This is a genomic window from Streptomyces sp. NPDC048370, from assembly GCF_043200825.1.
Taxonomy (GTDB): Bacteria; Actinomycetota; Actinomycetes; order Streptomycetales; family Streptomycetaceae; genus Streptomyces.
On sequence record NZ_JBICYI010000011.1, the window covers coordinates 251,567 to 294,840 of the forward strand.

General features: G+C 72.4%; 40 protein-coding genes and 1 rRNA gene (1 of these 41 cut by a window edge). 8 read left to right on the forward strand and 33 right to left on the reverse strand.

Features of this window, described 5'->3' with window-relative positions; genetic code table 11:
• The 3 genes from ACGFYP_RS24105 to ACGFYP_RS24115 all read right to left on the reverse strand — a co-directional run.
• A protein-coding gene (locus tag ACGFYP_RS24105; RefSeq protein WP_361964818.1) for a prephenate dehydrogenase crosses the window boundary here: on the reverse strand, window positions 1-1,062 show its 5' portion. It extends 27 nt beyond the left edge of the window; 1,062 of the gene's 1,089 nt are visible here — the first part of the coding sequence; its start codon is at window positions 1,060-1,062; the stop codon falls past the left edge of the window.
• A complete protein-coding gene (aroH, locus tag ACGFYP_RS24110) occupies window positions 1,059-1,421 on the reverse strand; it encodes a chorismate mutase (RefSeq protein ID WP_361964820.1) in 363 nt (120 codons plus the stop codon). The genes ACGFYP_RS24105 and aroH overlap by 4 nt, the downstream gene beginning before the upstream one ends.
• 123 nt (window positions 1,422-1,544) lie before the next feature.
• Window positions 1,545-1,979 carry a YidB family protein gene (locus tag ACGFYP_RS24115; protein WP_393497092.1) on the reverse strand — a complete coding sequence of 145 codons (435 nt, stop codon included), beginning with the start codon at window positions 1,977-1,979 and terminating at the stop codon, window positions 1,545-1,547.
• A 167-nt stretch (window positions 1,980-2,146) separates the two neighbouring features.
• Between ACGFYP_RS24115 and ACGFYP_RS24120 the strand changes: the two genes are divergently transcribed.
• The 3 genes from ACGFYP_RS24120 to ACGFYP_RS24130 are packed head-to-tail and all read left to right on the forward strand — an operon-like array spanning window position 2,147 to window position 3,719.
• Window positions 2,147-2,482 (forward strand): DUF952 domain-containing protein, encoded by a 336-nt coding sequence (locus ACGFYP_RS24120; protein WP_393497095.1) that lies wholly within the window; start codon window positions 2,147-2,149, stop codon window positions 2,480-2,482.
• 45 nt (window positions 2,483-2,527) lie between these two features.
• On the forward strand, window positions 2,528-3,019 hold the full coding sequence (locus tag ACGFYP_RS24125; RefSeq protein WP_361964826.1) for a Rieske (2Fe-2S) protein: 492 nt from the start codon (window positions 2,528-2,530) through the stop codon (window positions 3,017-3,019).
• A 10-nt stretch (window positions 3,020-3,029) separates the two neighbouring features.
• Window positions 3,030-3,719 carry a DNA polymerase beta superfamily protein gene (locus ACGFYP_RS24130; protein ID WP_393497098.1) on the forward strand — a complete coding sequence of 230 codons (690 nt, stop codon included), beginning with the start codon at window positions 3,030-3,032 and terminating at the stop codon, window positions 3,717-3,719.
• Here the strand turns inward: ACGFYP_RS24130 and ACGFYP_RS24135 are convergent.
• The 14 genes from ACGFYP_RS24135 to ACGFYP_RS24200 form a co-directional block, all read right to left on the reverse strand.
• Window positions 3,716-4,480, reverse strand: a complete 765-nt coding sequence (locus ACGFYP_RS24135; RefSeq protein ID WP_393497101.1) for a DNA polymerase beta superfamily protein — start codon at window positions 4,478-4,480, stop codon at window positions 3,716-3,718. The genes ACGFYP_RS24130 and ACGFYP_RS24135 overlap by 4 nt on opposite strands.
• 23 nt (window positions 4,481-4,503) lie before the next feature.
• Window positions 4,504-5,529, reverse strand: a complete 1,026-nt coding sequence (locus tag ACGFYP_RS24140; RefSeq protein WP_393497103.1) for an ADP-ribosylglycohydrolase family protein — start codon at window positions 5,527-5,529, stop codon at window positions 4,504-4,506.
• The gene (locus ACGFYP_RS24145) at window positions 5,526-6,296 is read right to left on the reverse strand and encodes an NUDIX domain-containing protein (protein WP_393497106.1); all 771 of its coding nucleotides are present in this window, start codon (window positions 6,294-6,296) and stop codon (window positions 5,526-5,528) included. Before ACGFYP_RS24145 ends, ACGFYP_RS24140 begins: the two co-directional genes overlap by 4 nt.
• Window positions 6,293-7,372 carry an AAA family ATPase gene (locus ACGFYP_RS24150; RefSeq protein ID WP_393497109.1) on the reverse strand — a complete coding sequence of 360 codons (1,080 nt, stop codon included), beginning with the start codon at window positions 7,370-7,372 and terminating at the stop codon, window positions 6,293-6,295. The genes ACGFYP_RS24145 and ACGFYP_RS24150 overlap by 4 nt, the downstream gene beginning before the upstream one ends.
• A complete protein-coding gene (gene pnuC, locus ACGFYP_RS24155; protein ID WP_393497112.1) occupies window positions 7,369-8,025 on the reverse strand; it encodes a nicotinamide riboside transporter PnuC in 657 nt (218 codons plus the stop codon). Before pnuC ends, ACGFYP_RS24150 begins: the two co-directional genes overlap by 4 nt.
• A 118-nt stretch (window positions 8,026-8,143) precedes the next feature.
• Complete coding sequence (locus ACGFYP_RS24160) at window positions 8,144-9,334, reverse strand: pseudouridine synthase (RefSeq protein ID WP_393497115.1); 1,191 nt, start codon at window positions 9,332-9,334, stop codon at window positions 8,144-8,146.
• A complete protein-coding gene (gene scpB, locus ACGFYP_RS24165) occupies window positions 9,334-9,954 on the reverse strand; it encodes an SMC-Scp complex subunit ScpB (RefSeq protein WP_393497118.1) in 621 nt (206 codons plus the stop codon). The genes ACGFYP_RS24160 and scpB overlap by 1 nt, the downstream gene beginning before the upstream one ends.
• Window positions 9,951-11,240 (reverse strand): segregation/condensation protein A, encoded by a 1,290-nt coding sequence (locus ACGFYP_RS24170; RefSeq protein WP_393497121.1) that lies wholly within the window; start codon window positions 11,238-11,240, stop codon window positions 9,951-9,953. Before ACGFYP_RS24170 ends, scpB begins: the two co-directional genes overlap by 4 nt.
• A gap of 46 nt (window positions 11,241-11,286) precedes the next feature.
• The gene (locus ACGFYP_RS24175; protein ID WP_393497124.1) at window positions 11,287-11,829 is read right to left on the reverse strand and encodes a hypothetical protein; all 543 of its coding nucleotides are present in this window, start codon (window positions 11,827-11,829) and stop codon (window positions 11,287-11,289) included.
• Complete coding sequence (locus ACGFYP_RS24180; protein ID WP_329125763.1) at window positions 11,814-12,839, reverse strand: ParA family protein; 1,026 nt, start codon at window positions 12,837-12,839, stop codon at window positions 11,814-11,816. Before ACGFYP_RS24180 ends, ACGFYP_RS24175 begins: the two co-directional genes overlap by 16 nt.
• A gap of 476 nt (window positions 12,840-13,315) precedes the next feature.
• On the reverse strand, window positions 13,316-14,431 hold the full coding sequence (gene ald, locus ACGFYP_RS24185; RefSeq protein WP_393497127.1) for an alanine dehydrogenase: 1,116 nt from the start codon (window positions 14,429-14,431) through the stop codon (window positions 13,316-13,318).
• A gap of 146 nt (window positions 14,432-14,577) precedes the next feature.
• Window positions 14,578-16,563, reverse strand: coding sequence for an AAA family ATPase (locus ACGFYP_RS24190; protein WP_393497130.1), 1,986 nt, complete (start codon window positions 16,561-16,563; stop codon window positions 14,578-14,580).
• 185 nt (window positions 16,564-16,748) lie between these two features.
• Window positions 16,749-17,375, reverse strand: a complete 627-nt coding sequence (locus ACGFYP_RS24195; RefSeq protein WP_361964852.1) for an NUDIX hydrolase — start codon at window positions 17,373-17,375, stop codon at window positions 16,749-16,751.
• A gap of 77 nt (window positions 17,376-17,452) precedes the next feature.
• Window positions 17,453-19,102 carry a CTP synthase gene (locus ACGFYP_RS24200; protein WP_361964854.1) on the reverse strand — a complete coding sequence of 550 codons (1,650 nt, stop codon included), beginning with the start codon at window positions 19,100-19,102 and terminating at the stop codon, window positions 17,453-17,455.
• Window positions 19,103-19,554: 452 nt separating this feature from the next.
• Here ACGFYP_RS24200 and ACGFYP_RS24205 point away from each other — a divergent pair, with 452 nt between their 5' ends.
• Window positions 19,555-21,318 carry a glycoside hydrolase family 15 protein gene (locus ACGFYP_RS24205; protein ID WP_393497220.1) on the forward strand — a complete coding sequence of 588 codons (1,764 nt, stop codon included), beginning with the start codon at window positions 19,555-19,557 and terminating at the stop codon, window positions 21,316-21,318.
• A gap of 4 nt (window positions 21,319-21,322) precedes the next feature.
• On the opposite strand, the gene ACGFYP_RS24210 is transcribed toward ACGFYP_RS24205, so the two are convergent.
• A complete protein-coding gene (locus ACGFYP_RS24210; protein ID WP_393497135.1) occupies window positions 21,323-21,634 on the reverse strand; it encodes a hypothetical protein in 312 nt (103 codons plus the stop codon).
• Between the two features lie 197 nt (window positions 21,635-21,831).
• Here ACGFYP_RS24210 and ACGFYP_RS24215 point away from each other — a divergent pair, with 197 nt between their 5' ends.
• Window positions 21,832-23,223, forward strand: a complete 1,392-nt coding sequence (locus ACGFYP_RS24215; RefSeq protein ID WP_393497138.1) for an FAD-binding oxidoreductase — start codon at window positions 21,832-21,834, stop codon at window positions 23,221-23,223.
• A gap of 46 nt (window positions 23,224-23,269) precedes the next feature.
• On the opposite strand, the gene ACGFYP_RS24220 is transcribed toward ACGFYP_RS24215, so the two are convergent.
• Complete coding sequence (locus tag ACGFYP_RS24220) at window positions 23,270-24,895, reverse strand: flavin monoamine oxidase family protein (protein WP_393497141.1); 1,626 nt, start codon at window positions 24,893-24,895, stop codon at window positions 23,270-23,272.
• A gap of 27 nt (window positions 24,896-24,922) precedes the next feature.
• Window positions 24,923-26,440 carry an APC family permease gene (locus ACGFYP_RS24225; RefSeq protein WP_393497143.1) on the reverse strand — a complete coding sequence of 506 codons (1,518 nt, stop codon included), beginning with the start codon at window positions 26,438-26,440 and terminating at the stop codon, window positions 24,923-24,925.
• A 161-nt stretch (window positions 26,441-26,601) separates the two neighbouring features.
• On the opposite strand from ACGFYP_RS24225, the gene ACGFYP_RS24230 reads away from it, so the two are divergent.
• Window positions 26,602-28,224: a PucR family transcriptional regulator gene (locus ACGFYP_RS24230; RefSeq protein WP_361964864.1), complete on the forward strand. Its 1,623-nt coding sequence runs from the start codon at window positions 26,602-26,604 to the stop codon at window positions 28,222-28,224.
• Window positions 28,225-28,377: 153 nt separating this feature from the next.
• Here the strand turns inward: ACGFYP_RS24230 and ACGFYP_RS24235 are convergent, their stop codons facing one another.
• The 6 genes from ACGFYP_RS24235 to ACGFYP_RS24260 all read right to left on the reverse strand — a co-directional run bounded on the left by ACGFYP_RS24235 (window position 28,378) and on the right by ACGFYP_RS24260 (window position 34,457).
• Window positions 28,378-29,463 (reverse strand): glycosyltransferase family 4 protein, encoded by a 1,086-nt coding sequence (locus ACGFYP_RS24235; protein WP_393497148.1) that lies wholly within the window; start codon window positions 29,461-29,463, stop codon window positions 28,378-28,380.
• Window positions 29,464-29,549: 86 nt separating this feature from the next.
• Window positions 29,550-30,347 (reverse strand): hypothetical protein, encoded by a 798-nt coding sequence (locus ACGFYP_RS24240; protein WP_393497151.1) that lies wholly within the window; start codon window positions 30,345-30,347, stop codon window positions 29,550-29,552.
• 143 nt (window positions 30,348-30,490) lie between these two features.
• Window positions 30,491-32,215, reverse strand: a complete 1,725-nt coding sequence (gene recN, locus ACGFYP_RS24245) for a DNA repair protein RecN (RefSeq protein WP_393497223.1) — start codon at window positions 32,213-32,215, stop codon at window positions 30,491-30,493.
• A gap of 148 nt (window positions 32,216-32,363) precedes the next feature.
• Window positions 32,364-33,293, reverse strand: a complete 930-nt coding sequence (locus ACGFYP_RS24250) for an NAD kinase (RefSeq protein ID WP_361964870.1) — start codon at window positions 33,291-33,293, stop codon at window positions 32,364-32,366.
• The gene (locus tag ACGFYP_RS24255) at window positions 33,290-34,105 is read right to left on the reverse strand and encodes a TlyA family RNA methyltransferase (protein WP_393497156.1); all 816 of its coding nucleotides are present in this window, start codon (window positions 34,103-34,105) and stop codon (window positions 33,290-33,292) included. Before ACGFYP_RS24255 ends, ACGFYP_RS24250 begins: the two co-directional genes overlap by 4 nt.
• A gap of 7 nt (window positions 34,106-34,112) precedes the next feature.
• The gene (locus ACGFYP_RS24260; protein ID WP_393497159.1) at window positions 34,113-34,457 is read right to left on the reverse strand and encodes a hypothetical protein; all 345 of its coding nucleotides are present in this window, start codon (window positions 34,455-34,457) and stop codon (window positions 34,113-34,115) included.
• Between the two features lie 43 nt (window positions 34,458-34,500).
• Between ACGFYP_RS24260 and ACGFYP_RS24265 the strand changes: the two genes are divergently transcribed.
• Window positions 34,501-34,848 carry an SCP2 sterol-binding domain-containing protein gene (locus tag ACGFYP_RS24265; protein WP_393497162.1) on the forward strand — a complete coding sequence of 116 codons (348 nt, stop codon included), beginning with the start codon at window positions 34,501-34,503 and terminating at the stop codon, window positions 34,846-34,848.
• Here ACGFYP_RS24265 and ACGFYP_RS24270 read toward each other — a convergent pair.
• The 4 genes from ACGFYP_RS24270 to ACGFYP_RS24285 all read right to left on the reverse strand — a co-directional run bounded on the left by ACGFYP_RS24270 (window position 34,837) and on the right by ACGFYP_RS24285 (window position 39,467).
• A complete protein-coding gene (locus tag ACGFYP_RS24270; RefSeq protein WP_361964877.1) occupies window positions 34,837-35,679 on the reverse strand; it encodes an ABC transporter ATP-binding protein in 843 nt (280 codons plus the stop codon). The two genes, ACGFYP_RS24265 and ACGFYP_RS24270, sit on opposite strands and share 12 nt — an antisense overlap.
• A 53-nt stretch (window positions 35,680-35,732) precedes the next feature.
• Window positions 35,733-36,761 carry an iron chelate uptake ABC transporter family permease subunit gene (locus ACGFYP_RS24275; RefSeq protein ID WP_361964879.1) on the reverse strand — a complete coding sequence of 343 codons (1,029 nt, stop codon included), beginning with the start codon at window positions 36,759-36,761 and terminating at the stop codon, window positions 35,733-35,735.
• On the reverse strand, window positions 36,758-37,756 hold the full coding sequence (locus ACGFYP_RS24280) for a FecCD family ABC transporter permease (protein WP_393497168.1): 999 nt from the start codon (window positions 37,754-37,756) through the stop codon (window positions 36,758-36,760). Before ACGFYP_RS24280 ends, ACGFYP_RS24275 begins: the two co-directional genes overlap by 4 nt.
• Window positions 37,757-38,429: 673 nt before the next feature.
• Complete coding sequence (locus tag ACGFYP_RS24285) at window positions 38,430-39,467, reverse strand: HAD hydrolase-like protein (protein WP_393497171.1); 1,038 nt, start codon at window positions 39,465-39,467, stop codon at window positions 38,430-38,432.
• 182 nt (window positions 39,468-39,649) lie between these two features.
• Here ACGFYP_RS24285 and ACGFYP_RS24290 point away from each other — a divergent pair, with 182 nt between their 5' ends.
• Complete coding sequence (locus ACGFYP_RS24290; protein ID WP_393497174.1) at window positions 39,650-40,924, forward strand: DUF1015 domain-containing protein; 1,275 nt, start codon at window positions 39,650-39,652, stop codon at window positions 40,922-40,924.
• Between the two features lie 53 nt (window positions 40,925-40,977).
• Here ACGFYP_RS24290 and ACGFYP_RS24295 read toward each other — a convergent pair whose 3' ends face one another.
• The 3 genes from ACGFYP_RS24295 to rrf all read right to left on the reverse strand — a co-directional run.
• Complete coding sequence (locus ACGFYP_RS24295; RefSeq protein ID WP_393497177.1) at window positions 40,978-41,748, reverse strand: hypothetical protein; 771 nt, start codon at window positions 41,746-41,748, stop codon at window positions 40,978-40,980.
• The gene (locus tag ACGFYP_RS24300; RefSeq protein ID WP_393497179.1) at window positions 41,730-42,908 is read right to left on the reverse strand and encodes a hypothetical protein; all 1,179 of its coding nucleotides are present in this window, start codon (window positions 42,906-42,908) and stop codon (window positions 41,730-41,732) included. Before ACGFYP_RS24300 ends, ACGFYP_RS24295 begins: the two co-directional genes overlap by 19 nt.
• A gap of 275 nt (window positions 42,909-43,183) precedes the next feature.
• Window positions 43,184-43,274 (reverse strand): 5S ribosomal RNA (gene rrf / locus ACGFYP_RS24305); the annotation flags it as partial.

The window sequence follows — 43,274 nt, forward strand, 5'->3', positions numbered from 1 at the left end:
CTCCCGCAGCGCCGCGCCCAGCATCTGCGCCGCCGACGGCTCCACCATCAGCTGGACGAGACCCGCCTGCTGCCCCGTCGCGTGCTCGATGCGGACGTCCTCGATGTTGACGCCCGCGCGGCCGGCGTCCGCGAAGATGCGGGCCAGCTCGCCCGGCTGGTCGCTGATGAGGACGGCGACGGTCTCGTACTGCGTCGGCGCCGCGCCGTGCTTGCCCGGGACCCTGGCGCGTCCCGCGTTGCCACGGCGCAGGACGTCCTCGACGCCCTCGGTGCCCTCGCGGCGCTTGTCCTCGTCGGAGGACTGGAGCGAGCGGAGCGCCCGGACCGTCTCGTCCAGGTCGGCCGCGACGCCCGCGAGGACGTCGGCGACGGGACCGGGGTTCGCCGACAGGATCTCGACCCACATGCGCGGATCGGAGGCGGCGATCCGGGTGACGTCGCGGATGCCCTGGCCGCAGAGCCGTACCGCCGTCTCGTCCGCCTCCTGCAGGCGGGCGGCGACCATCGACGAGACCAGCTGCGGGGTGTGCGAGACGAGCGCGACCGCGCGGTCGTGGGCGTCGGCGTCCATGACGACCGGGACGGCGCGGCAGAGCGCGACCAGCTCCAGGGCCAGATTCAGGACCTCGGTGTCGGTGTCGCGGGTCGGCGTGAGGACCCAGGGGCGGCCCTCGAAGAGGTCGGCGGTCCCGGCGAGCGGCCCTGAGCGCTCCTTGCCGGACATCGGGTGCGTGCCGATGTACGCGGTGAGGTCGAGCCCCATCGCCTCAAGCTCCCGCTTCGGGCCGCCCTTGACGCTCGCGACGTCCAGGTAGCCGCGCGCGACGCCCTCCCGCATGGCCGTGGCCAGCGTGGTGGCCACGTGCGCGGGGGGTACGGCGACGATCGCGAGGTCGACGGGCCCCTCGGGCGCCTCGTCCGTCCCGGCGCCGAGCGCCGCAGCCGTGCGGGCGAGGGCGGGGTCGTGGTCGCGGAGGTGGACGGCGATGCCGCGTCCGGCGAGCGCGAGCGCCGCCGAGGTGCCGATCAGGCCGGTTCCGATGACGAGCGCGGTTCTCACTGGGCGATGTCCTTGCGCAGGGCGGCCGCGGCACCGAGATAGACGTGCGCGATCGCGGACTTGGGCAGCTCCGAATCGACGTGCGCGAGGAGTCGTACGACCCTCGGCATGGCGCCCTCGATGTCCAGCTCCTGCGCGCAGATCAGCGGCACGTCGACGATCCCGAGCCGGCGCGCGGCCGCGGCGGGGAAGTCGCTGTGCAGATCCGGCGTGGCGGTGAACCAGATGCTGATCAGGTCGTCGGGCACGAGCGCGTTGCGTTCCAGGACGGCGGTGAGCAGCTCCTCGACCTGCTCGCGCATGTGTCCGGCCTCGTCCCGCTCCAGCTGGACGGCGCCTCGGACCGCTCGTACCGCCACGTCGTGCTCCTTACCTGACCTGCGAACCTTGCGAGAGTGCTCGATCAGCCTAGTCAGCCCGTCGGACACACCGTCGCGGCGACCGCCCTCCGAGACGAGGGGGCCGCCGCCGGGTGGGTCGGGTCAGAGCTGCTGCTGCCGGATGAGGTCCTCGAGGGAGCCCGACGGCACCTGGCCCTCCGGGGTCAGCTTGTCGACGGCCTGCGGCAGGACCTGGGCGATCTCGTCGGCGGCCTGCTGGGGGCTGACTCCCGCGTCCTGGGCGACCTTCTGGAGCGTTTCGTCGGGGAGGGCCTGGGCGACCTGGTCACCGGTCACCGGCTGGTTCTCTCCGGGGCCGACCCAGGACTGGGCCTGGTCGGCGAGGCCCGACTTGGTCAGCATGTCCATCAGCCCGCCGAGCGGGTTGGAGCCGTCGGCGCCGCCGCCGCTCCTGGCACCGCCCATCAGCGCGCCGAGCAGGGAGCCGAGGATGTTCCCGCCGCCACTGCCGCTCTGCCCGCCGCCGGCGCCTCCGAGGAGACCCCCGAGGAGACTGCCGAGATCGTTTCCTGCCATGGTCCTGCCTTTCAGTCCGGTACGGAACACGGTCAATGTCACCCAGACCGGACCGTGCCGCCACTCGGAGTACGCGGCGGTCCCGGAACGCGTCGCGGACGGCCGTGGGGCGCACGGTCGTGGGGCGCGGGGGACGCGGTCGCGGGGTGCGCGGTACAACTGTCGGCATGCTGCTGCACGTCGTACCGCTGGACGAATGGTCCGCCGATCCCGAACTCCCCTACGCCCCGCCGTCGCTGGCCTCGGAGGGCTTCGTCCACTGTTCGCCGGACGAGCCGGCGGCGCTGACGGTCGCGGACGCGCACTACCGGGACGTGCCCGGTCCGCTGCTCGTCCTGGTCCTCGACGAGGCGGTGCTGAGCGCCGAGGTGCGCTGGGAGGGCTCGGAGGACAGGCTCTTCCCGCACGTCTACGGGCCGATCGAGCGGGCCGCCGTCACGGCCGTCCTGGAGGTCCGGCGGGACTCCGACGGCCGTGCGAGGGAGCTGACCCCCTGGATCTAGGCGTGTTGCCCGCTCCGGGCGGGGCGTACGGCCAAGCTGTACGGCATGACTCCAGAAGCCACGCCCCGTCGTACCGTGCTGATGGCCGGTGCGGGTTCCGTCGCCGTGCTGGCCACCGGCTGCGGCTCCGACGGCGACAACGGCGGTACGACCGACAGCCCGACGCCCGCGGCCCCTGCCACCACGGCCGAGCCGACCACGCCGCCGACGGCGTCCGCGCCCGTCCCGACGGAGCCGGGCGAGGACGCCGGCGAGGCCCTCACGAAGATCACCGACGTCCCGGTCGGCGGGGGCACGATCTTCAAGGAGGAGAAGATCGTCGTCACCCAGCCCACCGCCGGCGACTTCAAGGCGTTCTCGGCGGTCTGCACCCACCAGGGCTGCATCGTCGGCAAGGTCGAGAACGGCACGATCGACTGCCCGTGCCACGGTTCGAAGTTCCGGATCACGGACGGCTCGGTGGCCAACGGACCGGCCACGCGCCCGCTCCCGGCCGAGGAGATCACCGTGTCGGGAGAGAACATCACCCTCGCGTAGCCTGACCCGCATGACTTCGGCAGACCTGGTGCGCGACCACACGATCTACTCCTGCGTCATGGGGTCGCGTGCCTTCGGTCTGGACACGGAGCACAGCGACACCGACCGCCGGGGTGTCTTCCTCGCGCCGACGCCGCTGTTCTGGCGCTTCGACAAGCCGCCCGCGCAGGTGGAGGGGCCTGGCGAGGAGCAGTTCAGCTGGGAGCTGGAACGGTTCTGCGAGCTGGCGCTGCGCGCGAATCCGAACGTCCTGGAGTGCCTGCACTCCCCCGTCGTCGAGCACATCGACGACACCGGCCGGGAACTGGTGGCCCTCCGCGAGGCGTTTCTCTCCCGCCAGGCGCACCAGACCTTCGTCCGCTACGCGGGCGGGCAGCGCAGGAAGCTCGACGCGGACGTCCGCCAGTACGGGGAGCCGCGCTGGAAGCACGCGATGCATCTACTGCGTCTCCTGATGAGCTGCCGCGACCTGTTGCGCACCGGCGAACTGACGATCCACGTCGGCACCGACCGCGACCGTCTCCTGGCGGTGAAGCGCGGCGAGGTCCCGTGGCCGGAGGTCGAGTCCTGGATGGCCCGCCTCACCGATGAGGCCGACGCGGCGGCCACCCGCTCCCCCCTCCCGGCGGCCCCGGACCGGCCCCGCGTGGAAGACTTCCTCCTCCGCGCCCGCCGCGCCTCAGCCCTGCGCACCCTCTAGGGCCTTTCGTTCAGCCGCACCCGCACGACGAAGTCGTGCAGGGCGTCCTGCGCCCCCGGGGCCTCGCCGAGCGCGGTCGCGGCCTGCGCGGCGTCCAGGACCCCGTGCAGCGCCTCCACGTCCTCCCGGACGCGCGCCAGGTCCACATCGGCCGGCCCGTGCTCGGCGGCGGCCTTCGCCGCGATCAGCTCCCCGACGTAGGCGGGCGCCTCCGCGACCTCTTCGAGGAGCGTGGGCAGATGCGCCTGCACCTCGCCCGCACGCATCAGATGGATGCCGGTGAGCAGCGCCCGCAGGGTGTAGAGCAGGGGCTTGAGCTCCTCCGTCGACTCGAAGAGGCGCCACTGCGTCCCGGCGAACCCACGGTAGTGATGGGCATGGTGGCGGGTCAGCACGGTCGGCGCGAGGGAGATCAGCTCGGCATGGGCCTCCGAGGTGTGCGCCACCAGCGGGGAGAGCAGCTGCTCCAGTACGTATCCGTTGCGGCGGAGCATCAGCCGGACGAACTTCCGCAGGTCGTGCGTGACGAGGTCCATCTCCACGCCGTCCCTGTCCCACATCCGACTGCGCGTCTCCTCGGGCTCGCGCAGCCCGATCAGCCCCTCCACCGGCAGCAGGTGCGCACCGCGCAGGTCCACGTCCGAATCGCGGGACGGGAACCCGTACAGGTGCGCGCCCGAGACGGTGGCGAAGACCAGGGGGTCGGGCTGTTCGGCGACGACGGCGGAGAGGTCGACCTCGGGGACGAGAGATACGGTCATGGCCCAAGTTTCGCAGGCCGTGTTCAGCGGTCCCAGAGGGCGCCCAGGGCGAGGAGTTCGGAGCGGTGCTCGATGGGGGTCTCCCACTCCTTCGGCCACGCGCCCGCGCCGAGGTGCGCGCCCGCGAAGGCGCCCGCCAGGCAGGCGATCGAGTCCGAGTCGCCGCGGGTGCAGGCGGCGCGGCGGAGGGCCGTGAGCGGGGCTTCGGGGAAGAGCAGGAAGCAGAGGAGGCCGGTGGCGAGGGCCTCCTCGGCGATCCAGCCGTCGCCCGTGTACGTGCAGGGGTCGAGCTCCGGGTCCGCCGTCCGCTGCACGGCGTCGAGCCTCTCCAGGACCGCGAGGCACTCGTCCCAGCCGCGCTCGATGAAGTGCCGGGCCGACGGGTCCTGGGAGCGGGTCCACAGGTCGCCGAGCCAGGTGTCGCGGTAGACGGAGCGGTTCTCGTACGCGTACGAGCGCAGGTGACCGACCAGGCCCGTCGGGTCGACGCCCCGGGCGAGCAGGTGCACGGCGCGGGCCGTCAGGTCGGAGGCCGCGAGCGCGGTGGGGTGGCCGTGTGTGAGGGCCGCCTGGAGCTGGGCCGCGCCGGCCCGCTGCTCCTCGCTCAGACCGGGCACGAGACCGAGCGGCGCCACGCGCATATTGGCGCCGCACCCCTTGGAGTGGATCTGGCTGGCGTCCTGCCACACACGGTCGCTGTCGAGGAGGTCGCAGGCGCTCAGACAGGTGTTGCCCGGCGCCCTGTTGTTCTCCGGGGAGTGGTACCAGTCGACGAACTCCCGGCGCACCAGTGCGGCGAACCGCTCCGGGCCCACGACCCCCCGCTGCTGGCAGCCCCGGATGCCCCGCGCCAGGGCCAGCGTCATCTGCGTGTCGTCCGTGATGTACGCCGTGCCGCCCGTCACGGGCAGTTCCATGGACCGCCAGGGGCCGAACTTCCCCAGGATCGACGGCACGTCGTCGAACTCGGTCGGGAAGCCGAGCGCGTCGCCGAGCGCGAGCCCGATCAGCGAGCCCGTGGCTGCCTGCTTCGTCGCGTGGAGCGTCATGTGGAGCGTCCTTCCGGTCGCAGCAACGGCGGGTGGAGGGCCGTGGCCTCACCCGCCCGGTAGAGAGCGGCCGGTTTCCCCCGTCCGCCGGTGAGGCGCGGCGCTCCCTCCACGGCCTGGACGAAGCCGGGCGTGGCGAGGACCTTGCGCCTGAAGTTGGGGCGGTCGAGTTCGACGCCCCAGACCGTCTCGTACACCTGCCGCAGCTCGCCGATCGTGAACTCCGGCGGGCAGAAGGCGGTGGCGAGGCAGGTGTATTCGAGCTTGGCGCCGACCCGTTCGTGCGCGTCGGCGAGGATCCGGTCGTGGTCGAAGGCGAGCGGCGGCCGGAACCCCTGTGTCCCGTACGGCATCCATCGCGCCCGTGCCGCGTCGCCGCCACCGCGCGGCTCCGGCGCGTCCGGTACGAGCGCGGCGAAGGCGACGGAGACGACCCGCATCCTGGGGTCGCGGTCCGGTTCGCTGTACGTCCGCAGCTGTTCGAGGTGGAGTCCGGCGACGGTGTGCTCGGACAGGCCGGTCTCCTCGGCCAGCTCGCGGCGGGCCGCGAGTTCGGCGGATTCGCGGGGCAGGACGAAGCCTCCGGGGAGCGCCCAGGCTCCCTCGTACGGCTCCTGGCCGCGTTCGACGAGCAGCACGTGCAGCCGCTCGGCGCGGACGGTGAAGACGGCGAGATCGACGGTGACCGCGAACGGCGCGAAGGCGTGGGGGTCGTAGTCCTCGGTGGCCGAGGAGGAGGACGCGGGCGCGGGCGGGGACGGGTTCATCGGCGCTCCGGAAGGGGGTCGGCGAGGTCCCAGCCCTCGGCGAGCAGCCCGTCCACCGCCGCGACCGCCGCGGCGAGCCGTTCCTCGTGCGGTCCGGTCAGCACGGCCGTACGGCGGCCGGTGTGGGCGAGCTGGGTGTGGAAGCGGGCCGTCATCCAGGGCCGCAGGTGCTCCCCGTCCCGCAGGCCGTCGTCCTCGAACGCGACGCCCCGGTGGTCGGTCAGCAGCCACAGGTGCTGGCGGCCGCGCGCGGCGATCTCGCCCGTCGCGGGGCTCGTGCTGCCCATGTACCGCTCGTGCCAGATGGTGGTGGCGAAGGCGTCGGTGTCGCAGAAGAGCACGGGCGACCCGGTCCGCGCCGCCTCCTCCTCCAGCTCGGCCTGGCGCAGCGCGATGAGCGGGAAGTCCTCGGAGTGGAAGGCCACGTCCTCCCAGGTGGCCTCGGGGCGCCGGGCGCGCAGCTCGGCAAGCTTGAGTTCGCTGAACTCGCGCCCGAACTCGGGCACGCAGCGCGTACGGGCCCAGACCCCGCCCCTGGCCCGGTAGTGCTCGGCGAGGGCGCGGGCCATGGTGGTCGTGCCCGTGGACTCGGCGCCGAGGACGACCACGCGGCGGGTGAGCGCGGCCCGCACCGGGGCTTCGAGGAAGTCCCAGGAGCCGACGGGGTCCTTGCGGACGGCGGTCCCGGAGACGGGGAAGAGCGTACGGTCCGGGTCGACGCAGACGGCTTCGGCGCCGAAGCGGCGGCCGAGCTCCTCGCCGTACGACTCCGAGGTGAAGACGGCGTCGACGGGCTCGCGCACCGCTCCCCTGAAGACGGCCATGTGGGCGGCCCACACATCGGGGTCATGGAGGTCGACGGGGATGTCGTCGACGGCCCCCACGACCAGCGCGTCGGGGTGGATCTCCCGCATCCAGGCGACGCGCTCGTCCAGGGTCAGGGTCTCCACCGAGGAGGCGCAGACGAGCACGGTGAGGCGCTCGCACCGGTCGCGGGCGGTGCGGACGAGATGGTGGTGACCGGCGTGCGGCGGATAGAACTTGCCGAGGACCAGGCCGTGCCCGTAGGGCTTCATGCGACCGCCTCCTTCTCGACCGTACGCCGCCGGCCGTCGAGGTCACGGCTCCAGCCGCGCAGACCGAGGAAGCAGAGCGTCAGGAAGCCGACGTACAGCAGGGAGGTCAGGTACAGCTCCTTGTACGCGTACAGCGGGACGTACACGACGTCGGCGGCGATCCAGAGCCACCAGGACTCCAGGCGCTTCCGGCACTGGCCGTAGGTCGCCATGAGGGAGAGCGCGGTCGTCAGGGCGTCCCAGAAGGGGACGGTCGAGTCGGTGGCGCGGTCGAGCAGCAGCGTGAGGCCGAGGGTCCCCACCGCCCCCGCCGTGAGCAGCCAGCCCCATTCGGTGCGCGTGGTGCGGCGCACCGGAAGGGTGTCGGAGCCTGGTCCACCCCCGTGGGTCCAGGTCCACCAGCCGTACACGGCGAGGGTGATGAAGACGATCTGGAGGCCGGCGTCGGCGTAGAGCCCCGCCTGCGTGAACAGCAGGACGAAGAAGAGGTTGTTGGCGATGCCGACGGGCCAGTTGGCGAGGTGTTGGCCGGCGACGAGCCAGACGCAGAGCGCGCCGCTGCCGAATCCGAGGACTTCGGTCCAGCTGACGGGGGTGTCGAGCAGGGTGAAGAGCGGCTGCTGCAGGGGTTCGATGACGTCGGCGAGGCTCACGCCCACCTCCTTAAGAGTCATGTTGACTATAAAGGGTGGCGGGCTTCGCCCACAAGTACGAAGAAGCCCGTGACCGCGGTGGGGCGGTCACGGGCTTCTTCGCGTACGGCGACGGGGGTTACATGCCGACTTCCTTCATCAGCATGCCGACCTCGGTGTTGGTCAGGCGGCGCAGCCAGCCCGACTTCTGGTCGCCGAGACCGATCGGGCCGAAGGAGGTGCGGACCAGCTTCTCGACCGGGAAACCCGCCTCGGCGAGCATCCGGCGCACGATGTGCTTGCGGCCCTCGTGCAGCGTGACCTCGACCAGGTAGTTCTTGCCGGTCTGCTCCACGACGCGGAAGTGGTCGGCGCGGGCGTAGCCGTCCTCCAGCTGGATGCCGTCCTTGAGCCGCTTGCCGACCTCGCGGGGCAGCGGTCCCGTGATGGCGGCCAGGTAGGTCTTCTTCACGCCGTACTTCGGGTGCGTGAGGCGGTGGGCCAGCTCACCGTGGTTGGTGAGGAGGATGATGCCCTCGGTCTCGGTGTCGAGCCGGCCGACGTGGAAGAGCCGGGTCTCGCGGTTCGTCACGTAGTCGCCCAGGCACTGGCGGCCGTCGGGGTCCTCCATCGTGGAGACGACACCGGCCGGCTTGTTCAGCGCGAAGAAGAGGTACGACTGGGTGGCGACGGTCAGGCCGTCGACCTTGATCTCGTCCCGCTCCGGGTCGACGCGCTTGCCCTGCTCCAGGACGATCTCGCCGTTGACCTCGACGCGGGCCTGCTCGATCAGCTCCTCGCAGGCGCGGCGCGAGCCCATGCCGGCGCGGGCGAGCACCTTCTGCAGCCGCTCGCCCTCCTGCTCGGCGCCCGGGAAGGTCTTCGGGGTCTTGATCTCGGGCCGGTTCTCGTACCGCTCGCGGTTGCGCTGCTCGATCTTGGCGTCGAGCTCACGCGAGCGGGCGGGGGACTGCCGCTGCCCGTGCGGGCCACGACGAGGCGGGGTGCCGCCCTGGGGCGACTTCGGGCCGCCCTTGGCGCCACCGCGGGCCGCGGCCCCGCGGCCCTTCTTCGGGGCCTCGGACGCGCTGCCCACGTCGTAGCGGCGCTCCTCGGGGCGCGGGTTGCGCGGCCGGTCGCCGCCCTGCCTGTCGTCGCGGCCACCGCCACCACCGGCACCCCGGTAGCCGCCACCGCCGCCGCTGCCGCCCGCGCGGCCGCCACCGCCACCGCCGCCCGCGCGGCCGCCGCCGCTGCCGCCGCGGCCACCGCTGTTGCCACCACGGCTCCCGCCGTTGTTTCCGCTGTTCCTGCCGCTGCTGCTTCGCATCAAATGTCCGTCGTCTTGTCGTCTACGTCTTCGCGATCCGGGAGATCCGGATCGAACGACGGGACCCCTTCCAGCGTCTCCGCCTCGATCGCGTCCGCCTCGGGGAGGAAGGGCGCGAGCTCCGGGAGTTCGGCAAGGCCGCGCAGGCCCATTCGCTCCAGGAAGTAGTTCGTCGTCCTGTACAGGATCGCACCTGTTTCGGGTTCCGCGCCCGCCTCCTCCACGAGACCGCGCTGAAGGAGGGTGCGCATGACCCCGTCGCAGTTCACTCCGCGCACGGCGGAGACGCGCGATCGGCTGACCGGCTGGCGGTACGCGACGACCGCGAGGGTCTCCAGGGCCGCCTGGGTGAGGCGGGCCTGCTGGCCGTCGAGGACGAAGGCCTCGACGGCGGCGGCGTGCTCCGGGCGGGAGTAGAAGCGCCAGCCGCCCGCGACGAGCCGCAGCTCGAAGCCGCGGCGCTGGACGGTGTACTCGTCGGCGAGCTCGCGCAGGGCGTCGCCGACCTCGCGGGGGCCGCGGTCCAGGACCTTGGCGAGGTGGGCCTCGGTGGCCGGCTCGTCGACGACCATGAGGACGGCTTCGAGGGCGGGCTTGAGGTCGTGCCCGGGGTCGCTCATGCCTTCTCCTCCACGGGTTGGTCGAACTCGTCGGTGACGTGGGTGTCCTGGTTCCCGCCCGTCCAGGTGACGGTGAGCTCGCCGAGGGCGTCGTCCTGGTCGAGGGCGACGGCCTTCTCGCGGTAGAGCTCCAGGAGGGCGAGGAAGCGGGCGACGACGGTGAGGGTGTCGGCGGCGTCCTCCGCGAGCTCCCGGAAGCTGACGCTCCCGCGCTCGCGCAGGAGGGCCACGACGAGGCCGGCCTGCTCGCGGACGCTGACGAGGGGGGCGTGGATGTGGTCGACGTACACCTGCGGCTTGGCCCTGGGCTGCATGGCCTTCACGGCGAGCTTGGCGAAGCCCTCGGCGCCGATGGAGATGACGACCTCGGGGAGCAGCTCGGCGTGGTGGGCCTCCAGGCCGACGGTCCGGGGATGGCGCCGCCCCTCGGTCTCCCACCGCTCGCCGAAGATCTCGGCGATCTGCTTGTACGCGCGGTACTGCAGGAGACGCGCGAAGAGCAGGTCCCGCGCCTCCAGGAGCGCGAGGTCGGCCTCGTCCTCCACCTCGGCGGCGGGCAGCAGCCGGGCGGCCTTGAGATCGAGCAGCGTCGCGGCGACGACGAGGAACTCGGTGGTCTGGTCGAGGTCCCAGTCGGGCCCCATGGCGCGGATGTGCGCCATGAACTCGTCGGTGACCTTGGAGAGGGCGACCTCGGTGACGTCGAGCTTGTGCTTGGAGATGAGCTGGAGGAGCAGGTCGAAGGGCCCCTCGAAGTTCGCCAGCCGAACGGTGAACCGCCCGTCGTCGACAGCGGCCGCGCCCGCGTCGGCCGGCGGGGCGGCGTCGGCGGGCGGGGCGACGTCGGCCGGCGGGGCGACGTCGGGCACCGGAAGCGAACCACCCGCCGCCCCGGGAAGCCCGTCCACGGGGCCGGGGGCCGACGGCTCGGGCTCCGCTCCGGCCGCGGCGAAGCCGTCGGACGTCACGCCTTCCGGTTCCAGGGCTCCCCCGGGCAGGCCCGGGCCGACGCCTGCCACCGCAGGCGCCTCGCCTTCTGCGGACAGGGGCTCGGGAGCCGGTGGCATCGCCGAGGGCTCCGTGGGCTCCACGGCGTCCGAGGCCTCGGAAGACTCCACGGCGTCCGGGGCCTCGGAAGGCTCCACGGCCTCCACTGCCTCCGTCGGCTCCTCCGGAGGCGGGCCCGGGGCCTCCGGCCCCCCGGACGGGGGCGCGCCCGCGCCCGGGCCCTTGCCGAGGGCGCGGCGGCGCGGTGGGCGGGACGTTTCGGCAGGGGGAGGGGGCATCGGGGTCCAGAGAGGAGCAGGGGGCGTTGCAGCCCGCAGGCTACCCTCAGCGACCGCGCAGGCGGCGCACGAGGATGCTCGCGTCGCCCCGGGACTCCAGGTCCGCCAGGACCACCGCGACCGCCTCGCGGACGATCCGGCCGCGGTCCACGGCGAGGCCGTGCTCGCCGCGGAGCACCAGGCGGGCGTGCTCCAGGTCCATCAGCTCCTCGGCGGAGACGTAGACCGTGATCTTCTCGTCGTGCCGCTCGCGCCCGCTCGGCCGCCGGTTCGGCGACCGGCCGCGCCTGCGCGCCTGGGCGGGGGCCGGGGCGGGACCCGGTCCTGCCGAGGACTCCGCCGCGCGGGACCGAGGCTCCGACTGCTCCTCGCGCTGCGCCGCCGAGTGCTCGGCCGAGCCGGATCCGGAACCCGAACCGCCACCCGGGCCGGAGCCCGACGCGGAGCCCGATCCCTCCGACGCCGCCTCGGTGTCGCTCTCACCCGCCGGAGCCGGTACCCGGCCACGGGGCGAGGAGGACTGCAGCGCCATCCCCCCGGTCGTACGGAACAGTTCGTCGGCGCCGGGCAGACTCACTCGGCGTGACACCGGGCGAGCACCTCCCTGGCGAGCTGACGATAGGCGGCGGCACCCACCGAGTTCGACGCGTACGTCGTGATCGGCTCACCGGCGACCGTGGTCTCCGGGAAGCGCACGGTCCGGCCGATCACCGTGTGGTAGACGTGGTCGTCGAAGGCCTCGACGACCCGCGCGAGCACCTCACGGCTGTGCACGGTCCGGGAGTCGTACATCGTGGCGAGGATGCCGTCGAGCTCCAACTCGGGGTTGAGCCGCTCCTGGACCTTCTCGATCGTCTCGGTCAGCAGGGCCACACCGCGCAGCGCGAAGAACTCGCATTCCAGCGGCACGATGACCTTGTGAGCCGCCGTCAGGGCGTTCACGGTCAGCAGGCCGAGCGAGGGCTGACAGTCGATCACGATGTAGTCGTAGTCGTTCATCAGCGGCTTCAGGGCGCGCTGCAGCGTCGACTCGCGCGCGACCTCGCTGACCAACTGCACCTCGGCCGCCGAGAGGTCGATGTTGCTCGGCAGCAGGTCCATGTTGGGCACGGCGGTCTTGAGCAGTACCTCGTCCGCCGACATGCCCCGCTCCATGAGCAGGTTGTAGACGGTGAGGTCGAGCTCCATCGGGTTCACACCGAGACCGACCGACAGGGCTCCCTGCGGGTCGAAGTCGACGAGCAGCACCCGCCGTCCGTACTCCGCGAGCGCGGCACCCAGGTTGATGGTCGACGTGGTCTTGCCGACGCCGCCCTTCTGGTTGCACATCGCGATGATCTTCGCGGGGCCGTGGTCGGTCAGCGGCCCCGGGATCGGGAAGTACGGCAGGGGCCGTCCGGTGGGGCCGATCCGCTCGCGGCGCTGACGGGCAGCGTCGGGTGCGAGGGTGGCCGCGTACTCCGGGTCGGGCTCGTACTCGGCGTCAGGGTCGTAGAAGTGCCCCTCGGGCACCTCGTCGTAGGCGGCGAAGTGGGTGGACTCTCGGCCACTCTCGTTGCCGGCCGTGGCGTTCACGTGTAGGCCGTCCATCATCTTCATCGTGTGGGTCGTCGTCACGGGCTGATGTGTCGCGTGGGTCGCGTGGTTCGCGGCGCTCGCGAACGTCCGGACGGCGACGGAGCCGACAGGGATTCCTGGCTGTCCGCCCCCGGGAGTAAATGTCGACTCATTCACAAGTCGTCTTACCTCCTTGGATGTGACCAGGAACATTTATCGATAGGTCAGCGTGGCACCATGCCGACGGTTGGCGACTCTATGGCGTGTCACCGCTCCGCAGCAACACAATCCGCCGGACCCGGCCCGATGTGTCGGCAACCGAACACCTCTCTGTCAAGGGTGCGCAGCCATGCATCCGCACGTTTCGGGGGTGTGCGAAACGGTTAAAGGGTTACGTTCGAGGCGAGTTGCGCAGGGCCCCGGACGTGGGCGGATGCACATCCGGCCGGACCTTGGTGCACAAGGTCCGGCCGGATGCGTGAGGTTGACGGCGCGGGTTGACGCGACGTCTAAGGAGATCAGCCCAGGAGGCTGGTCAGCTCGACGTGCTCGAGGCCGTGCGCCTCGGCGACCTCCTTGTAAACCACCTTGCCGTCATGGGTGTTGAGGCCCAGGGCGAGCGCGGCGTCGCGGCGCAGCGCCTCGACCCAGCCGTTGTTCGCCAGCGACACGATGTAGGGCAGCGTGGCGTTGGTGAGGGCGTACGTGGAGGTGTTCGGCACCGCGCCCGGCATGTTGGCGACGCAGTAGAAGACCGAGTTGTGGACCTGGAAGGTCGGCTCGGCGTGGGTGGTCGGGTGCGAGTCCTCGAAGCAGCCGCCCTGGTCGATCGCGATGTCGACAAGGACACTTCCGGGCTTCATCTTGGCGACGAGCTCGTTGGTGACCAGCTTCGGGGCCTTGGCACCCGGGATGAGGACGGCGCCGATGACGAGGTCGGCCTCGACGACGGCCTTCTCCAGCTCGAAGGCGTTGGAGACGATCGTCTTCACCTTGGTGCCGAAGATCTTGTCGGCCTCGCGGAGCTTGTTGATGTCGCGGTCGAGCAGGGTCACGTGGAAGCCCATGCCGACGGCGATCTGGGTGGCGTTCCAGCCGGAGACGCCGCCGCCGATGACGACGCACTCGCCGGCGTGGGTGCCGGGGACGCCGCCGGGGAGCACGCCGCGGCCGCCGACCGAGCGCATCAGGTGGTAGGCGCCGACCTGCGGGGCCAGGCGGCCCGCGACCTCGGACATCGGGGCGAGCAGCGGGAGGGCGCGGCTCGCGGTCTCGACCGTCTCGTACGCGATGGCGGTGGTGCCGGACTCGAGCAGCGCGTCCGTGCACTCGCGGGAGGCGGCGAGGTGCAGGTACGTGAAGAGGGTCTGGTCCTTGCGGAGGCGGTGGTACTCCTCCGCGATGGGCTCCTTGACCTTGAGCAGCAGGTCGGCGGTCTCCCAGACCTCGTCGGCGGTGGCCAGGATCTGGGCACCGGCGGAGACGTACTCCTCGTCCGTGATCGAGGAGCCCACACCGGCGTTCTGCTCGATGAAGACCTGGTGGCCGTTGCGGACGAGCTCGTGGACACCGGCAGGGGTGATGGCCACGCGGAACTCGTTGTTCTTGACCTCGCGGGGGATGCCGACCTTCATCGTCGATCACGGTCCTTGAATCAGGGGAAACGGGGGTGCACTGCGATACATACCCGGATGCAAGGGAGCACACCGGGGCAGACCGCGGTCGATCGCGGCGCACCCAGTCTAATGAAGGAGTTCCCCGTGTCTAGCCTTGCAAAGCACTAATCTTCGACAGAAGCACTACGGATTTCGTAGGCGGAGGGCTCGCCTCCAAGGAGTCTTTCGGCCGCGGACCGGTGCAAACGGGCCGCTGCGGGGTCGCCGAGCCGGTCGAGGGTGTCGGCGAGCCGGAGCTGGAGCGCCGCCTGGAGCCGTACGTCCTGGGCGCGTCGGGCCCACTCCACCGCCTCCTCGCAGGTCCGCAGGGATTCCTCGGGCCGACCGGCGTACTCCTGGACCCGGGCCGCCTCGCTCAACGCCCGCGCGTGGCCGGGGAGATCGGCCAGTCGGCGGTAGCCCGCGGCGGCGGCGCGCCAGTTCCGCAGGGCCTCGCCGTAGCGGCCCGCGTAGGTCTGCACCGCACCGAGCCTGGCGTAGAGCCGGGCCTGGTCGGCCCGCTCGTCGCGGGCGAGTCGCTGGGCGAGCGCCCGGCCGTACCAGTCACCGGCCCGCTGCCAGTCCCCCAGCTCCTGGTAGGAACCGCCTACGGATTCCATCGCGCGGCCGATCGCGTACGGGTCGTTCGCGGCCCGTCCGGCGTCCAGAGCGGCCCGATAGCGGGCCAGGGCGTCCTGGGTGCGGCCGGTCCTGGCGTCGAGATCGGCGAGATTGAGCAGCGCGGCGGCCCGTTCCCGGTGCAGTCCGCGCCGCTCGGCCACGTCCAGGACCAGCCGGTGCAGTCCGTAGAGCACGGGCGCCGCGGCCTCGGCGCCCCGGTGCGCGGTCTCGGCCCTGACCAGGGCGGCGACGAGTCGGCGTGCCAGGGTGTCGAGCTCGCCGTCGGCGACGGCGAGGCGCGCGGAGGCGAGGAGCACGGGCCGGCGGCTCTCCAGCCAGTCGCCGGCGGCGGTCACGTTCGGGAAGCGCAGGGCGCGGGGCAGTCCGGCGAGCTTCTTGCGGGCCGTGGACCCCTCGGGCTCGGTGACCGCGCGGCAGGACTGGAGGAGCCGTACGGTCCGCTCCAGCATCCGGGCGCGGGCCAGCTGCACCTCGGCGGGCCGGTCGCGCTCCTCCATCTGCTCGCGGAGGAGGGGCACGAGATGGCCGGGCAGCTCGTACTGGCCGTCCTCGCCCTCGGTGACGAGCCCGAGCGCGACGAAGCCGGCCAGGGTGGTCGCCGCGGCGGAGACGGAGCAGCCGGCCAGGGCGGAGGCGGTGTGGGCGTCGGCCCGGCCGAGCGGGGCGAGGGTGAGGAATCGCAGTGTCCGGGCGGCCGGCTGCGCCAGGGACTCGTGGACCAGCTGGAACGCGCGGGAGAGCGGGTCGCCGGAGAGGGCGCGCAGCCGCTTGGCGAGGTCGGCGACGGAGGCCTTGGGGCGGGCGGCGAGCCAGCCGCCGGCGAGGACGACGGCGGCGGGCTGCCCGCCGCACTCCTCCGCCAGGCTCTCGGCGGCCTGCGGGTCGACCGTCACGCGCACGGAGCCGGTGTAGCCGGTGAGCATCTCGATCGCCGACTTGGGGTCGAGGCCGCCGAGGGTGCAGGGCCGGACGTCGGGGATGCCGGTGAGCGGCCCCTTGGCGACGGCGACGACAAGCGCGTCGGGGTTGTCCGGAATCAGCGGGTCGACCTGCTCGGCATCGACGGAGTCGTCGAGGACGAGGACCAGGCGGCGGTCGGCGAGGGCGTCGCGGACGAGTTCGGTCAGCTCGTCCTCGCCGGCGCCGGGCGGTTCGGTGACGCCGAGGTCCTGGAGCAGCCCCTGCGCGGCCCGCGCGGTGGGGACCGGGTCCCCGCCGGGTTCGGTGAGCCGGGCGCGGAACACCCCGTCGGGGTAGGCGTCGGCGAGTCCGGCGACGAGCTCCTCGGCGAGCGCGGTCCGCCCCGAGCCCGGCCGCCCGGCGATCAGGAGGACGCGCGCGCGGGGCGCCTTGTGGCCGGCGAGGGTGTCGAGTCCGGTCCGTTCGATGTCCGCGCGCAGGGCCTTCAACTCCCGCTGGCGGCCGTAGAAGTCCCGCACCCCGCCCGCTGCCACCGCCTGATCCGTCACGGGCCACGCTCCCGTCCACCTGCGCACGAGCCGATCCCGCGGGGGTCTCCGCACGGGCGATCCTGAGCGTAGTTCAGGCGGTGCACCGGACCCGGCGGAGCGCGGCGGGACTATCCCCCGATCGGATCAGCAGATGTTCGGACGAGCGGCCCGGGAGCACCACCTCGGCGGGTACGCCGGGCCGATTACGCCTCGAACGGCCGGGCCGGCCACTCCGCGTCCGCCGGGCGCAGCGCGTCGAGGCCGTCGGCCGCCCGCGCCGCCGTCAGCGAAAGGACGCCCACGACCAGACAGTTGTTCTGCAGCTCGCCCGCGAGCGCGCCGCGTACGACATCGGCGAGGGGGACCCGGGCCAGCTCCATGTCGGCCTCCTCGTCCTCGACCTCGAAACGTTCGCCGTGCGCCTCCGACAGGTCCCGCGCCAGGAAGATCCGTACCGCCTCGTCGCTGCCGCCGGGCGTCGTGTACACATCCGTCAGGACCCGCCAGTCCTCGGCCTTGACGTGCGCCTCCTCGTACAGCTCGCGCTGCGCGGCGTGCAGCGGGTTCTCCCCCGGTACGTCGAGGAGGCCGGCCGGGATCTCCCAGAGCTTCCGCCGTACGGGGTGCCGGTACTGCTTCAGGAGCAGCACCCGGTCCTGGTCGTCGAGCGCGACGACCGCCACCGAGCCGGGGTGGACCTGGTAGTCACGGCGCGCGACCGTGCCGTCGGGCATGACCACGTCGTCCGTGCGGACACTCGTCTTCTTTCCCTGGAACGGGGTCGTCGTCGCGACGACGCGCCACTCCTCCGGGGTGTCCTGCAACTCCATGTTCGTCCTCCCACACACGAAAGCCGGGGTACCGGCCCGGTAAGGCCTGCGTACCCCGGCAACGTTAACTCCTCGTACTACTTGCCCGTCTTGCGCTCGACGGCCGCCTTGACCAGGCCCGCGAAGAGCGGGTGCGGGCGCGTCGGACGCGAGCGCAGCTCCGGGTGGGCCTGGGTCGCGACCAGGTAGGGGTGCACCTCGCGCGGGTACTCGACGTACTCGACGAGCTTGTTGTCCGGGGAGGTGCCGGAGAAGACCAGACCGGCCTTCTTCTCCAGCTCCGCGCGGTAGGCGTTGTTCACCTCGTAGCGGTGGCGGTGGCGCTCGTCGACGTACGGCTGGTCGCCGTAGACCTCGCGCACGATGGAGCCCTCCGCGAGCTTCGCCGGGTACAGGCCGAGGCGCATCGTTCCGCCCAGGTCACCGGCGCCCTCGACGTACGCGAGCTGCTCCTCCATGGTCGAGATGACCGGGTGGGCGGTCCCCGCGTCGAACTCGGTGGAGTTGGCGTCCGGGATGTCGGCCAGGTTGCGGGCGGCCTCGATCACGATGCACTGCAGGCCCAGGCAGATGCCGAGCAGCGGCACCTTGTTCTCACGGGCGTACTGGATCGCGCCGATCTTGCCGTTGACACCGCGGTCGCCGAAGCCGCCGGGGATCAGGATCGCGTCGACGTCACCGAGCTGCTTCTGCGCGCCGGCCGCGGTCTTGCAGTCGTCGGAGGTGACCCACTTGACCTTGACCCGCGCCTTGTTGGCGAAGCCGCCGGCCCGCATGGCCTCGGTGATCGAGAGGTACGCGTCGGGCAGGTCGATGTACTTGCCGACGAGCGCGACGGTGACCTCGTGGTCGGGGTTGTGGACGCGGTCGAGCAGGTCGTCCCAGGTGGACCAGTCCACGTCGCGGAAGGGCAGGTCGAGCTTGCGGACGACGTAGGCGTCCAGGCCCTCGGTGTGCAGCACCTTCGGGATGTCGTAGATCGACTTGGCGTCGATGGCGGCGACGACGGCGGCCTCGTCCACGTCGCACATCAGCGAGATCTTGCGCTTGATGGCGGTGGGGACCTCGCGGTCGGCGCGCAGCACGATGGCGTCCGGCTGGATGCCGATGTTGCGCAGCGCGGCGACGGAGTGCTGGGTCGGCTTGGTCTTCAGCTCGCCGGAGGGGCCGATGTAGGGCAGCAGCGAGATGTGCACGACGAAGACGTTGTCGCGGCCGACCTCGTGGCGGACCTGGCGGACGGTCTCCAGGAACGGCAGCGACTCGATGTCGCCGACGGTGCCGCCGACCTCGGTGATGACCACGTCGACGTCGTCGGTCGCCATGCGGCGGATCCGGGACTTGATCTCGTTGGTGATGTGCGGGATGACCTGGACGGTGTCGCCGAGGTACTCGCCGCGCCGCTCCTTGGCGATGACCTGCGAGTAGACCTGGCCGGTGGTGACGTTGGCCGAGCCGTCGAGGTCGACGTCGAGGAAGCGCTCGTAGTGACCGATGTCCAGGTCGGTCTCGGCGCCGTCGTTGGTGACGAACACCTCGCCGTGCTGGAAGGGGTTCATCGTGCCGGGGTCGACGTTCAGGTACGGGTCGAGCTTCTGCATCGTGACCCGCAGGCCTCGCGCCTTGAGGAGCGCACCCAGGCTGGAGGCGGTCAGGCCCTTCCCGAGGGAGGAGGCGACACCCCCGGTGACGAAGATGTGCTTGGTCGTCGTGGTTTTGGGCGGCATCGCCAAGAGGGGGCTCCCGTGGTCGCGTTCTGGAGGTGCGTTCCGGCGTGCCCTCCGGAAGAATCGGGGGGTGCCGTCGCTGCGGTTGCGGGGTCCTCGGCTGTCGCCGTTTCCCACCGGTCCACGGGGTACCAGGGTATCAGCGACATCGGGAGACCGCTTCCGGCCACACGGGGCAGTCAGGCGCGCACGGACGGCTACGCGCCCTCCGGGTGCGCGGGCTGCGCCGGGGTGGGAGCGGCGTCAAGAGGTGCGTGAGGGATGCTCACCCGATCGGCGCAACGGCGTTACGAGAGCGTGCCGAAACGCGTCGTATCCTGCTCGGACACTCGCCGCCGATCGTCAACATCTGTTGACCGTTGACCTGTAGTAGCCGCCCTCGGGGCGGACGTGGCCGTTCGAGGAGAGAGCACGTGGCCGGGCGCATCGAGGATTACGCACTCATCGGAGACATGCAGACCGCCGCCCTGGTCTGCCGGGACGGCAGCGTCGACTGGCTCTGCCTGCCGCGCTTCGATTCGCACGCCGTCTTCGCGGGACTCCTCGGGACCGAGGAACACGGATTCTGGCGGGTCGGCCCCGCCGTCCCCGACGGCGCTTCCCCGCCGCCCGCCGACCGCCGTCGCTACCGGGGCGACTCGCTCATCCTGGAGTCCGAGTGGGACACCCCGCGCGGCACGGTCCGGGTGACCGATTTCATGCCCCCGCGCGACGGCGCGCCCCAGCTGATCCGGATCGTGGAGGGCGTCTCGGGCCGCGTGCCGATGCACTCCGCGCTGCGGATGCGGTTCAGCTACGGACGGGTGGTGCCGTGGGTCCACAAGGTCGGGGACCGTACGGTCGCCGTCGCGGGCCCCGACTCGGTGTGGCTGGACACGGACGCCGAGACGCACGGCAAGGACCTCACGACGTACTCGGACTTCACCGTCACCCCGGGCGACCGGGTCACCTTCACCATCAGCTGGCAGCCCTCGCACAAGGAGGCGCCCGCCCTTCCGGACCCGGAGGGTTCGCTGGAGGCGACCGAGGACTTCTGGCGGGAGTGGGTGGAGCACTGCACGTACCACGGCCCGTACCGCGAGGCGGTCGTCCGCTCGCTGATCACGCTGAAGGCGCTGACGTACGCGCCCACCGGCGGCATCGTGGCCGCGCCGACCACATCCCTGCCGGAGGAGATCGGCGGTGTACGGAACTGGGACTACCGCTACACCTGGCTGCGCGACGCGGCGATCACCCTCTCCTCGATGCTGCGCACCGGCTACCGCGAGGAGGCCCGCGCCTGGCGGGACTGGCTGCTCCGCGCGGTCGCGGGCGACCCGGAGAACCTGCAGATCATGTACGGGATCGCCGGCGAGCGTGAGCTCGGCGAGGCCGAGCTCGACTGGCTGCCCGGGTACGAGAACTCCGGCCCGGTCCGGGTCGGCAACGGGGCGGCCAACCAGCTCCAGCTGGACGTGTACGGCGAGGTCACCGAGGCCCTGCACCTGGCGCACATGACGGGTCTGTCCCGCAACGACTACGCCTCGCTGCTCCAGCTCAAGCTGATCCGCTACCTGGAGACGCACTGGAACGAGCCCGACGAGGGCATCTGGGAGGTCCGCGGCCCGCGCCGCCACTTCGTGCACTCCAAGGTGATGGCCTGGGTGGCGGTGGACCGCACGATCAAGCTCATCGAGTCCGGAGACGCCGACGGCCCGCTGGAGCGCTGGCGCGAGCTGCGCGACGAGATCCACCGGGACGTGTGCGAGAAGGGCTACGACAAGGAGCGGAACACCTTCACGCAGTCGTACGGCTCCAAGGAACTGGACGCCTCGCTGCTGTTGATCCCGCAGATGGGCTTCCTGCCGCCGGACGACAAGCGGGTCATCGGCACGATCGAGGCGATCCAGCGGGAGCTGTCCACCGAGGACGGCTTCGTCCTGCGCTACCCGACGGCCGGCGAGGAGGCCGGCGTGGACGGCCTGGAGGGCGACGAGGGCGCGTTCCTCGCCTGCTCGTTCTGGCTGGCCGACGACCTGGCGATGATCGGCCGCGTCGACGAGGCCCGCAAACTCTTCGAACGCCTCCTGGCCCTCCGCAACGACCTGGGCCTCCTCGCCGAGGAATGGGACCCCCGCCTCCAACGCCAGGTGGGCAACTTCCCCCAGGCCTTCAGCCACGTCCCCCTGATCGACACGGCACTCCGCCTGACGGCGAGCGGGGCGTACGGGGGCTGAGGACTCAGTCCTGGGGCGGGTACGGGAATTCGGTGGCGTCACCGAAGAAGTAGTCGTAAGCCTTCTCGAGAAAGGCGTACAGCTCGTCTTCGCTGGAGAAGGAGAAAATCTCCTCCGTGATGTCGCTCCACTCGCGGAGCGACATCACGCGGGTGCGGAGCAGTTCGGCGAATCCGTCGCGCTGGATCACGGTCGTTTCCGTGAAGCGTCCGGGATTGGCGAGGCTGTGCCGGACACCTCTCCTCAGGTCTTCGGGCTCGTTCACGCAGTCGGGGCCGAAAGCGCTGCCGATGAAGCTTCTGGTTTTCGCGTCCACTCTCATGTCCTTAGGGGTGTCACCCCTGCTCGGGGTCGGGATGCATCGTTTCAGCCCCATGGTGTGATCATCGAACCGCGCGGTCGGGGCGGCGGAGGGCCGTGAATGCGAGCGCGCGCCATCCACGAGGCGCGGGCTCCGAGGCACCGGAATACGCTGAAAGGGTCCTGTCCCCCCGAGGAAAGGGGGGCACTCCCATGGCTCCCCAGGGCAGCGTTCCGCAAGCCGCGCTCGCCGGGCTCCGTGAGGATCTGGCCGGCGAGGTGTTCGTGCCCGGCGATCCGGGCTACGACGAGGCCCGGAAGATCCACAACGGCATGATCGACCGGCGGCCCGCCGTCATCGCCCAGTGCGCGACGCCGGAGGACGTGTCGAACGCGGTCCTCTTCGGCCGGGAGACCGAGCTGCCCATCGCCGTGCGCGGCGGTGGGCACAGCGTCGCCGGTACGTGCGTCGTCGACGGCGGCCTCGTCGTCGACCTGCGCCGGATGCACGCGGTCGTCGCCGACCCCGAGCACATGACGGCGCGGGTCGAGGGCGGCGCGACCATGAGCCATCTCGACCGCGCGACCCAGCCCTTCCACCTGGCCACCACCGGCGGCCGGGTCTCCACCACGGGCGTCGGCGGATTCACGCTGGGCGGCGGTTCGGGCTGGCTGGAGCGGAAGTTCGGGCTCGCCTGCGACAACCTCCTCGCCGCCGAGCTGATCACCGCCGACGGCAAGCACGTGCACACCGACGCCGAGACGCATCCCGAGCTGTTCTGGGCGCTGCACGGCGGCGGCGGGAACTTCGGCGTGGCGACCTCGCTCACCCTGCGGCTGCACGAACTGCCCGAGATGAGCTTCGCGATGCTCTTCTTCCTGCCGGAGTCCGCGCCCGAAGTGGTACGCACCTTCCGGGACCTGGCCGCCGACGCCCCGGACGCGGTGGGCGGCGGGGTCATCTACCTGCCCGCGCCACCGGAGCCGTTCGTCCCCGAACACCTCGTCGGCAAGCTGCTCTGCGGCACGCTGTTCACCTACGCCGGTCCCGTCGCCGAGGTCCGCGAGCTCGCGGCGCCGCTGCTCGCACTGAAGCCCGTGATCGAGATGGTCACGGACATCGCGTACACGGATCTCCAGTGCATGCTCGACGACCCGCCGGGGCTGCGGAACTACTGGTCGGCGGAGTATCTGAACGCCTTCCCCGACGAGGCCGTCGACGCCTTCTGCGCCCGGGGCGCCCTGATCCCCCTCCCGACCGCCAGCCAGCACGTGCTCTTCATGATGGGCGGAGCGGTGGCGGCCGGTCCGGCCGACTACCCGATCCCGTGGCGTTCGGCGCCCTGGGCCGTGCACCCCTTCGCGACCTGGGAGAACCCGGCCGACGACGAGCGGGCGAGACAGTGGGTACGGGACGTGCGGGCCGACGCGCGGCCGTGGTCGACCGGCGACGTGTACCTCAACTTCATCGGCTCCGAGGGCGAGCAACGGGTCGTCGCGGGCTTCGGCGCCGACAACTACCGCAGGCTCGCCGCCGTGAAGTCCACCTACGACCCCGACAACGTCTTCCGCTTCAACCACAACATCACGCCGGCCGCCGCCTGACGAACCTCAGGCCTCGCCTCAGGGCTCACCCAGACCTTCGAGGGCCTCACCTCAAGGCGGCGATCACCTCCCGCGCGGCACGCTCCCCCTCGGTGGCGCCGCCCTCCATGAAGCCCTGGAAGTCGTAGCTGCAGTGCTCGCCGCCGATGTGGATGTTGCCCTGCGCGGTGCCCTCGTACCCCGCGTACCGGTGCAGATAGCCGACCGGCCAGCAGGAGTAGGCGCCGAGCGCGTGCGGGTTGCGGTGCCAGGCGGAGAGCTGGGCGCGGCCGGTGTACGCCTGTGAGGTGCCGGGGAAGAAGGCATCGATGCCGCCCAGGTACCGGGTCACCAGACTCCGTACGTACGGGTCGGACTCGGTGGAGAAGGGCCCCGCGGGCGTGAGGGACGAGGCGAGGCTGCCGCCGCCGTACTGGATGAGGATGCCTCCCGTTCCGCCCTGGATCTTGGTGGTGTCCCAGGTCTGCTGCACCTCGGTGTCGGTGAAGCAGTCACCGGCGGAGACCCCGGGCCAGGAACCGGTACCGCGCCACGGGCGGGTGCCGAACTGCATGTTGAGCTTGGTGCAGTGCCCCATCCGGGCGTCCCGCAGCAGGTTCCTCATCAGGGGGTCGAACCCCGCCTGGCCGAGGTCGAGTCGCTGCAGGATCGGCAGCGGGACGGTGAGGATCGTGTGGTCGGCGGTGACGGTGCGGGTGGCGCCGGCCTCGGTGAAGGTCAGCGTCTGGGTGCCGTCCGCGTTGGCCCGTACCGCGGTCAGGGACCAGCCCCTGCGCAGGGTGCCGGGGGCGAGGGCGCCCGCGATGGCGTTCGGGAGCCGGTCGTTCCCCCCGCGGATGTGATAGCGCTCGTTGGACAGACCCCAGATGTTGAAGTTGCCCGGATTGGTCTGGTAGCCCATGAGCAGGACGAGGGCGAGCGAGGACTGTTCGGTGGTGTCGGCGCCGTACTCGACGTTGTACGCGACGTCGATGAACCGGCCGAGCGGCGAGGCGTGGCCGCCGGGGACCCTCGACTCGATCCACTCGTGGATCGACATGGTGTCGAGGGCGGTGCCGGTGGGGGTGGACTGGTTCCACTTCACCTCCCCCGCCTCGGACAGGTCGCGGCGCAGGGACTGGTAGACGGCGTTGAAGTCCTGGTCGGCCTGGTGGCGCGGGTAGTACGTCCCGTTGAACCAGAGGACCTCCTCCGCGCCGTTGGGCCCGCCGCCGAGGAAGTCCTCCGTGGGCAGGTCGAAGCGGCGGCAGAGCTCGAGGATCTTCTTGTGGCCGGTGTCGATGAGTTCGCCACCGATCTCGGAGGTCTGCCCGTACGCCCAGTGGTTCCGCTGGGTCCACATGCGGCCGCCGACGCGCGCGGGCTCGGCCTCGTAGAGCGTCGGGCTCAGGCCCGCGTCCTGGAGGGTGAGGGCGGCGGTGAGGCCGGAGATGCCGGCGCCGATCACCGCGACACGGGCGGGGGTCACGGCCCGTGCCACGGCCGGCCGGGAGGCCACCGTGCCGGCCGTGACGGCGACCCCGGCCGCGGCGGCGTACTTCAGGAGGGAGCGGCGGCCGACACGGTCGGACCGCATCCCTCTCAACTCGTCGACGGGAAGGTTCAGCCGTCGGGCGTCGGCGTGCTCGGCGGCGAGGCGGTTCAGGAGGTGCATCGGATTCGTGCGTGCCATGGGGCGCTCCTGGAGGGGTGGAAGGGATCAGCTCTGGGGTACGGGGGTGGGGGCGGGCTGCTCGGACTCGTCGTCGCGCTCGGTCGCGTCCTCCAGGACGATCCGGCCGATGATCTCGTAGCGCTCGGGCTGCCTCATCCTGAGGTGGAGGCCGAGGCCGAGGCCGCCGAGGAAGACCGCTCCGACGATCCAGGGGATCGCCTTGAACAGGAGGGAATCGGCGGCGAGTCCCGCCGCGGTCTCCATGTTCATGACCAGCAGGACGACCACGGCGATCATCCCGACGCCACCGAGCAGCGGCGCGGTGAGCGTCTTGAACCAGTGCCTGTCCTCCGGGTGGTTCTTGCGGAAGTAGCCGATGACGGCGAAGGAGCAGAGGGTCTGGACGATGAGGATGGCCATCGTGCCGAGGATCGCGAGCAGCGTGTAGAGGTGGATGTACGGGTCCTGGCCGGTGAGCCAGAAGGCGCCGACGAGCACGACCGCGATGGCGCTCTGGACGTAGGAGGCGATGTACGGCGAGCCGTGCTGGGGGTGCGTACGGCCGAGGGCCCGGTGGAGGAAGCCCTCGCGGCCGATGGCGTAGAGGTAGCGGGAGGCGCACTGGTGGAAGGCCATGCCGCAGGCGAAGGAGCCGGTGAGCAGCAGCCACTGGAAGGCGTCGACGGCCCAGGCGCCGATGAAGGACCGGGTGGGGGCGAAGAACAGGTCGAGGGGTGCGGCGGACGACGAGAGCGTCACGGACCCGCCGAGCCCGTTCCCCGCGATGGTCATCCAGGAGACGTAGATGTAGAAGAGGCCGACGCCGACGACGGAGATGAGGGTGGCGCGCGGGATCACGCGCTTGGGGTCGCGGGACTCCTCCCCGTACATGGCGGTCGACTCGAAGCCGACCCAGGACCAGAAGGCGAAGAAGAGGCCGAGGCCGGCGGAGGTGCCCGTGAAGGCGTTGGCCGGGTTGATGGGCTCGACCGGGATGCCGTCCGGGCCGCCGCCGGCTATCAGGACGGCCGTGGCGACGGCGAACAGGACCGCGATCTCGGCGATGAGCATCACGCCGAGCGCCTTGGCGGTGAGGTTGATGTCGAAGTACGCGAGGACTGCGGTCACTGCGAGCATCGCCGCCGCGTAGACGATCCACGGCAGGTCCACACCGAGCTGATCGGCGACCGTGGTCTTGGTGAAGTACGCGAAGACGCCGACGATCGAGGCCTCGAAGACGATGTAGGCGAGGACGGCGAGCATGCCGGAGGCCATACCGGCGATCCGGCCGAGGCCGTGCGAGATGTAGCCGTAGAAGGCCCCGGCGGCCGTGATCCGCTTGGCCATGGCCACATAACCGACCGAGAAGACGGTCAGGACCAGGGTCGCGAAGAGATATCCGGCGGGTGCGCCGGTGCCGTTGCCGAAGCCGACGGCGATGGGGAGGTTGCCGGTCATCGCGGTGATCGGGGCGGCGGTGGCGACGGCCATGAAGACGACGCCGACGACGCCGATCGAGTTCGCTTTGAGGCGCTGCACCTCGGGGGTGGGGTTGTCTGCCATGGCCGGAGAGGATCCTCCCGCGTGACGTACGCCACAATCGACATGCGGTCGCACAATTGGCCCGCCGGGGCGACGAGTTGTCGACGGGATGGACGAACTGTCGGGTCCCGTAACCCTCGGGTGATGTTGCCGGAACATGTACGGAGGTAGCGTCCGGCTCCATGGACAATCAGGGCGGGATCACCGTGCAGCGGGCGCTGGAGCTGCCCGGGCTCCGCAGCGGCCTCCCGGAAGTGGTCGCGGGCGCGGACCGGCTGAACCGGACCGTGCGCTGGGTGCACGCGGGCGAGGTCCCGAACATCGCGTCGCTGCTCAAGGGCGGCGAGCTGCTGCTCACCACGGGCCTCGGCCTCGGTACGCGCCCGGCGGAGCAGCGCGCGTTCGTGCGCCGGCTCGCGGACCGGGGCATCGCGGCGCTCGTGGTGGAGCTGGGCCCCCGCTTCTCCCGCCTGCCGGCGACGATCGTGGAGACGGCGCGCACGGCGGGCCTGCCCCTGGTGCAGCTGCACCGCGAGGTCCCGTTCGTCGCGGTCACCGAGGAGATCCACACCGAGATCGTGAACGGCCACTACGCGCTGCTGCGGCAGGCGGAGGAGGTCCACCGCCAGTGCACGGAGGCGCTGCTCGGCGGGGGCGGGGTGCCGCAGGTGCTGCGGATCCTGGCGGACTTCACGGCGAACCCGGTCTTCCTGGAGACGGCCGACGGCCAGCTGCTGTACGCGGCCGGTACGGAGTCGGGTCCGGCGGACCCGCTCCAGGTGTGGGACGGGCTGCGGGGCCAGCGGGCGGCGCGCGAGTCGGGCCCGCCGACGGGCGCCGTGCTCGTGGACGTACCCGGAGGCGGACCGGGCACGGGCTCCGTCCGCGCCCGCCTCGTACTCCTGGCGGTCGACGGCCCGCTCTCCCAGGTGCACCGCATGGCGGCGGAACGGGCGGCGGGGATCCTGGCGGTCGTCCTGATGCAGGCCAGGCAGGAGGAGGAGCTCGCGGCGCGGGGCCGCGGCGACTTCCTGACGGACCTGGCGGAGGGCCGGATCACGGCGGAGGACGCGCCGGCGCAGGCCCGCGTGCTGGGCTTCCGCCCCGGGGACGGCCCACTGCTACCGGTGGTGATGCGCCTCGCTTCGGAGCTGTCTCCCTCGGGCAACTGGGCGCTGCTGGCGAGGGCCGTCCTGGAGGAGCTGTCGTCGGTGGGCGTCCCGGTCCTGCTGGGCGTACGCCCGGTGGAGGGCCGGGTGCCGCTGCTGCTCGGCCTGCGCTCGGAGTCGGAGCGTACGGCGGTGGCGGACCGGGTCGCGGCGGCGCTGCGGGCGGGCGTGGAGCGGGCGGGCCTGGAGCGCGGGGGCGGCCACCCGCCGGTGGTCGTGGTGGGCGTTGCGGGCGGCTGGGCGGCGGCGTCGGCGTCCCTGCGGCACGCGGGCGAGACGGCGACGGCGGCGCAGGGGCTCTCGGACCGCCCCTGGTACGACGCGCGCCGCCTGGACATCGACCTGCTCCTCTGGCGCCTGCGCGAGCACCCGGACCTCGCGGCCTTCGTGGACCGTGCGATCGGCCCCCTGAGGGACCACGACCGCACCTCCCGCCCGCCGCTGCTCCCGACCCTGGAGACGTACCTGGCCCACGCGGGCCGCAAGGCGGAGACGGCCCGCGAACTCCACCTCAACCGCCAGACGCTCTACAACCGCCTGGCCCGCATCTCCGAACTTCTCGGCACGGACCTGGACGACCCCCAGACGGTCCTGGCCCTCTCCCTGGCCCTCCGCGCAAGACGCCACACGCTGTAGCCCTGCGGGGGCTCGGGGGGGGCGAAGCCCCAGGGTCCCGCCCCGACGCACCCCCGCGGGCGCGAAGCCGCCCGCTCGGGCTCGGGGGCGAAGCCCCCGGTCCCGTCAGGGTCTCGGGAAGGGGCGGGGCCGGGGGAGATCACACCCCTCTCCTCAACGCCGCCCCGACAACTCGTCGTACACGCTCAACACATGCGCGATCGTCTCGTCCTCCGTCGGCCACGTCCCCGCCTGCACCCGACCGGCCGCCGCCAGGTCCATCCGCCGGTCCGTGTCCTCCAACAGCCCCCGCACCGCCGCCGCCAGCGCGGGCGCGTCGCCCCACGGCACCAACTCCGCCGCGTCCCCGACCAGTTCCGGCACCCCGCCCACCGCCGTCGCGACCAGCGGCACACCGAGCCGCAGGGCCTCCTGCGCCAGCAGGGCGCGGGCCTCCCAGCGCGACGGAAGCACGGCCACGTCCGCCGCCGCCAGCAACTCCGCCACGTCGTCCCGGCGTCCGATCAGCCGGACCGCGAGCCCCTCGGCCTCGATCCGCCGCTGCAGCGCCGCCCGATCGCGCCCCTCCCCCGCGATCACAAGGAGCGGCTGCGGGTCCATGTCCCGCCACTCCCGCGCCGCGTCGAGCAGCAGCCCGTACCCGCGCTCCGGCACCAGCGCCCCGACCGCCATCAGCAACGGCCGGTCCACCGCGCCCAGTTCCGCCCGCGCCTTGCCGTCGTGCAGACAGACCGGCGCCCTCGACCCGGGCACCGTCACCGGCCCGAGCCGGGCGTCCCGCGCCCCGCGCCGCCGCGCCCGGTCGACCAGCTCCGACGAGGTCCCGAGGACAACGGTCGCCGCCCGCGCCGTCCTTCGTTCGAGCAGCCGCAACAGCCCACCGCGCGCCCCGTCCACGTGGTTGCGGGTGTGCCACGTCGTCACGAGCGCGGGCCCTCGTACCCCGCCCGACAGCGCGAGCGTCGCCCGCACCGAGGCGTGCAGCCCGTGGGCGTGCACCACGTCCGCGCCGATGCAGGCGTTGCGGAGCTGCGCGACCGTCGCGGGGTCGTTGCGGCGCGGGACGGGCACGAAGTGCGCGCCGGCGCCGATGAAGTCGTAGGCGCGGTCGAGTTCGGGCGGGGCGCACACGGTCACCCGCACGCCCCTCGCCACGAGCCCCGAGGCAAGTGATCGGACGTGAGCGCTACTGCCCGCGCTGCCGCCGCCCAGCACTTGGACCGTACGGAGCTGTGTCACGGGCCCAAGGATGCCAGCCCGTACGCACGTTCCGGCACCGAAGCCCCGTCGTGGCCGTGTCCGAGGCCTCAACTCGCCGCGCGCTATCACTCACATGGGTGAGCTTGCGGGGGTATTGGCCCTCCCCCGGCCTCCGGCCGGGGGGACCCGCCGCGCTCGCCGTACGCGGCTGCCGCGACGAGCCCGGCCGCGTGGACGGCGAGTCCGAACGTACCGTTCCCGGCGGCGATCGCGCTGCCGACGGCGGCGCCGAGCGCGTGCGCGCCCGTGTCACCGAGCATGGTCCGCTCGCCGAGGTCGTCGACGAGGACGGCGGCCGCGGCGCCCATCGGCGCGGCGGCGAGCGACCCGCGCAGCAGCCCGGGCGCGGCGAGCCCGAGCACCGTCAACACGGCACGCCCGGGGGCGACGTCGACCAGGTTGACAAAGTGCGCGGTCCCCGCGATCACGACGCCCGCCAGGACCTTGTCGACGGGCCGTTCCTTGAGCAGCGCACCGGCCACGAGCCCGGCCGCGCCGATCCCGACGAGCTTCACGGTCCCGCTGGTCACCTCTCCGTCGCGCAGGGCCCCGAGGTGCGCCCGGAAGCCCCGGCGGTGGTCGCCCTTCCAGTCGTCGTACGCCCCGCAGGCACCGGCGGCGAGGACGGCGAACGCGGCCGGCCCTCCGCCGACCCCCGACCGGGGCGCCCAACGCGCCGCGCTCGCGGCCGCGACGGCGGCACCGACGGCGGTGGCGGGCCCGGCGCACAGATCGACGCTCCGCCCGGCGTGATTCTCACGCAGCCACCGCGCGTCTCCGCGCCGCCGCATCGCCACGTACGCGGCCCGACCGACCCCGGCGGCCACGACGAACGCCCCGGCCCTGCCCCACTTCCCGCTCATGCGCCCAGCGTAGGCGGCAGCCGTCCACGCCCGGCGGGCAGCCCCGAGGCCCAGCCCCACCCACCCGGGCGAAGGCGTCAGCGCCGGCCGCCGTCAGCGGTCACCCCCCGTCAGCGCCGGCCGCCGTCAGCGGTCACCCCCCGTCAGCGCCGGCCGTCGGCCCGCGCGGTGGCCAGCAGCTCCTCCGCGTGCGCACGCGCCGTCTCCGAGTCCTCCTGGCCCGCCAGCATCCGCGACAGCTCGCGGACGCGGTCCTCGCCCTCCAGGACGGTGACACCGGACCGGGTCACGGAGCCGTCGTTGGTCTTCTCCACCAGCAGCTGCCGGTCGGCGAAGGCCGCGACCTGCGGAAGGTGGGTGACCACGACGACCTGCGCGGTCTTGGCGAGCTTCGCGAGCCGGCGGCCGATCTCCACGGCCGCCTTGCCGCCGACGCCCGCGTCGACCTCGTCGAAGAGGTACGTCGGCACCGGGTCCGTACCCGCGAAGACGACCTCGACCGCCAGCATCACCCGGGACAGCTCACCACCGGACGCGCCCTTCGCGATCGGCCGCGGCGGCGCGCCCGGGTGCGGGGCGAGGAGCAGCTCGACCTCGTCGGCGCCGGACGGCGTGTACGCGACGGGGCGACCGCCGACCTCGACACCGTCCGGGTCCTCGGTCTGCCGGATGTCGAAGGACACGCGCGCGTGGGGCATGGCGAGCGAGGCCAGTTCGGCGGTGACGGCGTCGGCGAACCGGGCCGCCGCCTCCGTACGGGCGTCGGTGAGCGCCTGCGCGAGGACGGACAGCTCGGCCCGCAGCGCGTCGCGCTCGGCGGTCAGTTCGCCGATCCGGTCGTCGTCGCCCTCCAGCTCGGTCAGCCGGGCCGCGCTCTCCTGCGCCCACGCCAGAACGGCGGCGACGTCCTCGCCGTACTTCCGGGTGAGCTGCGTCAGCGCCGCGCGCCGCTCCTCGACGGCCGCGAGCCGCCGCGGGTCCGCGTCCAGGTTGTCGGCGTAACCGGCCAGCTCCCCGGCCACGTCGGCGAGCAGGATCGAGATCTCGCCCATCCGGTCCGCGAGCGAGGCCAGCGCCGGATCGTGCGACCGTACGGCCTCCAGGGCGCGTCCCGCGCCCGCGACCAGGGTCGTCGCGTCGACGGCCTCCGGGTCCTCGGGCTGGCCCGCGAGCGCCGCGTGGGCGAGCGCGGCGGCGGAGGCGAGGGCCTCGGCGTGCCCGAGCCGCTCCGCCTCGGCCGCCAGCTCGACGTCCTCCCCTGCCAGCGGCTCGACGGCCTCGATCTCACCGAGTCCGAAGCGCAGCAGGTCGGCCTCCTGGGCCCGCTCCCGCGCCCGAGTGGTGATCTCGTCCAGCTCGGCGACCACGGCCCGCAGCCGCCGGTAGGCGTCCGCGTACGTGGCCAGCGGTACGGAGACGGCCTCGCCCGCGTACCGGTCGAGGGCGCCGCGCTGGCGGGCAGGCTTGAGCAGGCCCTGCTGGTCGGTCTGGCCGTGCACCGCCACGAGTTCGTCGGCGAGTTCGGCGAGCAGCCCGACCGGCACCGAACGCCCGCCGAGATGGGCCCGAGAGCGCCCCTCGGCGGAGATCGTGCGGCTGACGAGCAGCGCGCCGTCGTCCAGCTCGGCGCCCGCCTCCTCGGCGCGTACGGCGACGGCCGCGCCCTTGGGCAGCGTGATCCGCCCCTCGACGACGGCCGAACCCGCGCCGATCCGCACCAGGGCGGGGTCGGCGCGCCCGCCGAGCAGCAGCCCCAGGCTGGTCACGACCATGGTCTTGCCGGCACCGGTCTCGCCGGTCACCGCGGTGAAACCGGGCGACAGCTCGACAACAGCGTCGTCGATGACCCCGAGCGACCGTATCCGCATCTCCTCCAACACGGGGAAGACCTTACGAGGTCCGGCCCCACCTGTGCGACGGCCCCTGCCGGAAGGGGGCGAACGCGCAGGTCGGAGCTGCGGCTGTCACCCGTGGGGGTGGGCGAGCCCGGCCCGGGGCCGGGCTCGGCCCCGCGCCCTAGTGGGGCGCGCCGCGCCACCCCGACACCGGCAGCGCGAACTTCGCCACCAGCCGGTCCGTGAACGAGGCGTGGTGCAGCCGGGCGAGCCGTACCGGCACCTCACCGCGCCGGACCTCGACCCGTGCGCCCGCCGGGAGTTCGACCGTCCGGCGGCCGTCGCACCACAGCACGCCGTTGGGCGTGTGCGGCTCGACCTCCACCGCGAGCACCGACTCCGGTGTCGTCACGAGCGGCTTGGCGAACAGCGCGTGCGCCCCGATCGGCACCATCAGCAGCGCCTCGACCTCGGGCCAGATCACCGGCCCACCGGCCGAGAAGGCGTACGCCGTCGAGCCGGTCGGGGTCGCGCAGATCACCCCGTCGCAGCCGAACCCGGTGACCGGCCGGCCGTCGATCGCGAGCACGACCTCCAGCATCCGTTCCGGGGAGACCTTCTGGACGGCCGCCTCGTTCAGCGCCCAGTCGCGGTGCAGCACGTCGCCGTTCTCGTAGACGACGACGTCGAGGGTCATGCGCTCCTCGACCTCGTACGCCCGCGTCACGACCCGGTCGACGACCTTGTCGAGGTCGTCGCGCTCGGCCTCCGCGAGGAAGCCGACCCGTCCGAGGTTGACGCCGAGCATCGGTACGCCGGAGGCTCTTGAGAACTCCGAGCCGCGCAGCAGCGTCCCGTCGCCGCCGAGGACGACGAGCAGCTCGCAGCCCTCCAACGCCTCGGCGCAGGCCTCGGGGACGGTCTCCACGGACGGCGGCAGCGGCAGGTCGGCCGCCTCCGCCTCCAGGACACGGACGCCGATCCCGCTGCGCAGCAGTCCGAGCACGACGAGTTCGGCGCTGCGCACGGCGGCCGGGCGGCCCGTGTGCGCGAGCAGGAAGACAGTACGACTGCCCGTACCAGTATCAAGTGGTGCGGTCGTTGAGCTCAACGAGGTCCCTCCGCCACGGCGCGGTCGACATCCGCCGGATCCAGCGCGGGCGCCCCTGCCCGCAGCCACAGAAAGTACTCGACGTTGCCGGAGGGGCCCGGCAGCGGGCTCGCGGTCACGCCGAGGACACCGAGCCCGAGCTCACCGGCCTGCCGCGCCACGTTCTTCACCGCGTCGCCGCGCAGCTGCGTGCTGCGCACCACGCCGCCCGTACCGAGCCGTTCCTTGCCGACCTCGAACTGCGGCTTGACCATGAGCACGAGGTCCGCGTCGGGCGCGGTGCAGCGCACCAGGGCGGGGAGCACGAGGCCGAGCGGGATGAAGGAGAGGTCGCCGACGACGAGGTCGACGGGGGTTCCGTCGATGGCGTCGAGCGTCAGCTCGCGTACGTTCGTCCGGTCCTTGACGGTGACCCGGTCGTCGCTCTGCAGGGACCAGGCGAGCTGGCCGTAGCCGACGTCGACGGCGACGACGTGGGCCGCGCCCGCCCGCAGCAGGACGTCCGTGAACCCGCCGGTCGACGCGCCCGCGTCCAGCGCCCGCCGGCCCTCGACCGTCAGCCCCCGCGGTACGAAGGCCGCGAAGGCCCCGGCCAGTTTGTGGCCGCCGCGCGAGACGTAGGACGGGTCGCTGTCGTCCGCGGCGACGACGATGGCCGCGGCCGTCTCGACCTGGGTGGCGGGCTTGGTCGCGACCGTCTTGCCGACGGTCACCCGCCCCGCCGCGATCAGCTGGCTGGCGTGCTCGCGCGAGCGGGCGAGCTCACGGCGTACCAGCTCGGCGTCCAGACGGCGGCGTGCCACTCCTGCCACGTTCGGTTCAGCTCCTGAGGTCGTACGGCGGTGTCGGTCCGGGACCGGGGGTCGGTCCGGGACCAGGTGTCGGTCCGGGACCGGATGTCGGTCCGGGGCGGACGGCGTCGAGCGAGGTCAGCTCGTCGCGCAGTCCACGGTGTACATCCTCGTACACCTCCAGGTGTCCGTCCGCCGGAAGGCGGTCGGCATCGGCAAGGCGGGACAGGAGGTCGTCCACGACGGGCCGACCGGTGGGAACGCGCTCGACGCCGAGGGGCGCGGGCGCGACGGCCTCGAACGCGGTCTCGTCGTCCACCCCCACATCCGCCATGGCCTCCGGCTGTGCCCCTGCCTCCGTAGCGTCACTCATGCACCCGACGCTATCGCGAAGCTCTGGGGTACGGTCGACGGCGATGGCCACGATCGAGGAGTGCCGCAGCGCACTCGACAGACTTTCGGACAATCTCCTGCGCGCCGACGGCGAGGTGCGGAGCGCCACGGCGCTCGACCGCAGCCTGAGCTGCCACATCACGGACCTGGACACGACGTTCACCGGCCGCCTCACGGACGGCCGGATCCAGGTCCGGGACACGGTGCCGGGCCCGCCGCCCGACAAGGCGCAGATCCGCCTGGCGATGACGGGCGACGACCTGGTGGCGATGGTGGACGGCGAGCTGAACTTCGCCAAGGCCTGGGCCTCCGGAAGGGTCAGGCTGGAGGCCGGCTTCCGCGATCTGCTGAAGCTGCGCTCACTTCTGTAGCGCGCGCTCGCGGACGGCCCGCGCCTTCCGCCCGGCGGGCACGACCAGCGGCGTTCCCGTCTCCGGGTCCTCGATGACCTGGCAGCGGAGCCCGAAGACCCGCTCGACCAGCTCGGCCGTGACGACCTCGGCCGGCGGCCCCTCCGCGACGACCTCACCGTCCCTGCAGGCGATCAGGTGGGTGGCGTACCGGGCCGCGTGGTTGAGGTCGTGCAGGACGGCGACGAGCGTCCGGCCCTCGTTCTCGTGGAGCTCGGCGCACAGGTCGAGGACGTCGATCTGGTGCTGGATGTCGAGGAAGGTCGTGGGCTCGTCGAGGAGCAGCAGCGGCGTCTGCTGGGCGAGCGCCATCGCGATCCACACCCGCTGGCGCTGGCCGCCGGACAGCTCGTCCACGTACCGCTCGGCGAGCTCCGCGACACCGGTCGCCGCCATCGACTCCTGGACGATCCGCTCGTCCTCCGGCGACCACTGGCGCAACAGCCCCTGGTGCGGGTAGCGGCCTCGGGCCACCAGGTCGGCGACCGTGATGCCGTCGGGCGCGACGGAGGACTGGGGCAGCAGTCCGAGGGTCCTGGCGACCTTCTTGGCCGGCATGCTGTGGATGCTCTGCCCGTCCAGGAGCACCCGGCCCTCCGAGGGCTTGAGCATCCGGGAGAGGGCGCGCAGGAGGGTCGACTTTCCGCACGCGTTGGGCCCGACGATGACGGTGAATGAGTTGTCGGGGATCGCGACGGACAGCTCGCGGGCGATGACCCGCTGGTCGTAGGCGAGGGTGACCGACTCGGCGCTGAGCCGCTGGGCCTGACGATCCTGGGCCTGACGATCCATGGAGGTACTCCTGAGTGTGTTCGCGTGTGAATCGGCCGCGTGCGCCCGCTCCGTCATATCCGCCCGGCCTTGCGTTCGCTGACGAGCAGCCACAGCAGATAGCAGCCCCCGAGCACTCCGGTGACGACACCCACCGGAAGCTGCCGGTCGCCGAAGGCGTTGGTCGCGGTCCAGTCGGCGACGAGGAGCAGCGCGGAGCCCATGAGGGCGGAGGCGGCGAGGTTGGGGCCGGGCGAGCGGGTCAGCCGGCGGGCCAGCTGCGGGGCGCTCAGGGAGACGAAGACGATGGGTCCCGCGGCGGCGGTGGCCACGGCGACCAGGACGACACTGGACGCCATGAGCACGATGCGGGTCCGCTCGACCCGCACGCCGAGGGCGTACGCGGCGTCGTCGCCCATCTCCAGCATCCGCAGCGCCCGCCCGTGCCCGAGGATCAGCGGGATCAGGACGCAGCAGACGGCGAACAAGGGCCAGAACTGCGCCCAGTCGCGCCCTTCCAGCGAGCCCGTCATCCAGACGGTGGCGCGGGTGGCGTCGACCAGGTTGGCCTTGGTGATGAGGTAGTGGATGACGGCGGTGAGCATCGCGGCCGCGCCGATGCCGACGAGGACGAGCCGGTAGCCGTGGATCCCGCGCTTCCATGCCAGAAGGTAGATCGCGGCGCCCGTGATCAGGCCTCCGACGACGGCGCCGCCCGCGGCGGCCATGGCGCTGCCCTGGAAGAGGACGATGACGCCGAGCGCGCCGACGGTGGCGCCCTGGCCGAAGCCGATGACGTCGGGGCTGCCGAGCGGGTTGCGCGAGATCGACTGGAAGACGGCTCCGCCGATGCCGAGCGCGGCGCCGACGAAGACGGCGACGAGGACGCGCGGCAGCCGCAGGTCCATGACGGCGAACTCCTGGACGGGGGTGCCGTCGCCGAGGAGCGTGGCGACGACGTCGCCCGGGGCGATGGGGAAGTCTCCGCTGCCGATGAGCACGACGCCGGCGGCAAGGGTGAGCACGAGCAGCAGGAGCACGGAGAGAGCGGCGCGGGGCTCGTACCGTACGGAGAACCCTCCACCGGTCCGTATGGACGTCACAGCTGGGCCATCCTCTTGCGGCGTACGAGATGGATGAAGACGGGTCCGCCGACGAGCGCGGTGACGATGCCGACCTGGAGCTCGGAGGGGCGGGCCACGAGCCGGCCGATCACGTCGGAGCCGAGGAGCAGGGCGGGCGAGAGGACGGCCGCGTACGGCAGGATCCAGCGCATGTCGGGGCCGGTGAGGGCGCGGACGAGGTACGGGACCATCAGCCCGAGGAACACGATGGGCCCGCAGGCGGCGGTCGCGGCGCCGCACATCAGCGTGACGGCGACCATCGCGAGGACCCGGGTGCGGTTGAGGCTCACGCCGAGGGCGCGGGCGGTGTCGTCGCCCATCTCCATGGCGTTGAGGGGCCGGGAGATCAGCAGGGCGAGAACGATCCCGACAAGAATGAAGGGCGCGACGCGGCGCACGGTGTCCATGTCGGCGGAGGCGAGCGAGCCGACGGTCCAGAAGCGGAGCCGGTCGAGGGCGGCGGAGTCGAGCAGCTGGACCGCGTTGACGTACCCGTAGAGCGCGGCGGTCGCGGCGGTTCCGGCGAGCGCGAGGCGCACGGGCGTGGAGCTGCGGCTGCCGCCGAGGACGTACACGACGACGGAGACGACGGCGGCGCCGAGGAACGCGAACCAGACGTAGGCGTCGACATCGGTGATCCCGAGGAACGCGATCGCGGAGACGACGGCAGCGGCGGCCCCGGCGTTGACTCCGAGCAGACCGGGCTCGGCGAGCGGGTTACGGGTGAGGCCCTGCATGACCGCACCGGAGAGCCCGAGCGCGACACCGACGAGCAGCCCGAGGAGCGTCCGGGGAACGCGAACGTCATGAACGATGACGTCGTTCCCGGTACCGGTGTTCTGGAACAGCCCGTGCCACACATCGGCGAGCGGCACGGGTTTGGCGCCGACCATGATGCTCAGGACACAGACCAGCAGCAGCACCGCGACACCCACGACCAGCCCGAACGCCCGCACGGCATGCCTGCGGCCCATCGTCTGAGGGTTTTCCGTAGCCTCCGCACTCGCTCGGGAGGACCTCTCAACCAACACGAGGTTAGGCTAACCTACCCTACCTTCCCCCCACCCCCACGCCCCAGAAGCCCACCCCGGCACAGGCCCACGACCTCCACGCCGCACCCCGGCACAGGCCCACGACCTCCACGCCGCACCCCGGCACAGGCCCACGACCTCCACGCCGCACCCCGGCACAGGCCCACGCCCCGCCGCGCCCCGGGCACAAAGCCTCCGCCCCCGCAGCCCACCCTCAGGCGCAAAGCCGCCGCCCTCGCCGCTCACCCTCGCGCGCAGCCACCACCACCCGCCCCCGGCGCGAAGCTGCCGCCTCCCCCTCCGGCGCTACGCTGCCGCCTCCACCGCCCACCCTCCGGCACCAAGCCGCCGCCTTCGCCGCTCACTCTCGTGCGGAGCCGTCACCACCACCCGCCCCCGGCGCGAAGCTGCCGGCCCCCGCCGCCCTCCGGCGCGAAGCCGCCGCCCCGCCGCCAACCCCCGGCGCGAAGCTGCCGCCTTCACCAACCACCCACCCACCCCCGGCGCGCAGCCGCCGGGGCCCCAGTCGGGGGTGCGGGGGCGGAGCCCCCGGTCTCGTCAGAGTTTCGGGAAGGGGTGGGGTGGGGGAATTCCCACCCCACCGCCGGGGCGACCGTCACAGCCCCAACCGCCCCAACGCCTTCCCCGCATCCAACCCACAAGCCCCCGCCCCCGCCTCGGCCCAAGCCGCCCCGCACAGCGCCCGCACCCCGTCCATCACGTCAAGCCCACCCCCGCCGACGTCACCAGCGCCCTCCAACACCAACGCGCCCCCACCAACCGACGCCCGCCACCCCCCACACACAAACTCCCCGCCCGTCTCCACGACAGCCGGCTGCCCCACCAACAGCCCCCGCAGGTCCGCCGCCACATACGTCGGCCGGTGCTCCGGCACCGCCGCCAGCAGCTGCGCCACATCCGTCACCCCGGTGAACACCAACAACGAGTCCACGCCCCCGTTGAACGCCCCCTCGATGTCCGTGTCCAGCCGGTCCCCGACCACCAACGGCCGCTCCGCCCCCGTCCGCAGCACCGTCTCCCGATGCATCGGCGGCAACGGCTTCCCCGCCACCTTCGGCTCCACGACACCACCCGTGGCGATCCGTACGACCTCCACGGCCGCCCCGTTCCCCGGCCCGATCCCCCGCGCCCCCGGAATCGTCAGGTCGGTGTTCGAGGCGTACCACGGCACACCCCGCGCCACGGCGTACCCCGCCTCCGCGAACCGCGCCCACGGCATGTCCGGCCCCCCGTACCCCTGGACCACCGCCGCAAGTCCCGGCACGTCCGCCGACTCCACCGGCTCCAGGCCCCGCTCACGCAGCGCCACCCGAAGCCCTTCCCCACCGACGACCAACACCGGCGAACCGGCGGGAACTTCGTCGGCGATGAGCCGCGCCACCGCCTGCGCCGAGGTGATGACGTCCCCGGCCTCCGCCGGCACCCCCAACTCGGTGAGGTGCGCGGCCACCGCGTCCGGCGTCCGCAAGGCGTTGTTGGTGACGTACGCGAGGTGCATTCCGCCGGCCCGGGCGACCGCCAGCGCGTCGACGGCGTGCGGAATCGCCTCACCGCCCGCGTACACGACACCGTCCAGGTCGAGCAGTGCCGTGTCGTACGCCTCGCTCAGCGCCGCCACACTGCCGCCGAGCATCCTCCTGGGCTGCCGGCCCGGGTGCCCCTGCCCGCCCCGGCGACCCTGACCACCCTGACCACCGTCACCCATACCCACGCCCACGCCCGCGCCCACACCCACCACGTACTCCTCACCCGTCGACCGACCTTCCCCGCTCCCCCGATCATCGCTCATTGCCACCGCGCACTTACGATTGCTCAATGAACACCAGTGGTCCTGCGGCCGACGACGGTCTGCACCTGGTCCCGTTCCGGGGACTCCGATACGTCCCCGAACGGGTCGGCAGCCTGGCCGCCGTGACCTCGCCCCCGTACGACGTCGTCGTCCGGCCCGACGGACTCCACCACCTGGAGTCCGCCGACCCCCACAACATCGTCCGGCTGATCCTGCCGCAGGCCATCAGCCCGGGCACCCGCCACCGCAAGGCCGCCGTCACCCTCGACCGCTGGATCGCGGACGGCGTCCTCGCGCCGGACCCCGAGCCCGCGCTCTACGTGTACGAGCAGAGCAGCGGCGACATCCTGCAGCGCGGCATCATCGGCGCCCTGGAGCTCTCCACCCCGGCCGAGGGCATCGTCCTCCCTCACGAGGACGTCATGCCGCACGTCGTCGAGGACCGCGCCGCCCTGATGCGGACCACCGCAGCCAACCTCGAACCGCTCCTCCTCACCTACCGGGGCAACGGCGACGGACCGGCGGACGTCATCGAACGCACCGTCCGGCGCGACCCGCTCCTCGCCACCACCACGGAGGACGGCTTCAGCCACCGCCTCTGGGCGGTCACGGACCCTGCCGAACTCGCGGCGGTCTCCGCCGGCCTGGCCGAGCACCAGGCGCTCATCGCCGACGGCCACCACCGGTGGGCGACGTACCTCCGCCTCCGCGAGGAACACGCCCAGCCCGGCCCCTGGAACTACGGCCTCGTCCTCCTCATCGACACGGCCCGCTACCCCCTCCGCGTCCGCGCGATCCACCGCCTGCTCAACCGGCTCCCCGTGGCGGAGGCCCTCGCCGCCCTCGGCGACGACTTCCGGATCCGCCGCGTCGACGCGCCCCTGCCGGAGGCCATGGAGTCCCTGGCGTCCGCCGCATCGGACGGCAACGCCTTCCTCTTCGCCGGCGACGGCACCTTCCACCTGGTGGACCGCCCCGCCCCGGAGCTCCTCGCCCGCACGATCCCGGCGGACCGCCCGCAGGCCTGGCGGACCCTGGACGCGACGGTCCTGCACGCGACGCTCCTCGACCACCTCTGGCACATCCCGGACACCCCCGAGGAGATCAGCTACATCCACGACACCGAGGCGGCCGTCGCCCAGGCGGAACGCCGGGGCGGTACGGCGGTGCTCATGCATCCCGTACGGGAGGACGTCGTACGGGACCTGGCACGGCAAGGCGTCACGATGCCCCGCAAGTCGACGTCCTTCGGCCCGAAGCCGGCGACGGGCCTGGTGCTCAGAAGCCTGGCACTCGACTGAGGGCATGAAAAAAGGGCGGCACCCCGGAGGGGGTGCCGCCCTTTGTCACACGATCAGTCCCGGTCGCCCCGGTCCTCGTCGTCCTCGTCCTCGTCGTCCTCGTCGTCCTGGTCCGCCTCGTCGGCGACGTCAGCGGAGGCGGACTCATCCACGTCCGCGTCCACGTCTACGTCCGCGTCCTCGTCCAGGTCGTCGATGGCGTCGACGAACTCGACACCGTCCAGCTCGGCAAGGCGGTCGGAGGCGTCCGTGGCCCCGTCCTTGTCCGCCTCGAGCGCCTTGGCGAACCACTCCCGCGCCTCGGTCTCGCGGCCGGCCGCGAGCAGCGCGTCGGCGTACGCGTACCGCAGGCGCGCGGTCCACGGGTGAACGGCGGTGGAAGCGAGCTCGGGGCTCTGCAGCGTCACGATCGCAGCGTCGAGCTGGTCCATGTCACGACGGGCACCGGCGGCGACGAGCCGCATCTCGACCTGCCCGGCCTTGTCCAGCTTCTGCACCTCGGGCTCACCAGCCATGGCGAGCGCCCGCTCGGGCCGGCCCATGCCGCGCTCGCAGTCGGCCATCACGGGCCACAGCTCGACACCACCGGTCATCCGCCGCGCGGCCCGGAACTCGGCCAGCGCCTCGGAGTACTTCTGCGTGGCGTACGCGGCGAAACCGGCGGCCTCACGGACGGCGGCGACACGCGACGCGAGCCGCAGGGCGATACGTGAGTACGCGTACGCCTGCTCGGGGTCCTCGTCGAGCAGGTCGGCGACCATGACGAGGTTACGTGCGACGTCCTCGGCGAGCCCCTTGGGCAGGCTCATGAGCTCCTGGCGCACATCGTCGTCGATCTCCTCACCGGTGACCTCCGGCGGGATCGGCAGCCGCTTGATCGGCGCCCGGTCGGGCCGGTCACGGTCGTCACGCCGCCCGTAGCCGCCGCCACGGTTGTCATCACGCCCGCGGTACCCACCCCGGTTGTCGTCACGCCGGTCGTCGCGACGGAAGCCGCCGCCACCCCGGTTGTCATCCCGACGGGGCCCACGCGGCCGGTCGTCGCGGCGGTCGTCACGGGGACGGTCGTCACGACGGAACGACGGACGGTCATCACGACGATCGTCGCGGGGCCGGTCGTCCCGACGGAAGGAGGGACGCTCGTCACGACGGTCGTCACGCGGCCGGTCGTCGCGACGGAAGCCACCGCCGCCACCACGGTTGTCGTCACGCCGGTCGTCCCGACGGAAGGCCGGCCGCTCGTCACGACGGTCGTCACGGGGACGATCGTCACGACGGAAGCCACCGCCACCACCACGGTTGTCATCACGACGGAACGAGGGACGGTCGTCGCGACGGAAGCCGCCGCCACCGCCACGGTTGTCGTCACGACGGTCGTCCCGACGGAAGGCCGGACGGTCATCACGACGGTCATCACGCGGCCGGTCGTCACGGCGGAACCCACCGCCACCACCACGGTTGTCATCACGACGGTCATCGCGGCGGAAGCCGCCGGCACCGCCACGGTTGTCGTCCCGACGGAAGCCGCCGCCACCGCCACGGTTGTCATCACGACGGTCGTCCCGACGGAAAGCCGGCCGCTCGTCACGCCGGTCGTCACGGGGACGGTCGTCGCGACGGAAGCCGCCACCACGGTTGTCGTCACGGCGGTCGTCGCGGGGCCGGTCGTCCCGACGGAACGACGGCCGGTCATCACGACGGTCGTCACGCGGCCGGTCGTCACGGCGGAACCCACCGCCGCCACCACGGTTGTCATCACGACGGTCGTCCCGACGGAAGCCACCGCCAGCGCCACCGCCACGGTTGTCGTCCCGACGGAAGCCGCCGCCACCGCCACGGTTGTCATCGCGCCGGAAGCCGCCACCACCACGGTTGTCGCCACGGCTGTCACCCCGACGGTCGTCACGAGGACGATCGTCACGGGGACGGTCATCACGCCGGTCATCGCGGGGGCGGTCGTCGCGACGGAACGAGGGACGGTCATCACGCCGGTCGTCGGGGCGGAAGCCGCCACCACCCCGGTTGTCGTCACGACGCGGGCCACGGAAGCCGCCGCCCCGCTCGCCACCGTCCCTACGACGCGGCTCGCGCTCCGGACGGTCGTCGGGAGAGTTGGTGGACATCGGCGTGACTCCTGTCTTCGGGTACTGCAGTCATTCTCGCGCAGTCGGCACCCCGACGCGCTTCGAAAAAATCAAGGAAAAACAAAAGGACCCTTGGTCCCAGCATGAACGCTGGGACCAAGGGTCCTGAAAGATTGTTCGGCGGCGTCCTACTCTCCCACAGGGTCCCCCCTGCAGTACCATCGGCGCTGAAAGGCTTAGCTTCCGGGTTCGGAATGTAACCGGGC

Excerpts from the sequence above, each read along its gene's own strand:
- ACGFYP_RS24125 (WP_361964826.1), top strand. The coding sequence starts at position 2,528 with ATGACTCCAGAAGCCACGCCCCGTCGTACCGTGCTGATGGCCGGTGCG.
- ACGFYP_RS24160 (WP_393497115.1), bottom strand. The coding sequence starts at position 9,334 with ATGCGAAGCAGCAGCGGCAGGAACAGCGGAAACAACGGCGGGAGCCGT.
- ACGFYP_RS24290 (WP_393497174.1), top strand. The coding sequence starts at position 39,650 with ATGAACACCAGTGGTCCTGCGGCCGACGACGGTCTGCACCTGGTCCCG.
- ACGFYP_RS24205 (WP_393497220.1), top strand. The coding sequence starts at position 19,555 with ATGCAGACCGCCGCCCTGGTCTGCCGGGACGGCAGCGTCGACTGGCTC.
- ACGFYP_RS24120 (WP_393497095.1), top strand. The coding sequence starts at position 2,147 with ATGCTGCTGCACGTCGTACCGCTGGACGAATGGTCCGCCGATCCCGAA.
- scpB (WP_393497118.1), bottom strand. The coding sequence starts at position 9,954 with ATGAGCGACCCCGGGCACGACCTCAAGCCCGCCCTCGAAGCCGTCCTC.
- ACGFYP_RS24220 (WP_393497141.1), bottom strand. The coding sequence starts at position 24,895 with ATGGCACGCACGAATCCGATGCACCTCCTGAACCGCCTCGCCGCCGAG.
- ACGFYP_RS24240 (WP_393497151.1), bottom strand. The coding sequence starts at position 30,347 with ATGAGCGGGAAGTGGGGCAGGGCCGGGGCGTTCGTCGTGGCCGCCGGG.
- ACGFYP_RS24170 (WP_393497121.1), bottom strand. The coding sequence starts at position 11,240 with ATGCCCCCTCCCCCTGCCGAAACGTCCCGCCCACCGCGCCGCCGCGCC.
- ACGFYP_RS24280 (WP_393497168.1), bottom strand. The coding sequence starts at position 37,756 with ATGGGCCGCAGGCATGCCGTGCGGGCGTTCGGGCTGGTCGTGGGTGTC.
- ACGFYP_RS24285 (WP_393497171.1), bottom strand. The coding sequence starts at position 39,467 with ATGCTCGGCGGCAGTGTGGCGGCGCTGAGCGAGGCGTACGACACGGCA.
- ACGFYP_RS24300 (WP_393497179.1), bottom strand. The coding sequence starts at position 42,908 with ATGACCGTCCCTCGTTCCGTCGCGACGACCGCCCCCGCGATGACCGGC.
- ald (WP_393497127.1), bottom strand. The coding sequence starts at position 14,431 with ATGAAGGTCGGCATCCCCCGCGAGGTCAAGAACAACGAGTTCCGCGTG.
- recN (WP_393497223.1), bottom strand. The coding sequence starts at position 32,215 with ATGCGGATACGGTCGCTCGGGGTCATCGACGACGCTGTTGTCGAGCTG.
- ACGFYP_RS24180 (WP_329125763.1), bottom strand. The coding sequence starts at position 12,839 with ATGAAGATGATGGACGGCCTACACGTGAACGCCACGGCCGGCAACGAG.
- ACGFYP_RS24215 (WP_393497138.1), top strand. The coding sequence starts at position 21,832 with ATGGCTCCCCAGGGCAGCGTTCCGCAAGCCGCGCTCGCCGGGCTCCGT.
- ACGFYP_RS24230 (WP_361964864.1), top strand. The coding sequence starts at position 26,602 with ATGGACAATCAGGGCGGGATCACCGTGCAGCGGGCGCTGGAGCTGCCC.
- ACGFYP_RS24150 (WP_393497109.1), bottom strand. The coding sequence starts at position 7,372 with ATGAAGCCCTACGGGCACGGCCTGGTCCTCGGCAAGTTCTATCCGCCG.
- ACGFYP_RS24145 (WP_393497106.1), bottom strand. The coding sequence starts at position 6,296 with ATGAACCCGTCCCCGCCCGCGCCCGCGTCCTCCTCCTCGGCCACCGAG.
- ACGFYP_RS24140 (WP_393497103.1), bottom strand. The coding sequence starts at position 5,529 with ATGACGCTCCACGCGACGAAGCAGGCAGCCACGGGCTCGCTGATCGGG.
- ACGFYP_RS24265 (WP_393497162.1), top strand. The coding sequence starts at position 34,501 with ATGGCCACGATCGAGGAGTGCCGCAGCGCACTCGACAGACTTTCGGAC.
- ACGFYP_RS24270 (WP_361964877.1), bottom strand. The coding sequence starts at position 35,679 with ATGGATCGTCAGGCCCAGGATCGTCAGGCCCAGCGGCTCAGCGCCGAG.
- ACGFYP_RS24260 (WP_393497159.1), bottom strand. The coding sequence starts at position 34,457 with ATGAGTGACGCTACGGAGGCAGGGGCACAGCCGGAGGCCATGGCGGAT.
- ACGFYP_RS24130 (WP_393497098.1), top strand. The coding sequence starts at position 3,030 with ATGACTTCGGCAGACCTGGTGCGCGACCACACGATCTACTCCTGCGTC.
- ACGFYP_RS24225 (WP_393497143.1), bottom strand. The coding sequence starts at position 26,440 with ATGGCAGACAACCCCACCCCCGAGGTGCAGCGCCTCAAAGCGAACTCG.
- ACGFYP_RS24195 (WP_361964852.1), bottom strand. The coding sequence starts at position 17,375 with ATGGAGTTGCAGGACACCCCGGAGGAGTGGCGCGTCGTCGCGACGACG.
- ACGFYP_RS24200 (WP_361964854.1), bottom strand. The coding sequence starts at position 19,102 with ATGCCGCCCAAAACCACGACGACCAAGCACATCTTCGTCACCGGGGGT.
- ACGFYP_RS24115 (WP_393497092.1), bottom strand. The coding sequence starts at position 1,979 with ATGGCAGGAAACGATCTCGGCAGTCTCCTCGGGGGTCTCCTCGGAGGC.
- ACGFYP_RS24135 (WP_393497101.1), bottom strand. The coding sequence starts at position 4,480 with ATGACCGTATCTCTCGTCCCCGAGGTCGACCTCTCCGCCGTCGTCGCC.